Genomic DNA, 56,787 nt, shown 5'->3' with positions numbered 1-56,787 from the left:
ACCGGTGAGCGCGGTCGCGCTGACCCTTGTGCCCGCGTCACGCCGTCTTGCCATGGAATCGGAGGAGGGCGGTTTCATCGGCCAGGTGCGGAAGCTGGCCGAGCGTCTGGGCAGGGTGCCCGAAGGGCACGTCAACGACCCCGCGCATGCGTCGGGGAGCCTCGCATGAAGCGCGTTCCCGGTTTCGCGGCCTCTTTCGCCGCCGCCTTCCCGGCGGCCAATCCGATGCCGGCCGTATTGAGGCAGACACTGGAATGGCTGGAGGCCGGCGGTTTCGTCACCGCCGGGGAAAAGGGCTCGATTGCGCGGCTGTATCCCGGTACGGAACGGGGATCATCGCGGGTCACGCTGCACGTGCCGAGCGTCGAAGACACACAGGCATGCACGGGCAGCGAACGGGCAAGCGTGACGGATCGTCTTGTCCTGTTCGCCCGTACAGGAATGGACGGTTCCCTGGCGGGCCTGTGGCTGGACGATCAGGGCCACCAGCGCCTTGTCCATGTCGGAGCATCCGAAGGCCCCGGCCTGCTGTGCGAGCTCGCCGATGACCCGGTGCACCTGCTGCGCCTTCTGGCGCTGGGCTATCCGGAACTGTCCGCACCGGACTACTTCGGCATGACCGCGGCCGACGCCTACGCGATGGGCTATGGTCCGCCCGTGAACTACCTCCCTCCGGCGCGCTTCCGCGCGCACGTCGAGCGCGATCTGGATCTGGATGTTCCCACCACCGCGTCGGTGATCGTCCGCCGCACCGCCAGCATCCACGACAGCCATTCGGAGGACCGCTTCTGGCGCTGGCTGACCGCGGTCAGGTCTGGAGAAGAGGGAGCGTGCGTGCTTTCGGTGCGGCCTGCCACCAGACCCCTCACATGAGGTTCTTCCCCGTGAAGTTCCGCCTTGTCCGATCCGCTCACGCGCTGGGCACAAGGTACCGCGGCCTGTCGCGAGGCCGACTGTGGCGCGCCGCGATGTCCGTGGCCCTGTCGTCGGCGATCGCGGGCACGGCCCCGGCTCGCGCCGAGGCCCTGCTGGTGGTGGACCTGATGGACATGGCCCGTCACGGTGATGAAGTCGCCGCGCTGATCGCGGTGATCTTCATCGATCGCAACGAGGACGAATCCAGTGGCGATGTGATCCAGTCGGGAGCCTGCCTCGCGCCGCTGCCAGACGATGTCGACGTCAGGGGCGCTTGTTATGCCGTAAAACTTCGCGATAGCGATCTGACGGTGCGGAATCTGAGGTCGAACATGCTTGCCCGGCTGGGCAATACCGACTACCTGCTCCTGCAGTGGCACGCTGATGATGAGGGCGGTGGGCCGGGCAGTCATTTTCTTGAGCTCACGGTGGGCTACAACGGCTTCTACAACGGGAACGATGACGAATTCTTCGACCTGAGCCGACTGCCGGGCGTACTGGATCCCGGTCAACCGTACGCCTTCCTGTACCAGTACTACGATGACCGCCTGAACCTGCTGTACCGCCACACGCTGTCTGCGGTGGGCTCGGGCTCGGAAGCAGGCAAGGGCCTGCGTGAAGCGCAACGGTCGTGGTTGAAGCAGACGCAAGAACGGTGTGACGTCGCGTGGCGCTCCGAAGCGCGGGCGAAATGCCGGATGGAACGCACGGCGCAGCGCGTCTGGGAAATCAGGAAACTGCGCGTTCAATGGGGCGTGGCGCGGGACCTGACGTAGATTGCCCTGCTTTCCAGACGATGGGACCGCAGGTAGGAAGGCCGGCGCTTCGCGGTGCGCGATCCAAAGGAAAACGGAAGGCAACCGGGCCATTCGGTGCGTCCGTACGCACCGGATTTCGATGGATCTCCGGATCGCTGACGGTACGCCGAACGCCGGACTCAGCTCCCGAACCGTTCCTCGACCTGGGCGAGCACCGGCATCGCCAGTGCCGCGCCGGCATGCTCGGTGGACAACGCCGCGTAGCGATTGGCGAAGCGCACATGTTCCGCAAACGCCGCGTCGGGCGTGCGCGCCAGGGACGCGGCCAGCGCGCCATTGAAAGCGTCGCCCGCGCCGGTGGTGTCGATCGCGGTGACCGGCTCGGCCGGATGCCGATAGAACGGTTTGGCATCGCCGCGCGGCTGTTCCTCCGCGTGGGAAACGAATACGCCGGTGGCGCCCAGGGTGATCACCACGGTGCCGCGCGGCAGCACTTCGCGGCACAGCGCGTGCAGGCGCTGGCCATCCAGGGCGGCGACGTCTTCCGGCGCGATGCGCTCGCCGACATGGCGGGCAAGCAGGGCGGCGAACTCGGTCTCGTTGGGTGTCAGCACGTCGGCCAGCGACAGCAGTTCGGCGTTGGTCGCGGCGTTGGCGGGCGCCGGGTTGAGCAGCGTGGGCACGCCGTGTTCGCGGGCGATGCGCAGGGCGGCCAGCACACTGTCCAGTGGCGATTCCAGTTGCACCAGCAGGGCACCGGAGTCGGTCACCACATCGCGTTGCGCATCGACGAAATCGACCGACAGTTCGGCGTTGGCGCCCGCGCCGATCACGATGGTGTTGCGTCCCATCGCATCCACGTAGATGCCTGCGGTGCCAGTGGGTTCGCCGGAAGCCTGCGCCCGCAGGGTCACGCCATTGTCGGCGGCAAGCCCGCGTGCCAGTTGCCCGCCGGCGTCCTGGCCCAGCGCGCAGACGAAGCGCGTGTCCGCGCCAGCGCGCGCCGAAGCGATGGCCTGGTTGAAACCCTTGCCGCCCGGGCCGGTGTCGTAGCGGCCGGCGATGGTGGCGCCCGGCGCCGGCAGCTGATCGCAGCGCCAGACATGATCGACATTGAAGGAACCGACGAGGGTGACGGTGGACATGGAGGTGATCGGCAGCAGGTGGGGGCGGGGCCGCTGGCGCGAGCGCGCCGGCGGTGGGAGGAAGCGTGGACGGGATCAGCCGAAGTGGGTCAGCACGCCGGCAATCGTGGCGGTCATGAAGGTGGCGATGGAACCACCCAGCACGGCGCGCAGGCCGAAGCGGGCCAGGTCGGCGCGGCGCTCCGGCGCAAGGCCGCCGATGCCGCCGATCTGGATCGCGATCGAACTGAAATTGGCGAAACCGCACAGCGCGTAGGTCGCTATCAGGCGGCCTTCGTCGCTCAGCATCATGCCCGGCACCTGGCCGTTCACGACCTTGGCCAGTTCGGTATAGGCGACGAACTCGTTGATCACGACCTTCTGGCCGATCAGCGAGCCCACGGTGGTGGCATCCGTCCACGGCGTGCCGATCACCCAGGCGATCGGGGCGAGCAGATAGCCCAGCAGGGTGGACAGGTTGGTCGGCTTGCCCAGCATCGCCTGCAGACCGCTGATTTCGCCCAGCCAGGTCAGCGGGGCGTTGAGCAGCGCGATCAGGGCGATGAAGGCCAGCAGCATCGCGCCGATGTTCAGCGCCAGGCGCAGGCCGTCGCCGGCACCGGCCGCGGCCGCATCGATGACGTTGCTGGTGGTCTTCTCCACTTCCATCTTGACGGTGCCGCGGGTCAGCGGCGTGCCGGTTTCGGGAATCAGCAGCTTGGCCACGACGAGGGTGGCGGGCGCGGCCATGATCGAGGCTGCCAGCAGGTGCTTTGCATAGAACGCCTGCTGGACCGGATCACTGCCGCCCAGCATGCCCACGTAGGCCGCCAGCACGCCGCCGGCGATGTGGGCCATGCCGCCGATCATCATGGTGATCAGTTCGGATTCGGTCATCCGCGGGATGTACGGGCGCACGGTCAGCGGCGCCTCGGTCTGGCCGATGAACACGCTGGCGCAGACGCTGGTGGTTTCAGCGCCGGACACCTTCATCACCTTGGTGATCGCCCAGGCCATCCCCCGCACCACGGCCTGCATCACGCCCAGGTGATAGAGCACGCCCATCAGCGCGGAGAAGAAAATGATGGTGGGCAACACCTGGAAGGCGAAGATGAAGCCGACCTTGGAGGTGTCCATCAGGCCGCCGAAGATGAAGTTGGAGCCTTCATTGACGAAGCTCAGCACCTTCACGAAGCCCTGGCCCAGCCAGTCGAACACGTCGCGGCCGCCGGGAACCAGCAGGACGATGGCGGCGAAGCCGATCTGGAGCAGGATGCCGGTGACCACCAGCCGCCAGTCGACGGCGCGGCGATTGTTCGAGAACAGCCAGGCGATACCGATCAGTACCGCCAGGCCGAACAGGCCGAAGCCAATCCGCCCCAGAGCTTCCACCATGCAATCCCCCAGACAACCCAGCGTCGTTCAAAGGCGGGCAGTCTAGCAGGCCGGCCCGCCCGGCCTGCCTGAACCGGGCGGGGGAAACGCCGCGTTCAGCCGACCCCGAAGCAGGCCACCCACGCGGCCAGCCCCAGGAAAAGCAGCGCCGCGACCGTGCGGGCCAGCTTCAGCGGCAGGCGATCGGCGAAGCGATGGCCGAGCCACACCACCGGCAGGTTGGCCACCAGCATGCCCAGGGTGGTGCCGGCGATGACCTGCCACAGCGGGTCGTAGCGGGTGCCCAGCAGTACCGTGGCCACCTGGGTCTTGTCGCCGATTTCGGCCAGGAAGAAGGCGATCGTGGTCGCCACGAACGCGCCGTAGGCCGGCAGCTTTTCCTTGTCCTCGTCGAGCTTGTCCGGCTTGAGCGTCCACAGCGCAACCGCCAGGAAGCTTGCGGCCACGATCCAGCGCAGCACTTCCGGCGACAGCCAGCGGGTCAGTTCGGCGCCGAGCCAGGCGGAAATGGCATGGTTGACCAGGGTCGCGGCAAGGATGCCCCAGGCAATCGGCCAGGGCTTGCGATAGCGCGCGGCCAGCAACAGGGCAAGCAGTTGGGTCTTGTCGCCGATCTCGGCGAGCGCGACCGTGCCGGTGGAGACCAGCAGGGCCTGGAACGACAGCAACATCAGGAACTCCGGGGCCGGGCTTCGCGTGGACGCGAAGGCAAACGCACGCAGCCCGGCCCGGGTCGCGTCGCGCTTGCCTTCGGTCTTGCCCGATGAAGCCTCTGGCTTCATCCCCCGCACCATGGCGTGCCGCCAAGTGTGTTGATGCAGGGTATCCGCGCGTGGCGGACGGGCTACTCCCCGGAGGTAAGTGCGCGCATTCTAGCGGAGGCCCGCGGGCGCGGGCGTAAACTGTTCTCATTTGCGCGTTCACGCGAGGTCGCCGTCCATGCACTATCGCCGCCTGGGAACCTCCGGATTGCAGTTGTCGGCGCTGTCGTTCGGCAGTTGGGTGACCTTCGGTGATCGCGTCGGCCGGGAAGGCGCGCGCGACCTGCTGGCCTGCGCCTGGGACCATGGCGTCAATTTCTTCGACAACGCCGAAAGCTATGCCCACGGCGCTTCGGAAACGGTGATGGGCCAGGCGCTGCGCGACCTGGGCCTGCCACGCGATGGCTACTGCGTCTCCAGCAAGGTGTTCTTCGGTTCGGCCGAAGATCCCGGTCCGACCCAGCGCGGGCTTTCGCGCAAGCACGTCACCGACGCCTGCCATGCGGCGCTCGCGCGGCTGCAGGTCGACTATCTGGATCTGTTCTTCTGCCACCGTCCCGATCCGGAAACGCCGATCGAGGAAACGGTCTGGGCGATGGACGCACTGATCCGTCAGGGCAAGGTGCTGTATTGGGGCACTTCGGAATGGTCGGCGGTGCAGATCAGGGAAGCCGCCCGCATCGCCCGCCAGCACCACCTGCACGCCCCGACCATGGAGCAGCCGCAGTACAACCTGTTGCGGCGGCAGCGGGTCGAGCTCGAGTACGCGCCGCTGTACGCCGAACTGGGACTGGGTACCACCGTCTGGTCGCCGTTGGCCTCCGGCCTGCTGACCGGCAAATACAACGACGGCATTCCGGGCGACACCCGCCTGGGGCATGCCGGCAACGAGGAGTTGCAGCGCATGGTGATCGGCACCACCGGTGATCGCAAGCTGGAGCGCGCGCGCCGGTTCACGGCGCTGGCGGTCGAACTCGGCGAAGCGCCGGCGCCGCTGGCGATCGCCTGGTGCCTGCGCAATCCGCATGTCTCCACCGTGATCACCGGTGCGAGTCGCATCGAACAACTGCAGCAGAATCTGACGGCCATCGAGCTGGCGCAACGCTACGACGACACCGTGTGGGAACGGCTCGGCGCCGCCGCCAGCTGACAACGGACAAGCGCATCGCCCCATCCCCCGTTCGCGGGGAGGGCTGGGGCAGGTACAGACCGAAGCCGGGATCGCACTCGTCAGCGGGATGTCGAACGTCGCCACATCCCAGGTTTGTGTGGTCATGACCAACGACACGGCGTGACTCCCGGCAGGGGAGCACGCGCCGCATCACTGCCGATACTGCGCCACTATCCGCAGGAGCGGCCATGGACTACGCCATCCAGACCTTCGAGCTGCAACGCCGCTTCCCAGGCGGATTCGGCGTGCACTCGCTCAATCTGAACGTGCCCGAGGGAACCGTCTATGGCTTCCTTGGCCCCAACGGCGCCGGCAAGACCACCACGGTGCGCCTCATGCTTGGCCTGCTGCAGCCGGATCAGGGGCGGGTCGAACTGTTCGGCCAGTCGCTGGCGCGCAACGATCGCCGGGTGCTGGCCAGGGTGGGAGCGCTGGTCGAATCACCTTCCCTGTATCCGCATCTGAGTGGACGCCAGAATCTGGAAGTGACCCGGCGGCTGGTGGATCTGCCGCGCGCGCGCATCGACGAAGTGCTGGAGCTGACCGGGTTGCATGAAGCCGGCGACCGGCGCGTGCGCGAGTACTCGCTGGGCATGCGCCAACGGCTGGCGCTGGCGCTGAGCCTGATGCCTTCTCCCGGCTTGTTGATCCTGGATGAACCCAGCAATGGTCTCGATCCCGCGGGCATCCTCGACATGCGCCGCCTGCTGCGCGAACTGGCCCGGCAGGGCATCACGGTGTTCGTATCCAGCCACCTGCTCAGCGAGATCGAATTGATTGCCAGCCACGTCGGTGTCTTGCAGGCGGGGCATCTGCGTTTCGAAGGGCGGCTGGAAGAACTGCGCGCGCGTGCGCGCCCGCGCCTGCAGATCCGTTGCGATGATCCGGCGCAGGCGGCGGAGACGCTGCGCCAGGTCGGCGAGCGGATCAGCGACATCGACGCGGAGGGCCTGAAAGTCCACCTCGGGCCGCGCAGCGAGCAGGACATCAACCGTCTGCTGGTCGGCTGCCGGATTGGAGTTTCCCACCTGGCGCGCGAGGCGGTTTCGCTGGAGTCGCTTTTCTTCGCCCTGACCGGCGATCTGCCCGGGGAGCTGGCGGCATGAATGACATCGTCATCGCGAGCCTGCGCGCGGTCTCCGCGGAATCGCTGAAACTGAAAGGCACCCTGGCGCTGCGCCTGTGCTTCATCGCGCCCGGCCTGGTCGTGTTGCTGTCGGTGCTGCAACTGCTGTTGAGCAAGGGCGGACAGCCCCTGGCGACGCCGGCGCTGGCGTGGGAGCGGTTCATCCAGGGTGTGATGCTGCTGTGGGCGTTCCTGATGCTGCCGCTGTACGTGACTCTGCAATCGGCGCTGCTCGCCGGACTGGAGCACGGGGAGCGGCAATGGAAGCATCTGCTCGCCCTGCCGTTGCCGCGCGGCGCGCACTATCTGGGCAAGTTGACCATCCTGGTCGGAATGGTGGCGCTGGCGACGCTGGTGCTGGTGGTCCTGATTCCGCTGGGTGGATGGGTGTTGATGCAGGTGCGCAACCCGCTGGGCATCGGTGGCGCGGTGCCGTGGACATTCCTCGCTGTGCGCGCGCTGGTCGTCTTCGCCGCGTCGGGCTGCATGATCGGTTTGCACCTGTGGATCGCCCTGCGCTGGACCAGTTTCACCGTCGCGGTCGCCACCGGCATGACCGCGACCGTGGCCGGGTTCCTGATCGGGCAATCGGCCCGCTTCGGCCCCTGGTACCCGTGGACCCTGCCGATGCAGGTGTTCGCCGGGCAGGGCGAATTGATGGGACAGGTGGCCGTGGCCGGCCTGGCCGGCGGCCTGGCCGCGGTCGCCCTGGGGTTGTGGGACTTCCTGCGCCGCGAATACGCCTGAGCCGGCTTCCCTGAGGAAAACGGGGTGTGGCCGGGACTTGAAAAAAAGATTTGACTAGACAATGAGAATCATTATCATTTGAGTGGCCCGACCCGGAGCCACCACCATGATCTCGAACGTCACTTCACTGCCGAACGTCGAACCCCTGTCCCTGCGTGATCGCCTGCCGGCGCGGCCGGCCGTGAGCCCCGAGGAACCGCTGGACAGCCATGTCCTGCTCAAGGGCCAGCGCGAAGTCCTGATCCGCCACGGCGACAAGATCTATCGCCTGCGCCATACCAGCAACGACAAGCTGATCCTGACCAAGTAACACCGCCGCCGCGGTCGCGCCCCAACGCGCTCTCTCCCCGACGGGGCGCGCCGCCGCGGTGGTGACCTTCTCTCTCCACCTGGGCGCCAGCCATCGGTTCGACCGGCCCGCCAGCCTTCCAGGTTTCCTTCCACCAACGGTGCGCACGCGTGCGCGCCGGGAAACCGAACAAGGACTGCCGTACCCCGATGATCCGTCCAACCCTGCTTACCTCCGCATTGTGGCTGGCCTGCGCAAGCATGGCCCAGGCGGAAACGCCTGCCGACGCCGCATCCGCCGGCACAGCGCCCACCCGCGAATTCGAACGCATCCAGGTCACCGCGACGCGCAGCGAACGCGAGATCGCCGACGTCCCCAACACCGTCAGCGTGATCGATCGCGAGCAGATGGATGATCACCTGGTGCGCGACATCAAGGATCTGGTGCGCTACGAGCCGGGTGTCAGCGTCACTTCGAGTTTCGGCCGGTTCGGCATGGGCGGATTCCGCATCCGCGGCCTGGATGGCAACCGCGTGCGCATCCAGACCGACGGCATCGCCGTTTCCGATGCGTTCTCGATCGGCAGTTTTTCCAATGCGGGCCGCAACCTGATCGACCTCGATACGATCAAGCGGGTCGAAATCGTTCGTGGACCGTCGAGTTCGCTTTACGGCTCCGACGCCCTCGGTGGCGTGGTGTCGTTCATCACCAAGGATCCCTCCGATTACCTGGGGGATGGCAAGGACGCCTACTTCGGCCTGAAGCTGGGGTACGAAGGCGACTGGAAAGGCCTGTTCGGAAGCGCCACCGCCGCCTTCGGCGGCGAGCGTTGGAGCGGCCTGGCCGTGGTCGGCCATCGTCAAGGGAAGGAAACCGAGAACATGGGGCGCGTCGGCGGCGAAGGCGGAAATCGCACCCAGCCCAACCCGCAGGAACGCGATGGCCGCAGCCTGTTGACCCGTCTGGTGTTCGCGCCGAACGAGCAGCACCGCTTCCGCCTGACGGTGGAAGGCATGGAGGACAACGCCGACACCGATCTGCTCAATGCGCTAGGCTTCCAGTCGGCGACCCGCGCCACCAACACCGCGGTCAGCGCCCGTGATCGGCAGACCCGCGCGCGCCTGTCGCTGGCGCATGAGTGGGATGGCCTGGATGCCGGTTTCGCCGACAGCCTGGACTGGCAGATCTATCGGCAGGACAGCGAAACCACGCAGCACACCCACGAGGAACGCACGCTGGCGCCGCCGGTCCTGCGTGACATCCGCGATCGCGTGTTCAATTTCGACCAGCGCACCCACGGCCTGCAGGCGAACTTCCGCAAGCATTTCGAAACCGGCGCGGCCCGGCATGACCTGAGCTATGGCGTGGATCTGGCCTGGACCCGCACCCGCCAGAAGCGCGATGGCGTGCGTACCTTCCCGCTCACCGGCGTGACCACGCCGGTGATGGCGCCGGACACCTTCCCCGTGCGCGATTTCCCCAACAGCGAAACCACGGTGGGCGCACTGTACGTGCAGGACGAGATCGCGCTGGCCGATGGCCGCCTGCGCCTGGTGCCGGGCCTGCGCGTGGATCACTACCGGCTCAAGCCGAAGGTCGACAACATCTTCGCCGAGGACAACCCCGGCGTGCGCGCGGTGAGCCTCAACGAAACCAGCGTGTCGCCCAAGTTCGGCATGGTCTGGCACTTCAACGATGCATGGTCGCTGTTCGGCGGCTATGCGCGCGGCTTCCGCTCGCCGCCCTACAACGACGTCAACATCGGCTTCACCAACGTCCAGTTCGGCTATACCGCCATCGCCAATCCCGACCTGAAACCCGAAACCAGCGACGGCGTGGAACTGGGTCTGCGCTTCTCCGGAGACGCGGTGTACGCCAGCCTGTCCGGCTACTACAACCGCTACGACGATTTCATCGAGTCCAACCGCAACATCGGCACCAATGCCGAAGGATTGATGGTATTCCAGTCCCAGAACATTGCCGAAGCCGAGATCCATGGCGCCGAAGTGAAGGCGGGCGTCGACCTCGGCGCGCTGTCGCCGGCCTGGGACGGCTGGTCGATGCGCGGTTCGGCGGCCTGGTCGCGCGGCAAGGACAAGACCAACGATACCTGGCTCGACAGCGTGGATCCGCTGACCGCGGCGCTGGGCCTGGCCTACGACCAGGCGCAGTGGGGTGTGGAGCTGGCGGGTCGTTTTGTCGGCCACAAGACGCGCGCGTCGGGCGACAACATCTATCGACCGGGCGGCTATGGCGTGCTGGATCTGTTCGCGCACTGGGAATTCGCGCCCGGCGCGAAGTTCAACCTGGGTGTATTCAACCTGGGCGATCGCCGCTACTTCGATGCTGGCGATCTGGCGATGGTCGCGGTTCCGCGCAACACGCTGGATCGCTACACCGCGCCGGGCCGGACCGTGTCGGCCAGCTTCGCGGTGAGCTGGTAGCCATGGTGGCGCGCGCGCTTCCGCCGGAAGTCCGGATGCCGGGCGATTGGCGCGAGGCCGCGCGCCTGCCGCACCCGTATCAGCTCGCCGCGCTCGGCGCGGTGCTGTGCCTGTACCGCGCGGAACACGGCGGCGAACTGACCGGCTGGCACCAGGCCATCAGCGTGCGGGTCCGTGCGGGCCTGGACAGCGATGGCCTGCGCGAGTCACTGCAATTCCTGGACGCCGCGGGCCGCTGCTGCTGGCGCCTGTTCCTGCTCCCCGACAGCGACTTCCTGGCCTGGGATCGCCTGTTGTCGCGTTGGCCGCAGGAAATGGGCATGGATGCCCCGACGGGTGTCGGCGAGCGGTTGTGGCGTCGCCTGGCCGGTCGTCTGCGCGGGGAGCAGTGGCGCGCCGCGATCCTCCGGTTGCACGAACTGCCGGGCGAGGGCGGACGACCGGTGCTGGCCGCCAGCCTGGCGCGCCTGTCGTCGCTCGGCGCCGCCACCGCGCGTGCGATTGCCCGCAGCGAGTGCATCGATGATGAAACCCTGTCGGACGAGTGCTGCTGTCTCTCGTCCGCACCGTCGCGAATCCGCGACATGTCCCACGGTAGCTACCCGGACGCCGTGATTTCCTGGAAGCCAGACGAGAGAACCCACGCATGAAACTCCTGCCCCTTTTCCTCCTGCCGGTGCTGCTGGCCGGCGTCGGCGACGTCGCCGCGCAGAACGCCGATCCCGCGCGCGACCGCCAGTCGATTCTCGCCATGCAGGGCGAGTACACCGTCGATTTCGCCTTCGACGAAACCGTGTTGTTGCAGCCGGGCTACGAGCGCCAGGCGGCGATGCGCAGCGGTGGCGACGAGACCGTGATCGTGGTCGAGGACACGCCGCGCCGGATCGTCCTGCAGCACATCCTGGTGGATGCCAAGAGCGGCCACGTCACCAAGCACTGGCGGCAGGACTGGGTCTATGAAGCGCCGCAGCGCTTCGAATTCCGCGCGGACCAGACCTGGACCCGTCAGGCCATTTCCGCCGAGGTCACCCGTGGCGCCTGGACCCAGTGCGTCTACGAGGTCAGCGATGCGCCGCGCTACTGCGGCACCGGCCGCTGGGACTACCGCGATGGCCACGCTACCTGGACCAGCGACCTGTCGTGGCGTCCGTTGCCGCGTCGCGAGTACACCCGCCGCAGCGACTACAACGCGATGTCGGTGGTCAATCGTCATACGCTCACGCCGGGTGGCTGGACCCACGAGCAGTTCAACACCAAGGTGCTGCGCAAGCCCGACGGAAGCCAGGTGCAACTGGCGCGCGAATTCGGATTCAACGACTACATCAAGACCACCGGGATCGACTTCAAGCCGGCGTACGAATACTGGAAGGGCACCGCGGACTACTGGGCCAGGGTGCGCGGCCGCTGGGAACGGTTCCTGGACCGGGATACCGGCGTGCATCTCAAGACCAAGATCGACGGCATGGCGATGATCATCCCGTTGTTCACCCAGGCCGAAGCGGAACAGGAAGGCAAGGCGGTCAGCGATGCGGAGATCGACAAGGTGTTCGCGGCATGGGTGGAGCCGGCGCCGGCCGTCCGCACCGTCGCCCGATAAATCCGGGATGCGGGATACCTCGCCACCGCCCCTGCAACTGCTGCCGCTGATCCTGGTCAACGCGGCCTGCATGATGGCGATGAACGCCTTCATCGCGCTGCTCGGGCCGTTGGCGCGGACGCTGGAACTCGCCGAATGGCAGGCCGGGGCGTCGGTCACCGTGGCCGGTGTGCTGTGGTTCCTGCTGGCGCGGCGCTGGGGACGCCTGAGCGACCGGCTGGGACGCAAGCGCGTGATCGTGACGGGCATCGTCGGGTTCGCGCTGTCCTGCCTTGCGCTCGCCGTGGGTATCCATTGGGCGCTGCTGACGGCTCCCGGCGCGCTGATCGGCTTTCTGCTGCTGTTGGCCGGGCGGGGCGCAATCGGCGCTTTCTTCGCCGCGGTTCCGGCGGCGGCCAACGCGATGGTCGCCGACCGCACACCAGTCGAGCGGCGCACCGCGGCGATGGCGACGCTGGGCGCGTCCAGCGCGATCGGCCTGGTGCTCGGCCCGTCGCTGGCGGGCTGGCTGGTGGGCGGCGGTCTGGTATTGCCGCTGTACGCGATGGCCGGCCTGGCGGTCCTGGCCCTGATCATTGCCCTGACCGGCCTCAGCGCCGGACACGCCCACATGCCGCCTGCCGCACCATCGGTGCGAATGGGGGATCCTCGATTGCGGGTACCGGTGGTGGTCGCGTTCGTGGCGATGGGCAGCGTCGCCATCGCCCAGATCTGCGTGGGCTTCTATGCGATGGATCGCTGGGGTCTGTCGCGCGAACATGCCGGCCGGGTGGCGGGGCACGCCCTGACCGCGGTGGGCATCGCGCTGATCGCCGCGCAGTTGGGCGTGCGGCGTCTGCAATGGCCACCACGCACGCTCATCCGGCGTGGCGCGGGGCTGGCGATGCTGGGCTTCCTCGTCGCCGGTTTCACCACCGCATCCTGGCAACTCGTCGCAAGTTACTTCGTGATGGCGCTGGGCATGGGATTGGTGTTCCCGGCGTTCTCCGCGATGGCGGCGAACGCGGTGGCCGCGCATGAGCAGGGCGCGGCCGCCGGCACCGTATCCGCGGCCCAAGGCATGGGCATGGTGCTGGGACCGCTGCTGGGCGCGCTGTTGTACGGCATCGCGCCGGCGGTGCCGTTCGTGACCGGAGCCGCGCTGCTGGCGCTGGTCGCGCTCTGGGTCGGTGGTGCGCGCGACCGGAGCATCGCCGCGACCGCGGACGGATCCACCTGACGCAAGGCGAAAAAAATGCCCCGGGATTTCCGGGGCAGGGAATTCACTTGCGCGTTTCTGATGGGAATGCTCAGACCGGTACGCCCGGTGGTGGCGGCGGCGGCGGCGGCGGTGCGGGAGGCGGAGGCATGGAGGGCGCCTTCGGCGCGACGGGTGGCGTGGGCGGCGCCGGGAAAGGCGCGTTGGAGTCGCTGCTGTACTCGTGGATCTTCCCGTTGCGATCGACCATCACCACCTGTTGCCCGCGGGAGGTGATCACGGTGGGCGGAGACGGCGGTGCGGGAATCGTGGCCGCCGTCGGGGGCGCGGGTGGCGCTTTCGCCGCTGGCGAAGGGGGAGCCGGCGGCGGCGCTGGCGGAGCAGGGGGCGCCGGCGGGACCGGAATCCGCAACGGGGTCGCGCGGGGAATCCGGATCGCGCTGGTCGCGCTCCGGCGATCACGCAGGTACTCGACGTTGACGCGGCTGTCGGCGGGTTTGCCGCGCAGCGCCTCCATCACCTCGCGGGGCGTCCCCACCTCCTTGCCTTCAACGCGCCGGATCACGTCGCCGGCCTGCAGGCCTTCCAGCTCCGGTCCGGTCGACAGCACCAGCACGCCGCGATCGGTGCCGAAGTAGCGCCCCAGCTGCGGATCCACGGATGACAGGTTCAGGCCGTTCCAGCGATAGGCTTCGGCCAGCCGCGGCATCAGGCAATCCTTGCCTTCACCGCAGTCGGTGAGTTCCCGCACACGCATCAGTTCGCGCTGGATTTCCGGGGTGATGGCCAGTTCGGCCGGCTTGAAGTCGAACGCGCCGAAGTTGAAGTTGTCGACCGTCGCGATGCCGTCCCCGTCCGGCGACAACACGATGCGGGTGCCGCGTTCATCGATCGAACCGTCGTCGGTGAAGACCAGGACCGGACGGCCAGCCTGAGGCAGCACTTCCACGACCTGCGGGCGGCCATCGCGCTGGAACTCGACCTTCACCGGCACGTCCGTCTCCAGTCCCGACAGGGCGGCGCGCGCATGTTCCAGGCGTTGATCAGGCGTATTGCCGGTGATTGCCTTGCCATTGATCTTCAGCAACTGATCGCCGGAGCGCAGGCCGACCCGCGCGGCGCCGCTGTCCGGAGTGATGCCGGTGATGCGGACGCCCGTCCGCGAATCCGGTGCCAGCAGCACGCCCAGCATCGGACGCCGCTCGATGCGTTGGCGCATCGCCGCCATTTCGTCGGCGCGCGAAAGTTCGGCCATGCGCCGGGCGGCGCGTTGCAACTCCGCGCGCGCCGCATCCAGTTCCTTGCGCTGCGCTTCCTGCGTGGCGGCGCGCTGGGCCGCGACCCTCGCGTCCTCCCGCGAAGCGGCGGCGTTGTCCTGGGCCTGGCTGGAGAAAGCCAGGCCAACGGCGATGGCGAGCGCTGCGATGCTCAGGTTTCGGGTATGGGATTTCATGATCACCTCGGGTTGTTCCTCGTGTTCCTCAATAGACTTGGGCAACCGCGCCATCGGTCGGGTAGCCGTTGGCCGCCATCCAGCGCTGCGTGCTTTCCACGCCGGTCAGCCGCTGCAGGACCGCGACCCGCTCGCGCCACAGGCCGACGCGGGTGTCTGCCGCCAGATCCGGTTGCGACAGCGCGACGTCGATACCGGCCACGCGCTCGTTCAGCGCGGCGCTCAGCGCCATGGCCGGGCCACTGGCCATGCGATCGTCGCGGATCTGCGACAGCAAGGCCTCCAGCCGCGCCGACTCGGCGTACAGGGTTTCCAGCGCGGCGGGTGACGCCGGCGTTCCGGCGGCGACGGTGGCTTCGGCAGCTTCGGTGGCGGGACGGGCTGGCGTGTCGATGTGCTTCGCCACGGCAGTGGACGTCGCGTGCCGCCGGTTGGATGTGTCCGCATCCGCCGGATGCGGCCGGACGGGCGCGTCTTCGTTCGTGGTGGCGCGCACGGGCGCGGTAGCCAGACCGGTATCGGATGGCGCGCCGCCGGTGACGGATGCGGGTTGCGCGGGTTCGCCGTCGGCCATGTCCGTGCCGGTTCTGGTCGGCGCGGGCGCAGGTGTGGAAGTGGCAATCGACGTCGCGGGTGCGTTCGCCGGCACCACCGTCGACGGCGGATCGGAAACCGCGACCGGCGGTGACTGATCGGGACCGGCGCCACGCCACGGCACCGCCATCGCGAGCGCCAGGCAGGCCGCGGCGGCGGCCGGGATCCAGAACCGATTGCGCGACCGGCGCATGGGCAACGTGGTCGCCACGCGGTTCCAGCCACCCGTCGGTGGCGTCTCCAGCGGCAACGCGGCGAACGCCTGGCTCCAGTCTTCGGGTGCGGGGGAGGCCGGATGGCGTGCATCAGGCATGGGCGGGTTCCTCGATGTGCAGCAGCGCCCGCAGGCGGCGGGTGCCGCGCGAAAGCTGCGATTTGGAAAAACTGGGCGTGCGCTGCATCAGCCGGGCGATTTCCTCGTGGGTATAACCCTCGGCGTGGTACAGCCACAGCACGCTGCGGGTCGCGGCGGGCAAAGCCCCCAGGGCGCGCTGCAGCATCGCCGCATCTGCGGCGGCCGGTGGCAGGTGTCCCTGGTCCTCGGGAAGATCCTCCTCGTCCATGGCGATCTCCATGTCGAAGCGGCGGTTGCGGCGCAGCTTCATCAGCGATTCGTTGACGGCGATCTGGCGCAGCCAGCCCCAGAACGGGCTGCCGCCGCGAAAGTCGTCGAGGTGGTGGAACAGCTTCAGCATGGTGTCCTGCAACACGTCGGAGGCTTCCTCCCGGTCGCCGCAGATGCGCAGCGCCAGGGTGAACACGGGCCGCTCGAACCAGCGGTACAACTGCTCGAAGGCGTCCTGCCGCCCCGCGCGGGCGCGGGCCAGGAGGGTGTCGGGCACATCGATGGCGAAGCTGGATACGGGTGGCATGCATCCATCCAGATGCCGGTGACGGCGAAAGGGTTGCAGCCGGGCTCGCGATGGCCGGTTTCGTCCCGGCCGCGCTCCGGGGGCGTCTATACTCCCCTATAACTAGGGACAGAGGGGGTGAGTGATGTTTTCTTCGGGTCTGACCACGTTCGTGGTCATCGCAATCGGCATTTTCATCGTCGTCACCTTCCTCAAGGGGGTGCGGGTGGTGCCGCAGGGCTACGAGTTCACCGTCGAGCATTTCGGCCGGTACACCCACACGATGTCCCCCGGCCTGCACTTCCTGATTCCCTACATGCAGGGGGTGGGGCGCAAGGTCAACATGATGGAACAGGTGTTCGAGGTGCCGTCCCAGGACGTGATCACCAAGGACAACGCCGTGGTGAAGGTGGACGGCGTGGTGTTCTTCCAGGTACTGGACGCGGCCAAGGCGGCCTATGAAGTGGCCAACCTGGACCAGGCGATGATCGCATTGGTGCAGACCAACATCCGTACCGTCATCGGCTCCATGGACCTGGACGAATCGCTGAGCCAGCGCGAGACCATCAACGCCAAACTGCTGGGCGTGGTCGATCATGCGACCAGTCCGTGGGGAGTGAAGGTCAACCGCATCGAGATCAAGGACATCCAGCCGCCGCGGGATCTGGTCGATTCGATGGCGCGGCAGATGAAGGCCGAGCGCGACAAGCGCGCCTCGATCCTGGAAGCGGAAGGTTCGCGGCAATCGGAAATCCTGCGCGCCGAGGGCGAGAAGCAGTCGGCGATCCTGGAAGCCGAGGGCAAGCGCGAAGCCGCCTATCGCGAGGCCGAGGCGCGCGAGCGTCTGGCCGAAGCGGAAGCCAAGGCGACCACGCTGGTGTCCGAGGCCATCGCCAAGGGCGACGTGCAGGCGATCAACTACTTCATCGCGCAGAAGTACGTGGAGGCGTTCAAGGAACTGGCGACCGCGCCCAACCAGAAGTTCGTGTTGATGCCGATGGAGGCCAGCGGCGTCATCGGCTCCATCGCCGGCATCGCGGAGCTGGCCAAGGACGCATTGAACCAGCAGCAGGCGTCGATCGCGTCGCGGCCGCCGCGCATCGGGGGCTGAGATGAGCTTCAAGTTCGCGTTCTGGGCAGGCGCCGCGCTGCTGCTGTTCGCGGCCGAGACGATGGCGCCGGGCGCCTTCATGCTCTGGTTCGGCTTCGCCGCCGCGGCGATGGCGGTGGTGGTCCTGGTACTCCCGGAACTGGGCTGGCTGTGGCAGGCGATCCTGTTCTCGGTGTTCGCGGTCATCTCGGTCGGCATCTATCTGAAGTGGTTCCGGGGACGTGGCCGGCGCAGCGACCAGCCGCTGCTGAACCGTCGTGCCGAGCAACTGGTCGGCCGGGTGCTGGAACTGGATCAGGCCATCGTCGACGGCCGCGGCCGGGCCAGGGTGGACGATGCCTTCTGGTCGGTCAGCGGTCCCGACCTGCCCAGCGGCGCGCGCGTGCGCGTGGTCGCCGTGGACGGGATGACCTTGAAGGTGCAGGCGCACTGATCGCGCCTGCGCCCCCAGGCGGATCGGCACGACGGTTTCGGAACTGAAAACGGCCGTGGCGGGCGCACCGCCTGGAGCGGGTGGGAACCGACCGGGCTCCGCTCGTCCGCGTCCGGCGATTCCCGGGATGGATCGCCGGGGGCGTTCCCGGCGGCATGCGTCCGCACCATGCGGCGGCGTCGGGGGCGCTGCCGCGCCCCATCTGGGATAATGGCGCTCTTTGCCCCGGGAGCCGCCATGACCAACAAGACCATACTCAACGACACCCATCGCGCGCTTGGCGCCAAGATGGTCGATTTCGGCGGCTGGGACATGCCGATCCATTACGGCTCCCAGATCGAGGAGCATCACCAGGTGCGCCGCGACGCCGGCATGTTCGACGTCAGCCACATGACCGTGGTCGACCTGCACGGTGACCGCACCCGCGAATTCCTGCGCCACCTGGTCGCCAATTCGGTCGACAAGCTGAAGGTTTCGGGCAAGGCGCTGTATACCTGCATGCTCGATGCCAATGGCGGGGTCATCGACGACCTCATCATCTATTTCATGGACGAGGCCTTCTTCCGTCTGGTCGTCAACGCCGCCACCCGCGACAAGGATCTGGCGTGGATCCAGTCCCAGGCCGCCGCGTTCGACGTGGAGGTGAAGGAGCGCCCCGAGTTCGCCATGATCGCCGTGCAGGGGCCGACCGCCCGCGCGAAGGTCATCGGCCTGCTGCGCGAGACCGATCGCGCCGCCGCCGACAAGCTGTCCCGGTTCGCCGCCGTGCAGGCGGAGAGCAGCGCCGGCGTGCCGCTCTTCGTCGCCCGCACCGGCTACACCGGTGAGGATGGCTACGAAATCGTGCTGCCGGAGCGGGACGCGGTGTCCTTCTGGAACGCGTTGCTGGAGGCGGGCGTGAAGCCGGCCGGACTGGGCGCCCGCGACACCCTGCGCCTGGAGGCGGGCATGAATCTCTATGGTCAGGACATGGACGAGTCGGTGTCGCCCTACGAGGCCGCGCTGGCCTGGACGGTCGCCCTGGACGCGGGGCGCGACTTCATCGGCCGTCCGGTGCTGGAACAGCAGAAGGCCAACGGCGCGCCGCGCCAGATGATTGGACTGGTGATGGACGAGAAGGGCGTGCTGCGCCACGGCCAGACGGTCCTGACCGCCAATGGCGACGGCGAGATCCTGTCGGGCACGTTCTCGCCCACCCTGGGCAAGGCCATCGCCTTCGCGCGCGTGCCGGCCGGCGAGCCCGGTGCGGTCCGCGTGGACATCCGTGGCAAGGAAGTCCCGGTGCGGGTCGTGAAGTTCCCGTTCGTCCGTGACGGCCAGGCCCAGCCCGGCGTGCTGGGTGAATGAAATGACGGTGGTGACGGCCCTGGGCCGGACCACTTTCATGCCCGGCATAAGCAGCTAAACTAGCGTCCTCTTTCCGCCCACCTGATACAAATCCGGAGTAGTCAACATGAGCGAGATTCCCGGCGATCTCAAATTCCTGAAGTCCCACGAATGGGCCCGCGCCGAAGGCGGTGGCCGCGTCACGGTCGGCATTTCCGATCACGCACAGGGCCTGCTGGGCGACCTGGTCTATGTCGAACTGCCGAACGTCGGCGACCGGGTGGAGGCGGGCAACGCCAGCGCCGTGGTCGAGTCCGTGAAGGCGGCATCGGACGTGTACAGCCCGGTCACCGGCAAGGTGATCGAGGTCAACGCGGCACTGGCCGACAAGCCCGAGACCATCAACGAGGATGCCTACGGCGAAGGCTGGATCTTCGTGGTGGAGGCCGAGGAGCCGGAGCAGCTCAACGAACTGCTCTCTCCCGACGACTACGCCGAGCTGCTGGAAGACGAGGACCACTGAGTCCTCCGACCGCACGGAGTACCGACCGGCCGCCATCGAGCGGCCGGTTTTTTTTGCCTCTCCCAGAGGACATGCGCGGGCGCGGCATCGGAACCGGGATCGGGCATCGGCGGACACGGCAAGCCGGCGCGTCGGAATTCCGCCACCACGTCGCCGACGCGACACCATCCGCGGCAACCTCGACAGCGCGTGCGAGGCGCGCGATCCGGACGCCGGACACGCTCGGCGAACAGACGCGAAGGGTGGTGATGCGCATCGCCGGATGCCGACGGGAGGATGCCGATGCATCTCTGGACGGCCGCGAAGACCGTCGCGACGGCGGTTTTTTTTTGCGCAGATCCGCGCAATCGGGCTTGTGCGCCGCCCCAATCCGGACCGTTCGGCGGAAAAATTTTTAGGTGCCGTTTAGCCGTTTGTTGCCGTCCCGACGACGCTCCCATCGGGATGGCGGACGATGATCCCGATTACGTGCCGCACGAATCCATGTCAAAAAAACGCTCGTTTTTGCGCTTTTTTTTTTTGCGTCGCGTGGTCGCTGGCGTTGTCGACCGGATCCGTCGCGCTCATTTCCCATGCCTGGGCGTGGCCGGTCGACCGGGCAGGCGGTGGCGGCGGAGGAAAAAAAAATCGCCGAGGTGTTGACACGTCCAAAAACCGTGATTAGGTTTCGCGCAGCAGAGAGTGCTGCGGAAGCGAGTGAGTCGGATCAATACGACAGCGCGAGTGACAACAAGGCCAATCGTCCCAGCCCAGGTAGCGGCGGACGCAGGGCCCGCTTCCCCCGAAAAAAAGCACCCCACCTTCCTTATCGCACCCGCGTCGCCCGGCGAAGCGGGTGTTTTCGTATTTGTAGGGGACCACGTCAGAAGGGTCCCGACAAAAGAATCCGGTTCAACGCGCCTGGCGCGTCGACGGTTGCCTGCGGGTCCGACTCCCGCGGCTGATTCCGCAACTGGGCCTGCCTTCGGGCAGAGGTTTCGTACCCCGATGTACCCAATCCAAGTTCACTGACGAGGAGCCATCACATGGCAATGAAGAAAGCTGCTAAGAAGAAACCTGCCAAGAAGGCCGCCAAGAAGGCGACCAAGAAGGCAGCCGCCAAGAAGACCGTGAAGAAGGCCGCCAAGAAGGCCGCCAAGAAGGTCACCAAGAAGGCCGCCAAGAAGACCGTGAAGAAGGCTGCCAAGAAGGTCGCCAAGAAGCCGGCCAAGAAGGCTGCGAAGAAGGCTGCGAAGAAGGTTGCCAAGAAGGCCACCAAGAAGGCTGCCAAGAAGACCGCCAAGAAGGCTGCGAAGAAAGTAGCCCGCAAGCCTGCCAAGAAGGCTGCCAAGAAGACCGCGAAGAAGGCTGCCAAGAAGGCTGCCAAGAAGCCGGCCAAGAAGGCTGCGAAGAAGGCCGCCAAGAAGCCTGCCCGCAAGTCCAAGAAGAAAGCGGCTCCGGTCGCGCTGCCGGCCACCCCGGCTCCGCTGATCTAAGCCAACCCCGATTAGCCGTATCCATCAGACTCTCTCCCTGTGCCCAGCAGGGAGAGAGTTTTTTTTTGCGCGGGCGCTTAAGCTTGTCGCCGTCCGATACGGAGGAACGACATGAAGCTGCTGAAGTGGACCCTTGGCGTCCTTATCCTGCTGGGCGTGCTGTTGGTCCTGGGCAGTCTGCTGCTGCCGGCACGCACCCATGTGGAAAGATCGATCACCATCCAGCGGCCACCGGCGGAAGTGTTTGCCACGCTCAACTCGTTCCGCCGGTTCAATGAGTGGTCGCCCTGGTTCGCCGCCGATCCCCAGGCGAAGTACACCTACGACGGGCCGGCCGAGGGTGTCGGGGCGGGCATGCGCTGGTCCGGCAATCAGGCGGTCGGCACCGGCAGTCAGCGAATCACGGAAAGCCAGGCATCGACACGCGTCGTGGTGGCGCTGGACTTCGGCGGGCATCCGTCGATTGCCACCTACACGCTGGCGGCCGAGGGCACGAGTGCCACGCGCCTGACCTGGGGCTTCGACATCGAGCATGGCTACAACCCGATGTCGCGCTGGTTCGGGTTGCTGTTCGACCGGATGATGGGCCCCGACTACGAGCACGGCCTGAGCAGGCTCAAGTCCCTGCTGGAAACCGCACCGCCGCGCTGAACAGCGAGGTCACCAACGAAAACGCCCCGCGCGGATCGCCGAGCGGGGCGTGAGGTCGGAAGGGGCGACCGCGACCGCCGTCAGCGCGGAGAGGCGGTTGCCTGGCTGGCGGCGGCGCCGCTCTTGTTGTCCGGTTGCGGCGTATCGGCCATCAGCAGATCGCTGGTATCCATCGGCGTATCCAGCCATTGCTGCGGCGACAGGCCGATCGCGCGGTCGAGAATCGTCGGCAGCAGCCCGGAGGGCACCGAGCTGTCGCTGTTCCAGAGGATGGCGATGCCCAGATCGCGCTCGGGTACCAGCGCCACCATGCCGCGGTAACCCTGCACCGCGCCGGCATGGAAGATCACCGGATGGCTGGCGTAGTCGAAGACGCGCCAGCCCAGCGCGTAGCCGGCCGAATAGATGCGATCACGGCGCCAGCCGGCCCGCATCTCGCCCGGTGTGGGCACCAGCGACGCATGCAGCGTGGCCAGCAGCGGCGCGGGCAGCACGTCCTGGCGATGACCCGTCTGCGCCACCAGCCATTGCGCCATGTCGCTGATGCTGGCATTGACGCCGGCGGCGGGAGCCAGGCGGTAGTAGGTGGGCTTGGGCGTCAGCGCGACCCAGCCGTTGCGGCTGCGCACGTGCGGACGCGCCCAGCGCGCGCTGTTCTCGATGCCTTCAAGCCCCAGGCTGGCGTCGTTCATGCCGAGCGGCTTGAAGATGCGCCGGTCGACCGCCTGCTCGTAGAAGCCGCCGGTGGCGGCGAACACCACATCGCCGAACACGCTGAAGGCGACGTTCTGGTAGGCGTAGCACTGGCCGGGCACGCAGCTCATTGGCGCGTAGGCCAGCTTCTGGGTCACCGCGTAGTAGTCGGCATTGCCTTCGATGTCGCGGTCGAACGCGTTGTGGGCCTGCAGGCCGACCCGATGGCTCAGCAGATCGGCCACGGTCACCTGGCGCGTCGCCATCGGATCACTGAGGCGGAAGTTCGGCACATAGTCCGCCACGCGGCTGTCCCAGCGCAGCGAGCCGTCGTTGACCAGCAGGCCGGCCAGCGTGCCGGCGAAGGCCTTGGAGAGCGAGGCCAGGCGGAACACGGTATGCCCGTCGATCGTCTGCGGGGCGCTGACGTCGGTGACGCCATACCCCTTCGCCGTCAGTACGCGGCCGTTGTGGACGATGGCCAGCGCCAGGCCGGGAACGCGCTCGCCCAGGGTCAGCTGCTGCGCCATCGCTTCGAAGCGGGCGACGTCGAAGTCTGGCGCGAGCGTGGATGCCGACACGGTCGTTGCGACAGCCGTGGCGGCGGTATCGACATGCGGGGCGGCAAGGGACGTGGCGGGTTGCGTCGGCGAGGCGGTGTGGGCGGCGCCGGCGGGAGGCGTCTGCGCCGTGGAGGCCAGCGTCATCGGTATCAGCAGTCCGAGCAGCCCGATGCGGAACGGGCGCAACGGCCGCCGAATTACCTTCTTCTTCATGTACTGATCGCCTGCGCAACGGTTGCTGGACACGATAATAACGTTGCTGTTTCAGATTGCACAAATGGCGGCAACTTCCGCACGCATGTCGTTCATCTAGTTGAAGATCCGGGTGCGGTCCGTCGCATTTTTGACGCGCCCTGTTCAGCTCCCTGAGCAGGGATTCCGGCGTGCGATTCAGTGCGGAACGCGGAGAGGCGGGTGCCCACGGATGAGGTCGGCAGCGCGCTCGGCAATCATCATCGTCGGCGCGTTGGTATTGCCGCCGATGAGGGTGGGCATCACCGAGGCATCGATCACGCGCAGCCCGCCGACGCCATTCACGCGCAACTGCGGATCGACCACCGCGTTGCCGTCATTGCCCATCCGGCAGGTGCCGATCGGGTGATACACCGTCTCGGCCTTGGCGCGCACGAATGCCGCAAGACCGGTTTCGTCCAGATCGTCGCGGGCGGGGAAGATCGGCGCGCCGCGGTAGTCGTCGAACGCGCGCTGGGCGAACAGATCGCGCGACAGGCGCGCGCACTCGATCATCATCTTCATATCGAAGCCTTCGGGATCACTCAGGTAGTTGGCCTCGATGCGCGCCGGCGTGCGCGCGTCCGCGCCGTCCAGGCGGATGCGGCCACGGCTGCGCGGCCTGAGGAAACACGCATGCAGGGTGTACCCGTCTCCCGCCAGGCGGTGCCGGCCATGGTCGTCGAGCATCGCAGGCACGAAATGCAGTTGGATGTCGGCATGCGGGCCGGACGCCAGCGACGAGCGGACAAACGCGCCCGCCTCCGCGATGTTGCTGCTGCCTGGGCCACGATGCCCGCGCAGGAAGTAGTCGAAGGCTGTCTTCAGTTCGCTGGTGCGATCGTAGGTCACCGGGCGAGTGGAGTGCCGCAGGGTGCAGATGTCCAGATGATCCTGCAGGTTGAGTCCCACCTGGGGGGCATCCATCTGCACGGCGATGCCGCGCTCGCGCAGATGATCGGCGGGCCCGACGCCGGACAGCATCAGCAACTGCGGTGAGTTGATCGCGCCCCCGGCCAGGAGCACTTCGCGCTCGGCACGCACCTGAACTTCGCGTCCCCGATGGGCGTACGCCACGCCGACGGCGCGACCGTTCTCGATCAGGATGCGGCGGGCCAGGGTACCGGTGAACACTTCCAGGTTGGAGCGATGGCGCACCGGATGCAGGTAGGCCACGGCCGAGGAGCAGCGCGCGCCGTCTTTCTGGGTGACCTGATAGAAGCCGAAGCCCGCCTGCTGCGGCCCGTTGAAATCATCGTTGCGGTGGTAGCCGGCCTGCTGTCCAGCCTCGATGAAAGCCGACGACAGCGGGTTGGTATGGCGCAGATCGGACACATGCAGCGGACCATCGGCGCCATGCAGCGCGTCGGCTCCGCGGGTGTTGCGTTCGGAACGCTTGAAGTAGGGAAGCACGCCGCGCCAGTCCCAGCCCTCCGCGCCCATCGCGTCCCAGCCGTCATAGTCCGCCGGCACGCCGCGGACGTAGCACATCGCGTTGATCGAACTGGAACCGCCCAGCACCTTGCCGCGTGGCCACCACAGGCGCCTGCCCTCAAGCTGGGCTTCCGCCACGGTGTCGTAGTTCCAGTTGACGCCCTTGTGGCCGACCAGCTTGGCCAGCCCGGCCGGCATGTGGATGAAGGGATGCCAGTCACGGGGACCGGCTTCCAGCAGCAACACGCGGCAGGCGGGATCTTCGGAAAGGCGGTTGGCGAGCACGCAGCCGGCCGAGCCGGCACCGATGATGATGTAGTCGTACACGTGGAGGCCTGCAACCGGGACCGGTCGAAGCTATCGGGCGGGGATAGAGCAAATGCTCGGCGGCCATCGGCATGGACGGACCCGGCACGCGCATTCCGCATTGATGGAACGCAGTGGCGCCGGAAAGTGCTGGCGATGTTGCAGTGCATCGGATACCTTGCGCGCGAGACGCCGGCCGCTGTGCCCGTCCCTCCCGTTCCCGGCGGCCACGACGATCCGCATGAATCCTGCCACTCACGATGCCTCCCGTCCCGCCGGCTTCCGCCAGGTGATTTCGCAACTGGGTGTGGATTCCCCGGCGCTGTGGTGGTCGCTGCTCTATTTCTTCTGCCTGCTCAGCGGCTACTACGTCCTGCGCCCGGTGCGCGACGCGATGGGCGCCTCGGGCGACGTCGCCGCGGTGTTCCCGGCGCGACTGATCGGCTGGGCGGGGCAGCACGGCATCGATCTCAAGGATTTCACCCTGCAGGTGCTGTTCACCGGCACCTTCGTCTGCATGGTGCTGCTGCAACCCGTCTACGGGGCCTTGGTGTCGCGCTTTCCCCGCCGGGTGTTCCTGCCCGTGGTGTACCTGGCCTTCATCGCCTGCCTGGGGTTCTTCTACTGGGCCTTCAACCGGGAACTGCCCGGACGCGGCGCGGCCTTCTTCATCTGGGTGGCGGTGTTCAACCTGTTCGCAGTGTCAGTGTTCTGGAGCTACATGGCCGACGTGTTCGACAACGAGAACGCGAAGAAGGTCTATGGCTACATCGGCGCCGGCGGCACCATCGGCGCGCTGGTGGGGCCGACGATCACCAGCCTGCTGGTGGAGCGCATCGGCGTGGGCAACCTGCTGCTGGTCTCGGCGCTGTTCCTGGCGGCCTGCCTGCTGTGCATCCTGCGCCTGCGACCGTGGGCGGTCCGCCGCGAGCAGCGCAACCGCGAGGCCAGCGGCGAGGACGCGATGGGCGGTTCGGTGCTGGCCGGCCTGCGGCTGGTCTGGCGGGATCCGCTGCTGCGTTCGCTGGCGATGCTGATGTTCTTCGGGGTCGGCGTCGGCACCCTGCTCTACAACGAGCAGGCGGCCATTGCACGGCAACTGGCGCAGGACGCTTCCCGGACCGCGTATTACGCCAACCTCGATCTGGGCGTGAACCTGCTGACCATCGTGGTGCAGGTGTTCCTGACCCGCTGGTTGCTGCGCAGGTTCGGCATCGCTCCGTTGCTGCTGATACCAGCCACCGCCATCCTGCTGGGCTACGCGCTGCTCGCGGCGGCGCCGTTGCCGGCGCTGATCTGGGTCGTCCAGGTGGCGACCCGCGCGGGCGAGTTCTCGCTGGCCAAGCCCGCCCGCGAAACCCTTTACACCCGGGTCGATCGCGAATCGCGCTACAAGGCCAAGGCGGTCATCGACACCGTGGTCTATCGCGGCGGCGATCTGAGCTTCGTCTGGTTGCACAAGGCGCTGTCGGCGCTGGGATCCAGCGTGGTGTTCCTGGTCGGCATCGGCGTGGCCGCCGGCATGACCCTGGGCGCCTGGCGCGTGATCCAGGCGCAGCGTCGCTTGCCGGAAACAGGATCGGCCGTTCCGGTGGAAGGCAAGGCCGCTTGAAACAGGACGCACAGGCCGAACACGTGCGCGACCATGGCGCAGCCGGCACCCCGGCGCAAACGCAGGCCGGCGGGTTGGCCCGCGCGTGCCCGCCTGAACACGCCGACGGCGCGCGTCGGCGTCATTGGCTATCCTGTCGAGGTCGCCTCGCTGGAACGAAAGCATGCTGATTGCCGCGTCACTGAGCTTCCTGGTTGCCTTGCTGCATCTTTACTTCATGGTGCTGGAGATGTTCCTGTGGACCCGTCCGGTCGGTCTCAAGACCTTCCGCAATACACCGGAAAAAGCCGCGATGACCCGGGTGCTGGCGGCCAACCAGGGGCTCTACAACGGCTTCCTGGCCGCGGGTCTGTTGTGGGGACTCCTGAGCCAGCAGTGGAACGTGGTGGTGTTCTTCCTCGTCTGCGTCACCATCGCCGCGCTGTATGGCGCCTACAGCGTCAGCCGGCGGATCTTCTTCGTGCAGGGCATTCCGGCCATCGCCGCGCTGGCCGCGATCCTCGTCGGGTGAACCGATTGTTCTCCCGGTAGGAGCGACGTCAGTCGCGACCTGGCGCCGCCAGGGAAGAACTTCCGGTCGCGACTGACGTCGCTCCTACCGGAAGGACAGGCCCAGCGGCAGTGCGAACAACAAGGCACCGAACACGAACAGCGCGCTCAGCAGGTGCAGCAGCCAATGGTGGCGACGCAGGAACACGAACTGCTCGATCGTCCGTCCGACCCAGAACAGCGCCATGAACGCCAGCATCGCGCGTCCCAGGCCGCTGCGCTGCAATTCGCCGGTGAAGGCGAAACAGGCGGCACCGACGCCGAGGAACAGGTAGATCAGGCGAAGGTTGAGGATCTGGGTGATCGCGCGGGTGGCGAATCCGACCTTCGCCAGTTCCTTCTTCCAGCGGAACAGCTTCCAGAACGCCAGATGGAACAGGGCAAAGCCCAGGCTGTGGATGCCCGCGAGCCGGACCAGCCAGTCGCCGGCGGCGTCCACGCGTCAGCCGCCCGCGCGCGGAGGCCGCGGCGACACCCACATGGCGATGCGGGCACGGAACACCGCCTCGCCATGTGGATTGCTGATCACCACGTCCATCGGCAACTCGTAGCCTTCTTCGGCCGGAGGCGGCGGGAACGCGGGGGTGGCGACGGCGTGCATCGTGCCGACCGCCTTCTTCAGATACTCCACGCTCATGCCTTTCGGAATCCAGCGCATGGAGGCGGGGATGCTCGCATCGGTGGTCAGACCGCCGACGAATTCGGCCAGATTGCACAGCGCGATGGCATGCACCGTGCCGAGATGGTTGGTGACGCTGCGCCGATGCGCGATCGTCGCTTCGCCCCGGTTGGGTTCCAGCACCGTGATGCGCGGCCGGATGCTGGCGAAGTAGGGCGCCTTGAAGCAGACCAGCCGCGAGAACAGCCATTGGCCAAACGGACGTGTGGCGAGTTTGCGATACATCGACAGGACGGATGCGCTCATGGGGTCTCCAGACGAAAACGGCGAGCCGAAGCTCGCCGTCAGGGGGAACACGGGGTTCAGGCCGCCGCGCGTGACTTGTCGCCCGGCTGGTGCCGGTCGTAGTAACTGGCGGCGCGCAGCTCGTGCGGATCGAAGTCGTCGACCGTGATCGTGTCCAGGGTCATCACCCGCAGTTCTTCCAGTTGCTTGCGCTCCTCGGCGGTGATCCAGCCTTCGCGCACGCCCTCGTCCAGCTGGCTGGCGAAGTCCAGCGCCTCGATGCCCTTGGTTTTCAGCGCCTTGAGGAACTTGCGCTCCACCGGCTCGGCCAGCACCGCCTTGGCCAGATAGCTGTCGATGCGGCCAGCGGGATTGTTCTCGCACGGGGTGGTGAACACGCCCTTGGCCAGGCGGTCGCGCGCTTCGTTGGGGGTCATCAGCAACGCCGCGGCGCGATGGCCCAGGCGGTCGCCCGGTGCGTGCGCGCGGCGGCCCCACGGGAAGATCAGCGCCCACATCAGCCAGCCGACCGGACGGATCGGGAAGTTGCGCAGCGCCGCCGACAGCGACAGTTCGATCTGGTGCACGCTGTCGTGGAAGGCCCAGGCCAGCAGGGTGCGGTCCGCGGCCGGCGCGCCTTCGTCGTGGTAGCGCTTGAGCATCGCGCTGGTCATGTACAGGTGGCTCAGCACATCGCCCAGGCGACCGGACAACGATTCCTTGAACTTCAGCTTGCCACCCAGCGTCAGCATCGAGATGTCGGCCATCAGCGCCAGATTGGCCGAGTAGCGATCCATCTTGCGGAAGAAACGGCGGGTGTAGTCGTCGCCCGGCGCCGCGCCGATGCGCGATGCGGTCAGGCCGAACCAGAACGAACGCACCGCGTTGGAAATCGCATAGCCGATATGGCCGAACAGGTTGCGGTCGAACTCGTTGGTGCCGGCGACGATATCCGGGTTCTGTGCCGCCTTCATTTCCTTCAGTACCCACGGATGGCACAGGATCGCGCCCTGTCCGAAGATCAGCAGGCTGCGGGTCATGATGTTGGCGCCTTCCACCGTGATCGCAATCGGCGAGGCCTGCCAGGCGCGGCCGACGAAGTTGCGCGGTCCCAGGATGATGCCCTTGCCGCCAACCACGTCCATCACGTCCTTGACCACGTCGCGGCTCATGTTGGTGCAGTGGTACTTGGCGATCGCCGACGGCACCGCGGGCTTCTCGCCGCGGTCCACGGCCGCCGCGGTCGCCTGCGACAGCGCGCTGATGGCATAGGCCTTGCCGGCGATGCGGGCGAGCGCTTCCTCGACCCCTTCGAAGCGGCCGACCGACAGGCCGAACTGCTTGCGGATGCGTGCATAGGCGCCGGTGACGACCGCGCCCATCTTGGCGCCGCCACTGGCGGTGGAGGGCAGGGTGATCGAACGGCCGATCGAGAGGCATTCGCTGAGCATGCGCCAGCCTTCGCCGATGCCCTTCTCCTCGCCGATGATCTGCGACAGCGGCAGGAACACTTCATGACCGCGGACCGGGCCGTTCTGGAACGGCGAATTCAGCGGGAAGTGGCGGCGGCCGACTTCGACGCCGGGCGTTTCGCGCGGCATCAGCGCCAGGGTGATGCCGAGGTCGCGCTTGTCGCCCAGCAGACCGTCCGGATCGTACATCCGGAACGCCAGGCCGATGATGCTGGCGACCGGCGCCAGGGTGATGTAGCGCTTGTCGAAAGTAAGCTTGATGCCGACCACCTTGGCGCCATCCCAGTCGCCCTCGCAGACGATGCCGTAGTCCGGAATCGAGGTCGCGTCGGAGCCGGCGAACGGGCCGGTCAGTCCGAAGCAGGGAACCTCGCGGCCATCGGCCAGGCGCGGCAGGTAGTAATCCTTCTGCTGTTCGGTGCCGTAATGCATCAGCAGTTCGCCCGGGCCCAGCGAGTTGGGCACGCCGACGGTGGAGCTGACCACGCTGGAAACCGACGCCAGCTTCTGGATGACCTTGTGGTGTGCAAGCGCCGAGAAGCCCAGGCCACCGTAGGACCTGGGAATGATCATGCCGAAGAACTTGTTCTTCTTGATGAATTCCCACATTTCCGGCGGCAGGTCGGCGTGGACGTGGGTGATTTCCCAGTCGTTGGTCATCCGGCAGAGATTCTCGACCGGTCCGTCCAGGAAGGCCTGTTCCTCGGCGGTCAGTTCCGGCTTGGGTTGCGACAACAACTGGTTCCAGTCCGGGTCGCCGGAAAACAGTTCGCCTTCGAAGCCCACCGAACCGGATTCCAGCGCGATGCGCTCGGTCTGCGAGAGCGGCGGCAGGATCTTGCGGTAGAAGGTCAGCAGCGGTGCGGTGATCAGCGGCTTGCGAATGGCCGGAATCAGCAGCGGGACCGCGATGAGCGCCACGATGACGGCGGCGATGATCGTGGCGGTCGGATGGGCACCGAGCAGCCAGCAGGCCACCAGCAGGGTGGCGGTGATCGCGGCCCAATAGGCCAGCCGCAGGCGGTGATAGGCCGCGAACGCGCCCGCCAACAGGAAGGCGAGGAAGGGGGCTAGGATGCTCATGGACTTGCTCCGGTTGCGGATCCGCCATCGGCGGACGATTCGGTGGGGGTTGGCGCGAAGGCGGCCTGCGGCGAGCGCAGTTCGGCCAGATACTCGAGTACGGCGGCGGTGAACGTATCGTTGTCGTCGCCGGCCACCATGTGGGTGGCGTCCGGCAGGTGGGCATGCCGCGCGTGGGGAACCAGCGTGCGGAACTCCTCGACGGTCTTTTCCGACACCAGATCGCTGCGCCCGCCACTGATCAACAGGATCGGGCAGCGGATGCGGCTGGCCGCCTCGGCGAGCGCATCCTGGTGCTGCTCGCTGTCGCGGGCCAGTTCGTCGATCAGGCGCGGATCCCAATGCCAATGCCAGCGGCCGTTCCCGTCCGCGCGCAACAGCGCGCGCAGGTCATCCGGTGATTTGCGGTTGCGGCGGTGCGGCAGGTAGGCGGCGATGATGTCGCTGGCCTGTTCCGGGGACTCGAAACCGTCGGGAAACGCGGTCATGAAACCGAGGATGCGCTCCAGGCCCGCCGATTCCCAGCGTGGGGTGATGTCGACCAGCACCATTGCCCGCAGCAGGCCGGGCCAACGGGATTCGGCGATCAGGCCGAACAGCCCGCCCATCGATGCACCGACGAGGATGGGCGCCTGTGCCTGCTCGCCGGCAACGATGATCAGATCGTCGGCGAACTGCTCGCCGGCATACGGCAAGCCGTCCGGGTTCCGCTGCGAATCCCCATGTCCGCGGGCGTCGTAGGCGAGGCCGGCATAGCCCTTCTCGGCGAGGATCTGCGCGGTCCGCGTCCAAGCGTGCCGGGTCTGACCGAAACCGTGCGAGTAAATGAGCGCGGGTTCCGCCTGCAGCGGGGCAGGCGAGGCGAACCGGCTGGCGGCGAGCCGCAGATCTCCCGCTCCGGTCAGCCCCAGCACTTCGCCGACACCGGTTGCGGAGAGGGACATGGCAGGAGAGTGCGGATTGACCATACGGACTAGTATGGGCTTGCCGGTTTAGAGCAGTCAATCGGTTGGCGGGATTCCCGGGCGGCGCAAGCGTTTGATTTGCCAAAAGTTTTGTTGCAATGCAGCAAACGTACTCCAACAAACTTCGCCGTATGGTTAAATGGGGTCATGACGACCCCAAGCCCCGACCCAGCTCCCGCCGCATCCCCGCGGAATGCCCGTCTCAGTGCTGAAGACTGGGCCCAGGCCGCGCTCGATCTCATCGCCGAACAAGGCGTTTCCGCCGTGGCGGTCGAACCCCTGGCGCGGCGTCTTGGCGTTACGAAAGGCAGCTTCTACTGGCATTTCCCGTCCCGCGATGCGTTGCTGCAGGCCGCGCTGGAACGCTGGGAGGCGGTGGAGCAGGAAAGCGTGTTCGGCAATCTGGAAAAAGTGCCGGATCCGCGAGAGCGCCTGCGCGCGCTGTTCCAACTGGTCGGCCACGAGGTCAAGCCGCACATCATCTACAGCGAGTTGCTGAAGGCGCTGGATCATCCGGCCGTGCAGCCGGTCATCGATCGCGTGTCGCAGCGTCGACTCGAATACCTGATGGCTTCATTCCGACAGGCGGGCCTGGCGCGCCAGGATGCGATTCATCGCGCACGCCTCACCTATGCGGCGTACGTGGGCTTCCTGCAGCTGTCGCTGCAGCTGCAGCAGCCGCGCATGACCCACGACGAATTCGAGGCCTATCTGGAGCACGTCATCTCCACCCTCATTCCGACCTGAGCTCGCGCGCGTGGCTCACGTGCCGGGAACCAGATAGCAGGCAAGGGTGGGACGTGAAGCCGCCGCGCGGGAATCATGCGGGTCCGGGCACGGTCATCAGACGGCCATTGCGCCATTCCTGTACGTGTTCGGTGTATCCCGCACTATCCAGGTAGCGGAAGATCGAGCGTACGGTGACCACGGGGTAGTCGCCTGACAGGCGAGTGGCGACCGGATGGTCGGTGAAGTCCACGTTGGCGGTGAACAATCCGCCCAGCACGCGCTTGGTATACGGGACGTGGATCGTGTCCGGTGCGAACCCATCGCCGCGCGCGAAGGCGTAGGCGGTGGCGCGGTCGTATATCGGCCTGTCGGCGATCGCACTGGCCATGATCTCGATCAGCCAGGCGGTGGAGTTCTGGTAGTCCCGGCTGCCGGGGCGCGCGATCAGGTTGTAGTGCGGATGATGCAGGCCGTGACGCGGCATCTGTCGCAGTCGTGCGGTCAGTCGTTGCGCGACATCGGGCTTGAACCAGACGATGCGCAGATCCTGGTTGACCAGATCGTCGGAGAAGAAATTCACCAGTCCCTGCGCATACAGCCCGGAGCGATCGCTGCCACATTCGTTGAGCAGGTGCACCACCGTCCAGCGCCCCCGCGGATGATCGCGGAGTACGAAACCGGCATGGCTGTAGACCAGGCCCTGCCTGGACAGATCCGTGCCCACCCGCGCAATCAGCGCCACCGATGCATCCCTCTGATCCAGCGCTGCGGCGGCGCGCAGCGCGGTCTCCGCCGCCGCGGCGACCTTGGCCGGTGGCAGTTGCTGTTCCCGGCAGTCATTGCCGGCATGAGCCGCCAGCGGCAGGCACAACAACCAAGCGAAGCGCATCCACAGGCGACTCATGGTTCAACTCCCATAGCGGTGGCTGTGGATGTGCGGGCGGACGCTGTCGTTGGCGATGAAGCAGAGCGTCTCGCCGGCGGCGCTCAGCAGCCAGCCGGTGGCGATCGCGGTCACGCTGATGGCGGTTCCCACCGCGATGCCCAGCCGGCGAACGGCTTCCACCGACAGGTAGATCACGAACGAAGCGCCGGCGACGGTCGCCGACACGGTCACGGCCACGCTGCCGCCCACCGCCGCAACGCCCGACACCACAGCCGACGCGCCATGCGCCAGCGCGTGCACGACGGCCACGGGGACTTCGACGGAGGCCGCGAGGCTGGCCTGCGAATGCCGGCTGGCGCCATCGGACTGGACGCCACCCCGGGCGGGAACGGCCGCGGCGAACAACGTGGTTGCCAGCAACAGGGCGCGGACGTATGGGATGGGGGATTCGGACTGGGTCATCGGCAGGTCTCCTTGCGCGGTGCAAGGTGGATGCTGACGGCCGGGGGATTCAACTGACTTCGGCAAGGTAAGCTCTTGGGGGACGAAAGGTATAGGAATTCGCTACCCATGGCCGTATCCATCGAACTGGTCGACGCCCTCAAGCGCTGCCTGCGCGGACAGGACATGACCTACCGCGACCTGGCGGCGCGGATGAAGATGAGCGAGGCGGCGATCAAGCGGATGTTCTCCCGCCGTGCCATGAGCCTGCAGCGGCTGGAGCAGATCTGCGAGGTGCTGGATGTCGGCCTGGCCGAACTCAGCGCCGAGGCGTCACGCGGGCGCAAGCCGATGGCGCAACTGGAAGCGGCGCAGGAACAGGCACTGGTGAAGGACCCCACGCTGCTGATGGCGCTGTTCCTGACCCTCAACCGCTGGCGCCAGGAAGACGTGCTGGAGCACTTCGGCTTCACTCCCGCACAGTGGACCGGCCTGCTGGTGAAGCTGGATCGTCTCGGCATCATCGAACTGATGCCCGGCAACCGGACGCGCGCGCTGACCGCCCGCAATTTCCGCTGGCGCGCGGATGGACCGATGGAACGCTACTTCCGCCATACCCTGCTGACCGACTACTTCGCCGATGCCTTCGACGGGGAGCAGGATGCATTGCTGCTGCTCAGCGGCAGCCTGAGCATCGACGGCATCAAGCAGCTCCGGCAGAGGCTGGAGGAAGTGGCCCGGGAGTTCGACGCGCTGCTGGCCCGGGACGCCACCTTGCCCGCGTCCGAACGCATCGGCGTCAGCCTGGTGCTGGCACAGAAGCCCTGGCTGCTGCAGCTGTTCAACCCCTACCGGCGATCGCGTGCCGGTTGAGTCCGCCACCGGGCTCCCGGATGGCCTTCATATCCAGATGAGAGATCCGAACGCCCGGCGGGAAGGCCGTCGTGCCGGGCCGGGCATGTTCCCGGTGGGGACACGACCTGACCTTCCTGAATCCGATTCGGCGTTGTCCTCGTCATCGGGACCGGACATTGGTATCATTTTGGTCTCTTTTCCGAGGGCTAGGCATGAACGCAGCGGTCGACGTTTTCAAATCGCAGGATTCCCGGGGATGCCGGCTGGAATCGCTGAACGCCTGGGTGGCCGAAGTCGCCGCCCTGACCCAGCCCGACCGCATCCACTGGTGCGATGGCAGCGATGCCGAAAACGCCGCCCTGATCGCCCACATGCAGGCCGACGGGACGCTGCTGCCGCTGAACCAGGAGACCCATCCTCACAGTTGGCTGCACCGTTCCAGCCCCAGCGACGTGGCCCGGGTCGAGCACCTGACCTTCGTCTGCACGCCGGAACGCGAGGATGCCGGCCCGAACAATCACTGGATGCCGCCCGCAGAGGCGCACGCGAAGATGGACGCGCTGTTCGCAGGCTGCATGCGCGGGCGCACCCTGTACGTCGTGCCGTATTGCATGGGACCGATCGACTCGCCGCTGGCGCGATGCGGCGTGGAAATCACCGACTCGCCGTACGTGGTCGCGAACATGCGCATCATGACCCGCATGGGCGCGCCCGCGCTGACGCGGATCGAGCGCGAAGGCAGCTTCGTGAAAGGGTTGCATTCGATCGGCGAACTGGATCCGGATCGCCGCTTCATCATGCACTTCCCGGAAGAACTCACCATCAAGAGCTACGGTTCCGGCTATGGCGGCAACGCCTTGCTGGGCAAGAAATGCCACGCGCTGCGCATCGCTTCGCACCAGGCGCGGCAGGAAGGTTGGTTGGCCGAGCATATGCTGATCGTAGGCATCGAGAACCCGCAGGGCCAGACGCACTACGTCGCCGCGGCATTCCCGTCGGCCTGCGGCAAGACCAACCTGGCCATGCTGATTCCGCCGGAGGGTTACCGCCAGGCCGGCTGGAAGGTGTGGACGGTCGGTGACGACATCTGCTGGATGCGTCCCGGCGCGGATGGTCGTTTGTACGCCATCAATCCGGAGGCCGGTTTCTTCGGCGTCGCGCCGGGAACTTCCGACAGTTCCAATCCCAACGCGCTCGCGACCATCAGCCACCACACCATCTTCACCAACGTAGCCGTGACCGACGACCAGGAACCGTGGTGGGAGGGGCTGGACAAGCGCACGCCGGCGCTGGACTGGCAGGGGCGTCCGTACGATCCCGCCAACGGCCCGGCGGCGCATCCGAATTCGCGCTTCACCGTCTCCGCACGCCAGTGCCCGAGCTACTCGCCCCGTGCCGAGGATCCGCAGGGCGTGCCGATCTCCGCGATCGTGTTCGGCGGACGCCGCGCGTCGCTGGTACCGCTGGTGTTCGAGGCCCGTGACTGGACCCATGGCGTGCTGATCGGCGCCGCGATGGGCTCGGAAACCACCGCGGCAGCCACGGGCGCCGTCGGCGTGATGCGCCGCGACCCGATGGCGATGAAACCGTTCTGCGGCTACAACTTCGCCGACTATTTCGCCCACTGGCTGTCGTTCGACCAGGCTGGCGCGAAGCTGCCGAAGATCTTCCACGTCAACTGGTTCCGCAAGGGCGACGACGGCAAGTTCCTGTGGCCGGGCTTCGGCGAGAACCTGCGCGTGCTGGAATGGATGATCCAGCGGGTGGAAGGGCAGGCCGATGCGGTCGAGACGCCGATCGGGCATCTGCCGCGAGTGGCCGATCTGAACCTCGACGGCGTGCCGCTTTCACCGGAAGGCGAGGCCAAGCTGTTCGGGTTCGATCAGGAGGGCTGGCGGGCCGAAGTCGAAAGCATCGGAGCCTACCTGGAGGAATTCGGTGGACGGATGCCGGAGGCACTGAAGGAAGAGCAGGCGCGCATCCGCAGCGTGCTCACCTGAACAGTGATCCCTGAAGATGAATAGGGGAAAGCGGTTACGCATGTAACCTGATTTTCCGGTTCATAGCTAAGGTATTGATTTATAATGGGTGCCAGATCTTCCTAGTTCGTGAAATTTGCGTTACCCTCTGGTTCAGGCGGTAATTAACGTTGTCGCCCTCACTTCGGCCTTGGGATCGTTTTGCGGGCCGTTCTTAATCCAGAGAGAGAGACCAAATGGCTTCAAACTATTTGTCCAAGGGCGTCAAGCGCACGGCCCTGAGCGTCGCCCTGGCGGCGTGCTTCGTGGGCGGTGTCCAGGCGCAGTCAAACTCGTCGGGCTCCATCTTCGGCAGCGCGGAACCGGGCACCACCATCGTCATCCAGAGCGCCGAAACGGGCGTGACGCGTGAAATTTCGGCAGATGCCAGCGGCCGTTATCGTGCGACGTCGCTGCCGGTCGGCAATTACACCGTCATCCAGAAGCGGGACGGCCAGAACATCGCGACCCGCGAGAACATCACCGTCCGCCTGGGCGCCGGTAGCGAAGTTTCGTTCGCTGCTGCATCCTCCGGTGAGGGCGCGCAGACCCTGGATACCATCACCGTCACCGGCATGGGGGCATCGCCGATCGACGTGTCCGCGACCGACACCCGTATCGTCTTCACCTCCGAGCAGTTGGAGAAGATGACGGTCGGCCGCAGCATCGAGTCGATCGCGCTGCTGACCCCGGGCGTTGTCGCAGCGGACTCCCGCTACGGCAATACCGCTTCCTTCAGTGGTTCGGCGGCATCCGAAAACGCGTTCTACATCAATGGCTACGCGGTGACCAATCCGCTGACCAACTTGGGTTCGACCACGCTTCCGTTCGACGGCATCAGCCAGTTCCAGGCGATCACCGGCGGCTACGGTGCCGAATTCGGCCGTGCCACCGGCGGCGTGGTGAACATCATCACCAAGCGCGGTACCAACGAGTGGAAGGCTGGCGGCACCGTCATCTGGAACCCGGAAGGCCTGCGCGAAAAGCAGCGCAGCATCTACTATCCGAACAACGGCACCGCCAATGACGGTCTGTCGTATCAGAACCTGCGCGAGCGCACGGTCAACTCGGTCACCTACGGTGCCTACGTTGGTGGTCCGATCGTGAAGGATCGGTTGTTCTTCTACGCCAGCGGCGAGTTCGAAAAGCGTGATGTCGACACCGTGCTGGCGCGCCCGGGCGGCGTGGCTGGCTACCAGGAACTGGGCTACGAAGTGCCGCGCTGGCTGGCCAAGTTCGACTGGAACATCACCGACAACCACCTGCTGGAAGTGACTGCGGTTTCCGACACCACCAAGCGCAGCGATGCGCAGTACGCGTACTACTATGCGGCCGGCGCGAATCCGTATGGCCTGGCTCCCTTCCAGAAGGGGCCGCGCACCGGCGGTCACTACTACGAAGACGGCGGCGAGCTGTACATCGGCAAGTACACCGGCTACATCACCGACAACCTGACCATCACCGCGCTGTACGGTGAGCAGGAACAAGACCATATCTCGGTGCCGTCCGGATACGATCCGAGCGTGGTCTACGTCAGCGACTCCCGCCCCGGCGGAAACGTGAGCGCGGGCAGCGTGGCGCAGCTGGACTTCGCCGACGCGTACGACAAGACCAAGGGTGGCCGTTTCGACGTCGAGTGGCGCGTGAGCGATCACACCCTGCGTCTGGGCTATGACCGTCAGGATTCCGAGTCCCGTTCGGGCGAGGAGACCTCGGGTCCGGGTTACCGCTGGCAGTACGCCACGATGGGACCGGATGCTGCCAACCAGCCGATTCCCGGCGCTGGTGGCGCCGTCGGTCCGGGCGGCAACGGCGACTACGTGATGCGCTACATCTACGCCAACGGCGGCACCTTCAAGGTCGAGCAGGAAGCCTATTACCTGGAAGACCGCTGGCAGGTGACGGACCGCTGGTTGCTGACCCTCGGCGTCCGCAACGAGAGTTTCCGCAACTTCAACGGTGACGGAATCATCTACATCGAGCAGGAAGACCAGTGGGCGCCGCGCCTGGGCGTGAGCTGGGACGTGTTCGGTGATTCGACGCTGAAGTTCTTCGCCAACGCCGGCCGTTATCACCTGGCCCTGCCGACCAGTGTCGCCAAGCGCGCCGCCTCGCCGTCCCTGTACACGATCGAGTACTTCGGCTTCTCGGGCATCGATCCGGCGACGGGCATCCCGCAGGGCCTGCGCCCGCTGGGTGACGGTCCGTATTCGTCGAACAACGAGTATGGCCAGGCGCCGGATCCCCGCACGGCCGCCGCGAAGGGCCTGAAGTCGCACTTCCAGGACGAGTTCGTGTTCGGCTTCGAGAAGCAACTGGGTGAGTCGTTCAATATCGGTGCGCGTTACGTCTATCGTGATCTGAAGAGCGCCATCGATGACGTCTGCGACGGTCGCGCCGCTTACGCCTGGGGCCTCCGCAACGGCTATTCCGAGGAAGCGTCGCAGAGCTTCAAGACCACACTGGACGGCTGCCTGATGTTCAACCCGGGCGAGGACAACACGTTCTACTTGGATGATGGCACCGGCAACCTGGTGGCGGTCCCGCTAACCGCGCAGGAACTGGGTTTCCCCAAGCTCAAGCGCGTCTACCAGGGCCTGGACATCTTCCTGGAGCATCCGTTTGACGGTAGCTGGTATTACAAGGTCGACTACACCTTCTCGAAGAACTACGGTAACGCGGAAGGCCAGTTGAACTCGGATATCGGCCAGACCGACATCTCCGCGACCCAGTCGTGGGATCACCCGGAAATGATGGAGTACGCCGGCGGTTACCTGCCGAACGATCGCCGTCATTACCTGAAGGCCTTCGGTTACTACCAGATCAATCCGGAATGGCGCGTGGCCGCCACGTTCACTGCCGCTTCGGGTCGTCCGCGTAACTGCACGGGCTACTACAACGGCAAGAACGCGAACGATCCGGACATCAACGAAGTCGTGTACGCCGGTCCGTACTACTTCTTCTGCAACAACGAGCCGTCGCCGCGCGGAAGCCAGGGTCGTCTGCCCTGGACGACGAACCTGGACATGGGCGTCAGCTATGCTCCGAACTTCGCCGACAACAAGCTGCAGTTCTCGCTCAGCATGTTCAATGTGCTGAACAAGCAGACCGTGCAGAACGTGGTTGAATATGGTGAGAATGGCGGTCCGGGCCAGCCTTACCACTCGACCGGTCGTGCGGTGAGCTACTCGGCACCGCGTTCGGTTCGTTTCGACGTCCGCTACGACTTCTAAGTAGCAGAGTGTGTGTCAGGGAAACGGCCGCCTTCGGGCGGCCGTTTTTCTTTGTGGCCTCCATGCTGCTGGCAGGTCCATGATCGGCCTCGATAGATTCGAGTCGGAGTCGGTTCCGGGATGGAAGCTCGGTGCCCTGAACGACGTGTGCCGAGACCAGGGATTGAGCATCATCGTTGCGGCGGCATCAGTCTGCCCTTGGGGACTCGTGGTGACGGCTCCAGGCGACCACTTGGATTCCCCGCGATGATGCTGTTGGCCGTGGGCTGACCGCTCCGGAGGCGGATGGCCATCCCGATCGGCTTGGTCCACCAGGGAGGTGGGCTTCGCGGAAGATCTTTTGCCCTATGCTTTCGTTTTACTGGGAGCGAAGCGTGCAGAACCACGATATCGATGCGCATGTCCGGCGCGGCCGCCAAGCGATCGCGGAGCGCCGCTTCGATGACGCACGGCTCATCTATGAGCAGATTCTCACCCTGGATCCCGCCCAGCCGCGAGCATGGTTGGCGTTGTCGGCGCTCGCTCAGAATCGGGGTGATTTCAGGGAGTCGGTACGCACGGCACGCTCCGCGGTGCAGGCATGGCGGCGGAGTGGCAGCCACCAGTTCATCGCCGAAGTGGGCATGAGATTGTTGGTGTTGGGGGAGTACGAGCAGGCAAGGGATCTCATAGTGTCATCGGACTGGTCCGACCCCATGGTTCTGCGTCATAGCATGGGACTGGTCCAGTACCTGGGCCTGGCCGAAGCCCACGAGGATGCGCTAGCCCTGGCGGACCTGGCAGTGTCACGCCTGGGAAACGCGGCCCCGGCGCCGTTGCTCTACGCACGTGCCAATGCCCTCAGGTACCTCGGCAAGACGGTGGACGCGGCTGAAATGTACGAACGTTGCCTCGCGCTGGACCCTTTGCATGCCGAAGCACACTGGGCCCTTGCGCACCATCTGCCGAGCCCTGAGCCCGGGAGTCGCGTACCGCGTTTGCGCAAGGCCTTGATGCATGTGGTTCCGGGGAGTGAGGAAGCTATCTATCTCCATTACGCCCTGTCCAAGGAACTGGACGATGCGGACGAGATCAACGAGGCCTGGGCTGTACTGCAGACAGGCAGCCAACTGAAGCGGAAGCGCTTCCGCTACGACGATGCGATGGCCGACGCAAGCTATGCAGCGCTCCGGGGCAGTGCGATACGCGACGAGGTCCTGGACCCGCGGGGCGCAGGGACCGGATCCCAAGTCCCCATCTTTATTGTTGGATTGCCAAGGAGCGGCACCACGCTCCTGGAGCGGATGCTGGGCAATCACCCGGAGGTGACGTCGGCGGGCGAATTGAATGATTTCCCCCTGCAGATGGCCTGGGAACTCAATTCCTTTGTCGGGGAGTTTCCGGAGCCCGGTGCCGTGCGCGCATTGGAAGGGATCGATTTCAAGTCCCTGGGCCAGGGATACCTGGCCCGGACCGCTTGGCGGACCGGAGGAAAACGCTACCTGATCGACAAGCTGCCCGGCAACCTGGCACATGCAGGTCTGATCCATGCGTCGCTGCCCGAGGCGAGAATCCTGTGCCTGCGGCGCAATCCGATGGACAGCTGTTTCTCGGTCTATCGGCACCTGTTCTCGGGGAATGCTTATCCCTACAGCTATGATCTGGATGAAACAGCCGGCCAGTACAACCGCTTCAACGAACTCGCCAATCACTGGCAGCGCCAGATGCCGGCGGCGTTCCACGTGGTCGAATACGAGGATCTTGTCGAGGACCCGGAGCGGGCAATGGGGATGGTGGCCGCGTTCTGCGGTCTGGAATTCGTTCCTGGGCTCGTGGATATCGCCAGCAATCCGAAGCCCTCGGCGACGGCCAGTGCCTCGCAGATACGGGAAGGAGTCTCCAGGCGCCACGTTGGCCAATGGGAGCGCTACACCCCTCAGATCGCTTTCCTGAGAGCACGCTTCTGAGCCGAACCAGCCACCGGCGACGCGAGCCCGGTTCAGTATTGAGAAGCTCCGGAACGGTCATCTCAAGCGAACACGACGACAAAACATTCACGAACGGGTATCCTATAAGTTATTGATTTATATGACTAATTTTGCTTGAAAGCGTAATTTTCATTCCGCTCAACGTCGTAAAAGTTACGTTATTCTCTGGTTACCAGACGTTTAGTTTTGTCACGTCTGCTATTCGGCTCGGGAGGAAATTCCCGGTCTTTTTATGACTTGAGAGAGAGAGCACAGATGACTACCCACAAGGGTCGTAACTACCTTTCGAATGGGATCAAGCGGACGGCGTTGAGCATCGCATTGGGTGCATGTTTTGCTGGCGGCGTACAGGCACAAACCAATACTGCGGGCGCCGTAGCCGGTCATGCGGAGACTGGCGATACCATCAAGATCGCCAACCCGAGTACCGGCTTCAGCCGCACCGCTACAGTGGGCAATGATGGCAATTATCGCTTTGCTCAGTTGCCGACCGGTCAGTATGAGATTACCCGTAACGGTGGAGAACCGCGCACCCTGACGGTAAGCGTGGGCACCTCGACCAACATCAACTTCACCAGTGGCAGCACGCAGACGCTGGATGCGGTAACGGTCACCGGAACCCTGATCAACCCGATCGATGTTTCATCGGTCGAGTCGACCGTGGTCCTCACCGAGCAGCAGATCGACATGCTCCCGGTTGCCCGCGATGCGACGTCCATGGCCTTGCTGGCCCCGGGTACCACCCTGGGCGACAGTCGCCTGGGTGGCGACCAGAAGCAGGGCGGTAAGCTGGCTTCGTTCGGTGGCTCGTCTGTCGCCGAAAATGTTTATTACATCAACGGTTTCAACGTCACCAACCTGATCAACGGAGTAGCGTTCAGCGAGCTTCCGTTCGAAGCCGTCTCCGAGGTCCAAATCAAGAACGGTGGCTATGGCGCCGAGTTCGGCCGTTCGTTGGGTGGCGTGGTCAACGTCATCGGTAAGCGCGGCACCAACGAATGGAAGTTCGGTGGAAACGTGATCTACTCGCCCGACCAGGGGCGTGGCAGCCCGATCCGTTACATTCCCAATCCCGCAGTGTACTTCGACGGCCCGGATGCCAACACCGCTCCGGAATGGCAGCGTACGCCGTCGGACAAGGACTGGATTGCGGTTGAAACCCCGGGCTACAACGAATCGTTGCGCTACAACGTCTATGCGAGCGGTCCGATCGTCAAGGACAGGCTGTTCTTCTATGCCTTGGCCCAGGGCACGGACAGCACGACCAAGACCTACGGCAATACCGAGCAGTCGGAGAACAAGTCCGATGCGCCGCAGTATTACGCCAAGTTGGACTGGTACATCACCGATAACCACGTGCTGGAAGTGACCGCTTTCCGCGATCGCGAAGAGCAGAATTCCGACTACTGGTTCTCCAACAGTTCGTACGGCAAGGGCAAGGGCGCGCAGAAGCTCCCGAACTCCTACCAATGGGGTGGTGACAACTACATCGGCAAGTGGACCGGCTACTTCGGCGACAGCCTGACCCTGTCCGCCCTGTACGGCATCGGCAAGTACGACCATACGTCGCAGATCGGTGCGTTCGGCTGCCCGCGTGTCACCGATGCGCGTACTTCACCGGCAAGGAACTACGGCTGCTGGACGGTGACCTCTGCCGACCGGCCCGACGCCAGCGAAGAGCGCAAGGCGTACCGGTTCGACGGCGAGTGGGTCGTGGGCGACCACACCATCCGCTTCGGTATCGACAACGAAGACTATGACTTCGTTGGTGGTACCAAGTACACCGGCCAGGATGTCGACGGCACCAGCCGTATCATCCGCACGCTGGCTCCTGGTGGCGTCATCACCAACAACGGCTATACCAACGACACCGGCGCTCCGATTGACTATGTCGAAATGCGCCACTTCGAGAACGGCGGTGTATTCACGCTTACCAACTCTGCCTACTACCTGGAAGACAGCTGGCAGATTACCGACAACTTCATGGCATACATCGGTGTGCGCAATGAGTCGTTCGAGAACTTGAACGCCGCGGGCCAGAGCTTCATCAAGATCGACGACACCTGGGCGCCCCGTCTGGGCTTCTCATGGGACGTGAATGGTGACGCTAGCTTCAAGTTGTTCGGTAACTTGGGCCGGTACTATATCCCGGTGATGGGCAACACCAACATGCGTCTGGCGGGTGCCGAATTGGACTACACGGACTACTACGTCTTCGACGGCACGTTCTCCGGCGACCAGTACCAACTGCCGGGCCTGGGCGCACAGTTGGGTGACCGCTGGGTCGTCTCCGACGGCGGAACTCCGGATCCCCGTACCGTCGTCGACCCCAATCTCAAGCCGATGTACCAGGATGAGTTGATCCTCGGCTTCCAGGCACAGCTCTCGGAAAAGTGGGTGGGTGGTGTGCGCGGTGTCTACCGCAAGCTGGCGACGGTCATGGACGACTATTGCTCCTACCAGATGCCGTATGACTGGGCGATCGAGAACGGATACACAGCTGACGAAGCCGATGCCATTGGTACCGCCGTCAATCACTGCTTCCTGATGAACGTTGGCGAAGACCTGACCATGAATGCCGACCTGCATGGCGATGGTAATCTGACCAAGCTCACCATTCCGGCTTCCGCTCTGGGTATTCCGAAGGCCAAGCGCAAGTACGCGGCGCTGGAGTTCTTCTTCGAGCGCATCTGGGACGACAAGTGGACGGTGCAGGGTTCGTATACCTACTCGAAGAGCAAGGGCAATACCGAAGGCTACGTGAAGTCCGACATCGGTCAGGATGACGCGGGTATCTCCGCGGGCTTCGACTATCCGGCGCTGGCGGATGGTGGTTACGGCTACCTGCCGAACGATCGCCGTCATGTCTTCAAGATCTTCGGTGCATACCAGATCAGCGACGAATGGCGAGTCGGCGGCAACTTCATCGCGCAGAGCGGCCGTCCGGTCAATTGCTTGGGTTACCCCCGTTCGCAGTGGCCGGAGCCGGGTTATGCGGGTTATGCGATGTACTGCAACAACGAGTTGGTCCCGCGTGGTACCTTCGGTCGTCTGGAGTGGAACAGCAGCCTCAGCCTGAACCTGACCTATGAGCCCAACTGGCTGGAAGGCCTGCGTATCTCGGCAGACGTGTTCAACGTGCTGAATGACCGCAGCGTGCTGTCCGTGAACGAGCAGTGCGAAAGCGCGGCGAACACGACACTGGCGGGCTGCCATCAGCCGCTGTCGGCGAATGCTCCGCGTCAGTACCGCTTCACTGTCGAGTATGACTTCTAATATAAGGTAGGTTTGTTAGTTGTTTGGCGGCCCCAGAAATGGGGCCGCTTTTTTTGCGCTCCGCAACAAATTCCGAGCAGCCAACCTAGTGCCTCTGGCCGTACGATGGCTCCAATAAATGCAGCGGTGTTATCTACCGGATATAGCAAATGTAATTGTTCTTATTATAAGGAATATTATTAAGTTTTATCTTAGTGGCGTGAAAGTTACCTTCTTACTGCACATATTTTTCCTTAAAAAAGCGTTACTCTCCGCGCGCCGGTGCCTAGGCGCTTTTCATGTTTGCCGGAAAACCAATCCCAACCATGAGTGGAGAGAGCAGAAATGGCTGTCAAGAAGAAAAAGAGAATCTATGATTCCCATATCAATAGAACAGTGTTGGCGATTGGCCTCGCCCTCGGTGTCACCGCTGATGTAAATGCACAGTCGAATACAGCGGGCGCGATCGCCGGACGTGCCAATGCCGGTGACACGATAACCATCACCAACCCGAACACCGGTTTCTCGAGAACGATAACGGTTGGGTCGGATGGCGCCTTTCGATTCTCGGCGCTGCCGACCGGCCAGTACACGGTCACCAGCAGTGCCGGCGGATCCCGCAACGTATCGGTCAATGTGGGCGTCGCGGCCAACGCGGATTTCGTCAGCCGTAGCGGTGGAAGTGCGACGACGCTGGATGCGGTGACCGTCGTGGGGAGTGGATTCGTCAATCCGATTGACGTTACTTCGGTTGAATCGACGACAATCCTGACCTCCGAACAGATCGCGCGCATTCCAGTGCCGCGCGACACCACCAGCGTCGCCCTGTTGGCGCCCGGCACCGTACGTGGCGATGCGGCGTTCGGCAACCTGGCTTCGTTCGGCGGCGCGTCGGTCGCTGAGAACCAGTACTTCGTCAATGGCTTCAACATCACCAACTCGTTCCGGAGCCTGAACTTCTCGCAAGTCCCGTTCGAGGCGATCCAGGAGCAACAGATCAAGACCGGCGGGTACGGCGCGGAGTTCGGACGCTCGCTGGGTGGCGTGGTCAATCAGATCACCAAGCGCGGTACCAATGAGTTCCATGCCGGCGCCAACGTCTTCTATACCCCCGAGAGCCTTACGTCCAATCCGCACAATGTCTATCTGACCAACGGAACGCTGCGCGCCGACAACTCGCGTGACGAGACCTGGAATGCGACGACCGCGGTCTGGGCCAGCGGTGCACTGATCAAGGACAGGCTCTTCGCGTATGGCCTGGTCCAGTACGGGCGTACAGAAGCCGAAGCGTGGGGCAACATCCTGGCCCCCACCAACACCAGCACGACAACCAAGAACCCGAACTGGTTGTTGAAGATGGATTGGAACATCACGGATAACAGCCTGCTCGAATTCACCGCGTTTTCCGACAAGCAAAAGCAGGATGCCGATACCTATCTCAATACCGTGGGACGGGTCGATCGCAAGAACTACATCGGCACGCTGCACAGCGAACAAGGTGGTGAGAACTATGTCCTGAAATATACGGGCTACTTCACCGACAATTTCACGCTGTCGGCGTTGGCGGGTCACGGCGAATTCTCCCGTAGCCAAAGCATCAAGACGGCAAATGGCGAGAACGTCAGCTACAACGGAAATCTGAACCAGCCCGTCGGTGGTTGCCCGTTCATTCTCGATGTCCGTCCGGCCTATCGGCGCGCGGCGACCGGTGGCGCCTACAGCAGCCAGTGCAACATTGGCGCGGGCGCGTTGCTGCAAGCCGAGAATTCAAAGGACACTCGGGATCAGTTCCGTCTTGACGCCGAATGGCAATTGGGCGATCACCTGTTCCGATTCGGTTACGACCTGGACGATTACGAGTCCGTGGCGGGCCAGGCGAACGAGGGTGGTCGCCTCTGGCGCTACTCCACGGTCGATCCCACGCCAGGCGTGACTGGCGCCAACTCGGGAGACGAGTTCGACATCGTGCGTGAGCAGATCACCACGTCAGGCGCGAAGCTCAAGGTCAAGCAGCGTGCCTTCTACCTGCAGGACAGCTGGAACATCACCGATAACTTCATTGCCTATCTCGGCGTTCGCTGGGACAGTTTCGAGAACCTGAACGGTAGTGGCCAGACCTACGTCAAGATCGACAACCAGTTCGGCCCGCGCCTGGGTTTCTCATGGGACGTGAACGGTGACTCGACCTTCAAGCTGTTCGCCAATGCAGGTCGCTATGCGCTGCCGCTGACGCCCAGTGTCGCCCTGCGTGGTGCGAGTGCGTCCTTGTTCACGCGCCAGAATTTCAACTTCACAAGTGTCGATCCCATTACCGGCGTACCGCTGGGACTGACTCCGCGCGGTACCACTGGACCGGCTTTCATCAACGGAGAAGACGGGCGAGGAAAGAATCCCGCAACCATCGCGTCGAAGACGCTGGATCCGCAGTATCAGGATGAGTACATCATCGGCTTCCAGGCGGCATTGACTGACCACCTGACCCTGGGAGCGCGCGGTATCTTCCGTGAACTGAAGCAGGCGATTGACGACAACTGCGACTACACGGCGATCCTCGAGTACGCGGAGGCGAATGGCCTGGATCCGGTGATACCGAATCCTGGCTTCCCTTATTGCCGGATGTTCAATCCGGGTGAGGATGCGGTGTTCGTGACCGATATCGAAGCCGACGGTACGCTGCGCACGATCACCATCCCCGGTGACCGCCTCAGTCCCAAGGCGAAGCGCACGTATTCGGCCCTGGAGATTTTTGTCGATGGCAATTGGGACAGGTTCTTCCTGCAAGGTTCCTATACCTACGCGAAGAGCAAGGGCAATACCGAAGGCGGCGTGAAGTCCGATATCGGCCAGGCGGACACGAACGTCACGCAGGACTTCGACTACATCGAACTGACGGAAAATACATACGGCTATCTGCCGAACGACCGCCGGCATAGCCTGAAGCTGTTCGGCAACTACGAGATCACCGAAGAGTGGTCGGTGGGTGGCAACCTGTTGATCCAGTCGGGCCGGCCGTACAACTGCATCGGCGTCCTCGACCGGGATCCCAACCGCGCGCCCGGCGATCCGCCGAGCCTGCCGGCGCCCGACGGTACCTACAACCCGCACCCCTATGGGGCTTCGTTCTTCCGCTGCAACAACATCCCCGTGCCACGCGGCACCGCAGGCCGGTTGCCTTGGACCAGCACGTTCGACTTGAACATCGCCTATCGTCCGTCCTTCGCGAAGGGGCTGCAGTTCAAGGTTGATGTATTCAACCTGTTCGATACCCAGAAGGTGGTGGCGGTGAACGAGATCGCCGAGGATCAGGCCTCCGGTCTGCCGGTGGAAACGTATCTGGCGCCGGTGACCTTCCAGGCACCCCGGTCGGTCCGCTTCATGGTCCAGTACGACTTCTGACCGATTTCCTTCACCGTTTCGATGTTCTGGCGGCCATCTTCGGATGGCCGCTTTTTTGTATGATTCGGCTACATGAATGCATCAATTTTCGAGTTGTCCCGGCGCGCCGAGCAACTGGCGGGACAGCGGAACTGGGACGGGGCCCAGGCCCTCTACGAGGAAATCCTGGCTCGTCAGCCAGGACATCCGGGGGCGCTGGTCCAGCTTTCCTACATCGCGTCCCTGCAGGGAAAGTATCGATCGGCACACGACTATGCGTTGAAGGCTGCGGGTGCCAGGCCGAAGGATCTATCCGTTCTGGCGGAATTGGCAAAACGCCTGCGTACCTTCAACGAAGGCGAGGTCCTGCTGGATTGCCTGCGGAACCTGGGTAGCCCGGACCGTATTCCGATTCCGGTGCTCCTGGCCTTCGCCGCCCAGCTCAGCTACCTCAATCGCCAGGAGGACGCCCTGCGCCTGCTGGATGAAGCCAAGCGTGCGGATCCTGACTATCCCCCGACGTTGATGGCGCGCTCGCAGATCCTGACCTACCTGGGGCGATTCCAGGCCGCCGAGCAGGATCTGCAATACAGCCTGCGAAGGGCACCCGAAATTGCACATGCCTGGTGGCTGGTCTCCCGTCTGCGCAAGCAGAGCCGGGAAGCGAACCATGTGGATCGCCTGCGCCGCCTGCTGGCCACCCCCGGCAAGCGGCCCGAGGAGGTGGCGCTGCTGGCCTACGCGCTGCACAAGGAGCTGGATGACATCGGCGATATCGCCGGTGCCGGCGAGGCGCTGACGCTGGCCTGCCGGGCCAAGCGCTCCACCCTGAAGTACCAGAGCGAGGAGTCGGGTCGCCTGGTCGACGCGCTGATCGAACTCCCGCCGCCGGCCGGCCTGGCGCCATCCGCGGTCGCCGGCGACTCGAGCCGGATTCCGATCTTCATCGTCGGCATGCACCGCTCGGGGACGACCCTGCTGGAGCAGCTTCTGGATGGCCATGGCGATATCCACGGCGTCGGTGAGCTTTATGACTTCACCAGCCAGATGCGCTGGGCCACCGACTACCACTGCCGGGGCGTCATCGACGAGACCCTGGTGCGGAAGGCGGCGGCGGGCGTGGACTATGCGGCGGCGGGGCGGGGATATCTCCAGAAGATGGAGTGGCGGCTGGGGAAGGAGCGCTTCTTCACCGACAAGCTGCCGTCCAACTTCCTCAACATCGGTTTCATCTGCCAGGCGCTGCCGCAGGCCAGGATCCTGCACATGGTGCGGGATCCGGTGGAGACCTGTTTCTCCAACCTGCGCGAGTTGTTCTCCGACGCCAACCCCTATTCCTATGACCAGCAGGAACTGGCGTTCTACTACCGCCAGTACGAGCGCGTGATGGCGCACTGGCGGGCGGTGTACCCCGGGCGGGTGCTCGATGTCGACTATGGCCGGCTGACCCGGGATACCGAGACGGTATTGCGCGAGGTGGCGGATTTCTGCGGCTTCGACTTCGAGCCGGGCATGTTGGCGCTGCAGGAGCGGACGCGGGGGGTGGCCACGGCCAGCGCCGTGCAGGTGCGGGACCGGGTGGTGGCGCTGGAACGGCCCAAGTGGGCACCTTACGAGGATTACCTCCAGCCGCTCATACGCGGATTGAAGGCGGAAACCGCTTAAACCTTTCCCCGCGACGGCACATCCAAAGGGATATGCTGAACGCTGCCGTGACCGACCTGATGACCGACACGACCGCCCTGGCGGCCGCCGAGACCGATAACGGCCTGGTCCGGGCCGCCGTCGGCGGCGACATGCACGCCTTCGAAGCGATTTACCGCCGCCACGCCGGCCGCATCCATGGCGTCATCCAGCGCCTGGTGGGGGGGCAGGGCGTCCGCGCCGACGACCTGACCCAGGAAGCTTTCGTGCGCGCCTGGCAGGCGCTTCCGCAATTCCGTTTCGAAAGCGCCTTCAGCACCTGGCTGCATCGGCTGGCGGTCAATACCGCGCTGATGGAACTGCGTTCGCGTCGGGCGCAGCCGTTGTTCGATGAAGACGAGGATCGCCTGGACGATCTGGGCATGGCCGATTCCGCCGGCCACCACACCGCGCTGTCGCTGGATCTGGAACGGGCCGTGGCGACGCTGCCGCCCCGCGCACGCGCGGTGCTGGTGCTGTACGACGTGGAAGGCTGGAAACATGAAGAGATCGCCGGCGAACTGGGCATGGCGGTCGGAAGCTCCAAGGCGCAGTTGCATCGCGCCCGGCAGCTGTTGCGCGAAAGATTGGGAGTAGAAGCATGAACGAAGAAAACGACCGCCTGCGCTGGCAGCTGAAAGGGCTGCGCCAGGACACCCCGCCCACCCGGGATCTGTGGCCCGGGATCGCTGCCCGGATCGCGGAGCTGCCGCAGCCGGCGGAAACCGCGCCGGAACACCGGACGCAACCCGGCCGTCGGTTTCCGTGGACGAAGACGGCGACGCCGGCTGCGGGCACGACCCGCGTTCGCACCGGACCGCGCCGGCTGGTGCCTTGGGCGATGGCGGCCTCGATGCTGCTCACGGTCGGTTTCCTGTGGCAGGCCACGCATCTGGCACCACCGCAGGAACCCCTGATCCGGCGGGAAGCGGCGCAGTTGACCCGGGACTACCAAGGAGCGCTCGCGCAGATCCAGGGGGCCGAAGCCCATCCCGAACTCGGCGGCGCCCTGCAGGAACTTGATCGCAGCGCCGAGGAAATCCTCGCCGCGCTGGATCGCGCACCCAACACGCGCTTCCTGCTCGAGCAGCTGCGCCGTACCTATGCCAAGCGCCTGGCATTGACCCAGCGCGCGATGATGAGTTGACCAAGGAGCCTTCCATGCACATGTTCAGAACTTCCCTGCTGCTGCTGTCGCTGGTCACGGCATGTCCGGCCCTGGCCGGTACGCCCATCAACGAGAGCCGGTCGCTGGATCCGCGCGGACGCGTGGACGTCAGCAACGTGAAGGGACGCATCCAGGTCCGCACCTGGGATCGACCGGAGGTGAAGATCACCGGGACCCTGGGGGCCGGTGTCGAAAAGCTGGAGATCGACGGCGGCGGCGAGCACCTGAATGTCTCCGTCGAGTACCCGAACGGCGGCGGCTGGGGGGAGCGCCGCAGCGAACCCACCGATCTGCAGCTCATGGTGCCGCTGCGCGCGGACCTCGAGATCGATTCGGTGTCGGCCGACGTCGACGTCGAGGGCGTGGCGGCGGGTTCGCTGTCGATCGAATCGGTCAGCGGCCAGGTGGTGGCGGTGGGCGCCCCGCGGAGCGCGGACATCAGTTCGGTCAGCGGCGACGTCCGCCTGACCCTCAACAGCGCGGAAGTCGATGCCCAGACCGTGAGCGGCAGCCTGACCCTCAACGGACGCCTGAATGGCGAAGTCACCGTCGAGAGCGTCTCCGGCAACGTCAATGTCGCGGTCAAGGACGAGCGCCTGCGCGAGTTCAAGGCCAATACGGTCAGCGGCGATCTCCGGGTGAGCACCGGCGTGGCGCCCAAGGCGGAGTTCCACATGGAGACGGTCAGCGGCAACGTGCTGCTGGTCGTGCCGAAGAATCTGTCGGCCGAGGTCCGGGGCGAGACGTTCAGCGGTGATCTTCGGGCGCCTGGAGTGAAAGTCGAACGTGGTGCCGGGCCGGGTGCCAGTTTCCAGACCCGCTATGGCAGCGGCGACGGCGATATCAGCCTGGAGACCTTCTCCGGCAATGCGGAGCTGCGGTTCGAGTGAGGATTGGCGAAGCGCAGCAACAGAAAGGCCGCGGAAATCGCGGCCTTTTTTCTTTGCCCGGTTTTTTCACGGTGAAACACCGCGGTGATCTCTTTGAAACTCAGAGATCCTGCTCGTAGCGCACGTAGGGCACCGTGCCTTCATCGGCCTTGTCGTTGCTGAGCGAGAAGGGATTCTTGCCGCGGCTGATGACATTCTCCGCGCCGACGGTCAGCTGCCCGCTCCACGGCGTGCGCCAGGTGAAGCCCAGGCCCAGACCTTCCCATTTGCCCGGCTGGCCCGGCACATCGATCACGCGGCCGATGATGTTGGCGCTGAAGGGACCGTAGCCGCCGCCGACCGTGAAGGTCTTGCTGTTCCAGTGATCGGCGATGGCGGGTAGGTCCGAGGCCGGCACCAGGCGGGCCCGTGCGACGGCGCCGCCGATGGACACGAAGCCCTCGCGACCGATGTTCTTCTCGCCGAAGACCGCCAGATCGTTCTGCTCGACGCGACCGCCGGACACCTTGCCGCCGGACAGCCAGACGGGGAGGGTGTCGCGACCGGTGCCGGCTGACAGGCCGAGGCGGCCACCAGGACGGTTGAGGGTGGCGCCGGCGCTGATGCGCTGGCTGCCGCCGGTGGCGTCGTCGTTGTCCAGCGCCGCCAGCATGCAATGGCTGGCCAGGCTGCCGATGTTGCCGACGATGCCGCTCTGGCGGTTGCAGACCAGGCCGAGCGAGTCGCCGGCTTCCAAGCCGAAGGCCGCGCTGAGCGTATTGCTGCCGAAGCGCCAGCGCGCACCGGCGGCGGTTTCGCCGGTCGGTTCGAGCAGCAGCACCGCTTCGACCTTGCCGTTCGCGTTGTTCAGGATGGGGAGGGCGGTCGGCGCGGCGCGCTCGGACTTCTTCTGCTTGTTCTGCGCAGCCGCACCCGTTGCCACGCCAAGGGCGAGCAGAACGGCTAACGGTAGTCGCAGATGGCGCAGTTTCATGGCTCGCTTCAGACCCCGATCGTTGACACGGAGTTCCCCTCCCGAAGGGGAACCGATGCTATGCCGTTTATGTTTCTTTAACAAGTCCCCAAGACCCGCTGGTCCCCAAAATAACGCTACTGGAGCCTGGCAGGGGCCTCGATTCCGACCGACGGCAGGGCGAAAAGTTCCGTGACTTGACTGGCATTGAATTGGTATTTTTGCCCGCAGAACTCGCAGCGCACTTCCGCGATCCCCTCCATCAGCGCGGCCTGGGCTTCTTCCTCTCCCAACGACTGCAGCATGGCCGAAACCCGCTCGCGCGAGCAGGAGCAGCCGAAATGCAAAGGCCGCTCGGTCATCCGCTCGGGAGCCTCCTCGTGGAACAGGCGGTGGATGAGCAGGTGCGGCGGCGTGGCGAGCAGTTCGTCGTCCGACAGGGTGTCGAACAGCGCTCCGACCCGGTTCCAGCCGTCGGCATCGCCCTCGTCGCCGGGCAGTTTCTGCAGCATCAGCCCGGTCGCGCGCTGCCCGTCGCTGGCGAGCAGCAAACGGGTGGGCAACTGCTCGGACTGGCGGAAATAGTCTTCGAAGGCCTCGGCCAGCGATTCGGCGTCCAGTGACACGAGGCTCTGGTAGCGCTGGGGTTCGCGCGGGTCCAGCCCCGGGTTCTCGATGGTGATGGCCAACAGCGCATCGTCGCCCAGTTCGCGCAGATCGCGCGGGGCGTCGTGCCCCTCCTCGAGTTGTGCGATGCCGCGCAGGGTTCCCGCCGCGGTGCACTCGGCGAACAGGGTGCGCAGTGGTGCCCGGCTGCGAAGCTGGATCGACAGTCTGCCGTCGACCTTGGTGTGCCCGGTGAACAGCACCGCCGCGGCACAGGCTTCGCCCAACAGTCCTGCGGCGGCGGGCGGGTAGGCCTGGTGCGACAGCAATTCGCGCCAGGAGGCGTCGAGGTGGACGGTCACGCCGCGCACGCCGGCCCTGGGCAGCAGGAAACGGACCTGGGTGTCGTTGTCGGGGCTGGGATTCACGAAGTCTCCGGGGTGCGGGAAAACGGGCCGCATCGGCATAATGCGGTCTTGCGATGACGATGGGTGGATTGACGATGGGGGCGAACCCGGCCTTCCTCAAGACGGCGGGCCAGGATGCGAAGGCAATCCGGCGGCGACGCTGGAGGCGCTGGCTGCTGGCGCTGCCGTTCCTGTTCGCGACCGCCAGCGTGCTCCAGGTGCTGGTCCTGCGCTTTGTCGACCCGCCGCTGTCTGCGTTCATGGCCGCGCGCCAGATCGAAGCCTGGAGCGAAGGCGACTGGGGCTTCCGCCTCCAGCACGCCTGGCGTGATCTGGATCGGATCGCGCCGAGCCTGCCGCTGTCGGTGGTGGCCGCGGAGGATCAGAACTTCGCCGGTCACAATGGTTTCGATTTCAAGGCCATCGAGAAGGCCCGCGCCAGCAACGCCAAGGGACGCAGGCTGCGCGGCGCCAGCACGCTCAGCCAGCAGGTCGCCAAGAACCTGTTCCTGTGGCAGGGCAGCAACCGCGCCTCTCGCTGGGTGCGCAAGGGGTTCGAGGTCTGGTACACCCTGCTGATCGAAACCTTCTGGCCGAAGTCGCGGATCCTGGAAATGCACGTGAACATCGCCGAGTTCGGGGACGGTGTCTATGGCGCGCAGGCGGCGGCCCGCCACTACTGGGGCAAGGATGCATCGCGCCTGTCGCCGGCCGAAAGCGCGCGCCTGGCGGCGGTGCTGCCGGCGCCGCGCCGTTACAACGCTCGCAACCCCGGCCCCTATGTGCAGCGCCGGGCCAACTGGATCCAGCGCCAGGTGCGGCAGATCGGCGGCACGGCGTACATCGAGCAACTGGACTGAGCGGCCATGAGCGAGAATCTGCTGACCGTGGTGATTGCGGCGCGCAACGAGGCGGAGGCCCTGCCGCGGCTGCATCCCCGCATCGTCGCGACCCTGGACGGGATGGCCGGTGTCCGCGGACGGGTGCTCTACGTCGATGACGGCAGCACGGATGGCACCTGGGAAACCATGCGGCGGCTGGCGGCCGGAGACGGGCGGATATCGCTGCTGCGGCTGTCGCGCAACTTCGGCAAGGAAGCCGCGCTGACCGCCGGGCTGGATCAGGTAACCGAAGGCGCCGCGGTCATTCTCGACGCCGACGGGCAGGATCCGCCGGAGTTGATTCCCCGCTTCGTGGAGCTGTGGCGACAGGGCTACGACAACGTGCATGGCACCCGCATCGCACGCGAGGGCGAGGGCTGGATCAAGCGTTCGACGGCGCATGTGTTCTACCGGCTCATCGGCCGTCTTTCCAAGACCCCGATTCCGGCCGACACCGGCGATTTCCGTTTGCTTTCGCCACGCGCGCTGAAGGCGCTGCGCGACCTGCGCGAACGCCATCGTTTCATGAAAGGGCTGTTCGGATGGGTCGGCTACCGCCAGACCGCCATCGCCTACCGGCGCGAGCCACGCCTGGCGGGCGACAGCAATTTCGGCTTCTGGCGGTTGTGGAACTTCGCCCTGGAAGGCATCACCAGTTTCTCCACCGCACCCCTGCGGGCGGCGACCTATCTGGGCGTGCTGACCGCGCTGCTGGCGTTCCTGGCCGCGATCTGGGTGGTGGTCAAGGCGATGCTGTGGGGGGACAGGGTCGCCGGCTGGCCGACGATGATGACGGTCATCCTGTTCCTGGGCGGCGTGCAACTGGTGGCGCTGGGCATCATCGGCGAATACCTGGGCCGACTCTACGAGGAATCCAAGCAGCGTCCGCTGTATCTGGTGGACGAGTGGCAAGCCGGCGTGGCAGGAGTATCCTTGGACCAGCCCGATCGACCTTCCGATGGAGGCAGTCATGCGCACGGTACGCCAGCTGTTGGGGGCGAAGAGCCCTGAGGTTTTTGCGGTTTCTCCGGACGACTCGGTACTCGATGCCATCAAGCTGATGGCGCAGAAGAGCGTGGGCGCGGTACTGTCCATGCAGGGGGCGAGGCTGTGCGGCATCGTTTCCGAACGCGACTACGCGCGCAAGGTGGTGTTGCAGGGACGTTCCTCGGCCAATACGCCGGTCCGCGACATCATGACCAGCCGGGTCATCACGGTGGGGCCGGATGACACGGTCGATCGCTGCATGCAGATCGTCACCGAGCATCGCATCCGCCACTTGCCGGTGCTGGAAGGCGACCGGGTGGTGGGCGTGATTTCCATCGGTGATCTGGTCAAGGCGGTCATCGAGGACCAGCAACTGGAACTGGATCAGCTGCAGCGCTACATCGCGAGCTGAGGCTCAGCGCGCGTACGGGCCACCGCAACCGGCATCCTTGCCGGGGCCCAGTTCCAGCGTGGCCAGCAGCGCCGCGGGGGGCGCGATGCTGCCCAGCGCCAGGGCCGTGGCGCCACGCAATCCCAGGCGTTTGAAGTCGGGGCGGAACGACGGATCCCGGAACGTTCCGCCGACCACCAGCGGCGAGCGCAGGGCCAGCAGGCTGCGATCCTTGGGGCGGGGACGCAGTTCCAGATCCAGGGTTTCCTCCTTCAGGTTGATGTCGCCCTTGCCGACGATGAGCGTGTC

General features: G+C 65.4%; 50 protein-coding genes (2 of these 50 only partly in view). 33 read left to right on the top strand and 17 right to left on the bottom strand.

Annotated elements, in window-relative coordinates:
* From AC3DEZ_RS15945 to AC3DEZ_RS15935, 3 genes are all read left to right on the top strand, one after another.
* Positions 1–169, top strand: partial view of a hypothetical protein gene (locus tag AC3DEZ_RS15945; RefSeq protein WP_488389092.1) — the final stretch only. The gene continues 650 nt to the left of window position 1, outside the view; only the last 169 of its 819 coding nucleotides appear in the window; its start codon lies beyond the left edge, outside the window; it ends in the stop codon at positions 167–169.
* Positions 166–873 (top strand): hypothetical protein, encoded by a 708-nt coding sequence (locus AC3DEZ_RS15940; protein WP_488389091.1) that lies wholly within the window; start codon positions 166–168, stop codon positions 871–873. The genes AC3DEZ_RS15945 and AC3DEZ_RS15940 overlap by 4 nt, the downstream gene beginning before the upstream one ends.
* A 95-nt stretch (positions 874–968) precedes the next feature.
* Positions 969–1,691, top strand: a complete 723-nt coding sequence (locus AC3DEZ_RS15935) for a lysozyme inhibitor LprI family protein (RefSeq protein WP_488389090.1) — start codon at positions 969–971, stop codon at positions 1,689–1,691.
* Positions 1,692–1,852: 161 nt separating this feature from the next.
* Here AC3DEZ_RS15935 and AC3DEZ_RS15930 read toward each other — a convergent pair whose 3' ends face one another.
* The 3 genes from AC3DEZ_RS15930 to AC3DEZ_RS15920 all read right to left on the bottom strand — a co-directional run bounded on the left by AC3DEZ_RS15930 (position 1,853) and on the right by AC3DEZ_RS15920 (position 4,974).
* Entirely contained in the window at positions 1,853–2,818 is a 966-nt protein-coding gene (locus tag AC3DEZ_RS15930) for a ribokinase (protein ID WP_488389089.1), read from the bottom strand.
* A gap of 75 nt (positions 2,819–2,893) precedes the next feature.
* Positions 2,894–4,192, bottom strand: coding sequence for a NupC/NupG family nucleoside CNT transporter (locus tag AC3DEZ_RS15925; RefSeq protein ID WP_488389088.1), 1,299 nt, complete (start codon positions 4,190–4,192; stop codon positions 2,894–2,896).
* Positions 4,193–4,287: 95 nt separating this feature from the next.
* The gene (locus tag AC3DEZ_RS15920) at positions 4,288–4,974 is read right to left on the bottom strand and encodes a TMEM165/GDT1 family protein (RefSeq protein ID WP_488389087.1); all 687 of its coding nucleotides are present in this window, start codon (positions 4,972–4,974) and stop codon (positions 4,288–4,290) included.
* A 157-nt stretch (positions 4,975–5,131) separates the two neighbouring features.
* Here AC3DEZ_RS15920 and AC3DEZ_RS15915 point away from each other — a divergent pair, with 157 nt between their 5' ends.
* The 8 genes from AC3DEZ_RS15915 (at position 5,132) to AC3DEZ_RS15880 (ending at position 13,546) form a co-directional block, all read left to right on the top strand.
* Positions 5,132–6,103 carry a potassium channel beta subunit family protein gene (locus tag AC3DEZ_RS15915; protein ID WP_488389086.1) on the top strand — a complete coding sequence of 324 codons (972 nt, stop codon included), beginning with the start codon at positions 5,132–5,134 and terminating at the stop codon, positions 6,101–6,103.
* Between the two features lie 209 nt (positions 6,104–6,312).
* The gene (locus AC3DEZ_RS15910) at positions 6,313–7,230 is read left to right on the top strand and encodes an ABC transporter ATP-binding protein (protein ID WP_488389085.1); all 918 of its coding nucleotides are present in this window, start codon (positions 6,313–6,315) and stop codon (positions 7,228–7,230) included.
* Positions 7,227–7,997 carry an ABC transporter permease gene (locus tag AC3DEZ_RS15905; RefSeq protein ID WP_488389084.1) on the top strand — a complete coding sequence of 257 codons (771 nt, stop codon included), beginning with the start codon at positions 7,227–7,229 and terminating at the stop codon, positions 7,995–7,997. The genes AC3DEZ_RS15910 and AC3DEZ_RS15905 overlap by 4 nt, the downstream gene beginning before the upstream one ends.
* 106 nt (positions 7,998–8,103) lie before the next feature.
* On the top strand, positions 8,104–8,307 hold the full coding sequence (gene hemP / locus AC3DEZ_RS15900; protein ID WP_447104829.1) for a hemin uptake protein HemP: 204 nt from the start codon (positions 8,104–8,106) through the stop codon (positions 8,305–8,307).
* Between the two features lie 188 nt (positions 8,308–8,495).
* Positions 8,496–10,730, top strand: coding sequence for a TonB-dependent hemoglobin/transferrin/lactoferrin family receptor (locus AC3DEZ_RS15895; RefSeq protein WP_488389083.1), 2,235 nt, complete (start codon positions 8,496–8,498; stop codon positions 10,728–10,730).
* A 35-nt stretch (positions 10,731–10,765) separates the two neighbouring features.
* On the top strand, positions 10,766–11,380 hold the full coding sequence (locus tag AC3DEZ_RS15890; protein ID WP_488389082.1) for a Hemin transport protein: 615 nt from the start codon (positions 10,766–10,768) through the stop codon (positions 11,378–11,380).
* Positions 11,377–12,327, top strand: coding sequence for a DUF6607 family protein (locus AC3DEZ_RS15885; protein ID WP_488389081.1), 951 nt, complete (start codon positions 11,377–11,379; stop codon positions 12,325–12,327). The genes AC3DEZ_RS15890 and AC3DEZ_RS15885 overlap by 4 nt, the downstream gene beginning before the upstream one ends.
* A gap of 7 nt (positions 12,328–12,334) precedes the next feature.
* A complete protein-coding gene (locus AC3DEZ_RS15880; protein ID WP_488389080.1) occupies positions 12,335–13,546 on the top strand; it encodes an MFS transporter in 1,212 nt (403 codons plus the stop codon).
* Positions 13,547–13,616: 70 nt separating this feature from the next.
* Here the strand turns inward: AC3DEZ_RS15880 and AC3DEZ_RS15875 are convergent, their stop codons facing one another.
* From AC3DEZ_RS15875 to AC3DEZ_RS15865, 3 genes are read right to left on the bottom strand one after another with little or no spacing between them, the layout of a single operon-like run.
* Entirely contained in the window at positions 13,617–14,978 is a 1,362-nt protein-coding gene (locus AC3DEZ_RS15875; RefSeq protein WP_488389079.1) for a PDZ domain-containing protein, read from the bottom strand.
* A 28-nt stretch (positions 14,979–15,006) separates the two neighbouring features.
* Positions 15,007–15,885 carry a hypothetical protein gene (locus AC3DEZ_RS15870; RefSeq protein WP_488389078.1) on the bottom strand — a complete coding sequence of 293 codons (879 nt, stop codon included), beginning with the start codon at positions 15,883–15,885 and terminating at the stop codon, positions 15,007–15,009.
* A complete protein-coding gene (locus tag AC3DEZ_RS15865; RefSeq protein WP_447104836.1) occupies positions 15,878–16,444 on the bottom strand; it encodes an RNA polymerase sigma factor in 567 nt (188 codons plus the stop codon). Before AC3DEZ_RS15865 ends, AC3DEZ_RS15870 begins: the two co-directional genes overlap by 8 nt.
* 124 nt (positions 16,445–16,568) lie before the next feature.
* On the opposite strand from AC3DEZ_RS15865, the gene AC3DEZ_RS15860 reads away from it, so the two are divergent.
* The 6 genes from AC3DEZ_RS15860 to AC3DEZ_RS15835 all read left to right on the top strand — a co-directional run bounded on the left by AC3DEZ_RS15860 (position 16,569) and on the right by AC3DEZ_RS15835 (position 21,942).
* Positions 16,569–17,534, top strand: a complete 966-nt coding sequence (locus AC3DEZ_RS15860) for an SPFH domain-containing protein (protein ID WP_447104837.1) — start codon at positions 16,569–16,571, stop codon at positions 17,532–17,534.
* 1 nt (position 17,535) lies between these two features.
* Complete coding sequence (locus AC3DEZ_RS15855; protein WP_488389077.1) at positions 17,536–17,967, top strand: NfeD family protein; 432 nt, start codon at positions 17,536–17,538, stop codon at positions 17,965–17,967.
* A gap of 237 nt (positions 17,968–18,204) precedes the next feature.
* Positions 18,205–19,314: a glycine cleavage system aminomethyltransferase GcvT gene (gene gcvT / locus AC3DEZ_RS15850; protein ID WP_488389076.1), complete on the top strand. Its 1,110-nt coding sequence runs from the start codon at positions 18,205–18,207 to the stop codon at positions 19,312–19,314.
* Positions 19,315–19,420: 106 nt separating this feature from the next.
* Complete coding sequence (gene gcvH, locus AC3DEZ_RS15845; protein ID WP_295374966.1) at positions 19,421–19,816, top strand: glycine cleavage system protein GcvH; 396 nt, start codon at positions 19,421–19,423, stop codon at positions 19,814–19,816.
* Between the two features lie 1,025 nt (positions 19,817–20,841).
* Positions 20,842–21,291 (top strand): hypothetical protein, encoded by a 450-nt coding sequence (locus AC3DEZ_RS15840; protein ID WP_447104840.1) that lies wholly within the window; start codon positions 20,842–20,844, stop codon positions 21,289–21,291.
* Between the two features lie 111 nt (positions 21,292–21,402).
* On the top strand, positions 21,403–21,942 hold the full coding sequence (locus AC3DEZ_RS15835; protein ID WP_488389075.1) for an SRPBCC family protein: 540 nt from the start codon (positions 21,403–21,405) through the stop codon (positions 21,940–21,942).
* 80 nt (positions 21,943–22,022) lie between these two features.
* On the opposite strand, the gene AC3DEZ_RS15830 is transcribed toward AC3DEZ_RS15835, so the two are convergent.
* Together AC3DEZ_RS15830 and AC3DEZ_RS15825 are read right to left on the bottom strand one after the other, a co-directional pair.
* Positions 22,023–23,411, bottom strand: a complete 1,389-nt coding sequence (locus AC3DEZ_RS15830) for a serine hydrolase domain-containing protein (RefSeq protein WP_488389074.1) — start codon at positions 23,409–23,411, stop codon at positions 22,023–22,025.
* A gap of 177 nt (positions 23,412–23,588) precedes the next feature.
* The gene (locus AC3DEZ_RS15825) at positions 23,589–25,190 is read right to left on the bottom strand and encodes a GMC family oxidoreductase (RefSeq protein WP_488389073.1); all 1,602 of its coding nucleotides are present in this window, start codon (positions 25,188–25,190) and stop codon (positions 23,589–23,591) included.
* 220 nt (positions 25,191–25,410) lie between these two features.
* Here AC3DEZ_RS15825 and AC3DEZ_RS15820 point away from each other — a divergent pair, with 220 nt between their 5' ends.
* On the top strand, positions 25,411–26,781 hold the full coding sequence (locus AC3DEZ_RS15820; RefSeq protein WP_488389072.1) for an NTP/NDP exchange transporter: 1,371 nt from the start codon (positions 25,411–25,413) through the stop codon (positions 26,779–26,781).
* A gap of 163 nt (positions 26,782–26,944) precedes the next feature.
* Positions 26,945–27,292, top strand: coding sequence for a DUF1304 domain-containing protein (locus tag AC3DEZ_RS15815; RefSeq protein WP_488389071.1), 348 nt, complete (start codon positions 26,945–26,947; stop codon positions 27,290–27,292).
* 84 nt (positions 27,293–27,376) lie between these two features.
* Here AC3DEZ_RS15815 and AC3DEZ_RS15810 read toward each other — a convergent pair whose 3' ends face one another.
* Genes AC3DEZ_RS15810 through AC3DEZ_RS15795 form a run of 4 tightly spaced genes read right to left on the bottom strand, consistent with a single transcriptional unit; the run spans position 27,377 to position 31,733 of the window.
* Positions 27,377–27,769 carry a hypothetical protein gene (locus AC3DEZ_RS15810; protein WP_488389070.1) on the bottom strand — a complete coding sequence of 131 codons (393 nt, stop codon included), beginning with the start codon at positions 27,767–27,769 and terminating at the stop codon, positions 27,377–27,379.
* A 3-nt stretch (positions 27,770–27,772) separates the two neighbouring features.
* A complete protein-coding gene (locus AC3DEZ_RS15805; protein WP_488389069.1) occupies positions 27,773–28,255 on the bottom strand; it encodes a hotdog fold domain-containing protein in 483 nt (160 codons plus the stop codon).
* 56 nt (positions 28,256–28,311) lie between these two features.
* Positions 28,312–30,789: an acyl-CoA dehydrogenase gene (locus tag AC3DEZ_RS15800; protein ID WP_488389068.1), complete on the bottom strand. Its 2,478-nt coding sequence runs from the start codon at positions 30,787–30,789 to the stop codon at positions 28,312–28,314.
* Positions 30,786–31,733: an alpha/beta fold hydrolase gene (locus AC3DEZ_RS15795; RefSeq protein WP_488389067.1), complete on the bottom strand. Its 948-nt coding sequence runs from the start codon at positions 31,731–31,733 to the stop codon at positions 30,786–30,788. Before AC3DEZ_RS15795 ends, AC3DEZ_RS15800 begins: the two co-directional genes overlap by 4 nt.
* A gap of 168 nt (positions 31,734–31,901) precedes the next feature.
* Here AC3DEZ_RS15795 and AC3DEZ_RS15790 point away from each other — a divergent pair, with 168 nt between their 5' ends.
* Positions 31,902–32,501 (top strand): TetR/AcrR family transcriptional regulator, encoded by a 600-nt coding sequence (locus AC3DEZ_RS15790; RefSeq protein ID WP_447104850.1) that lies wholly within the window; start codon positions 31,902–31,904, stop codon positions 32,499–32,501.
* Positions 32,502–32,574: 73 nt separating this feature from the next.
* Here AC3DEZ_RS15790 and AC3DEZ_RS15785 read toward each other — a convergent pair whose 3' ends face one another.
* The gene (locus tag AC3DEZ_RS15785) at positions 32,575–33,387 is read right to left on the bottom strand and encodes a DUF2145 domain-containing protein (RefSeq protein ID WP_488389066.1); all 813 of its coding nucleotides are present in this window, start codon (positions 33,385–33,387) and stop codon (positions 32,575–32,577) included.
* A gap of 3 nt (positions 33,388–33,390) precedes the next feature.
* Complete coding sequence (locus AC3DEZ_RS15780; protein WP_488389065.1) at positions 33,391–33,831, bottom strand: hypothetical protein; 441 nt, start codon at positions 33,829–33,831, stop codon at positions 33,391–33,393.
* Between the two features lie 108 nt (positions 33,832–33,939).
* Between AC3DEZ_RS15780 and AC3DEZ_RS15775 the strand changes: the two genes are divergently transcribed.
* The 10 genes from AC3DEZ_RS15775 to AC3DEZ_RS15730 all read left to right on the top strand — a co-directional run bounded on the left by AC3DEZ_RS15775 (position 33,940) and on the right by AC3DEZ_RS15730 (position 52,254).
* Positions 33,940–34,683 (top strand): helix-turn-helix domain-containing protein, encoded by a 744-nt coding sequence (locus AC3DEZ_RS15775; RefSeq protein WP_488389064.1) that lies wholly within the window; start codon positions 33,940–33,942, stop codon positions 34,681–34,683.
* Between the two features lie 194 nt (positions 34,684–34,877).
* Positions 34,878–36,665: a phosphoenolpyruvate carboxykinase (GTP) gene (locus tag AC3DEZ_RS15770; protein ID WP_488389063.1), complete on the top strand. Its 1,788-nt coding sequence runs from the start codon at positions 34,878–34,880 to the stop codon at positions 36,663–36,665.
* Between the two features lie 215 nt (positions 36,666–36,880).
* Positions 36,881–39,916 carry a TonB-dependent receptor gene (locus AC3DEZ_RS15765; RefSeq protein ID WP_488389062.1) on the top strand — a complete coding sequence of 1,012 codons (3,036 nt, stop codon included), beginning with the start codon at positions 36,881–36,883 and terminating at the stop codon, positions 39,914–39,916.
* A 374-nt stretch (positions 39,917–40,290) separates the two neighbouring features.
* On the top strand, positions 40,291–41,862 hold the full coding sequence (locus tag AC3DEZ_RS15760) for a tetratricopeptide repeat-containing sulfotransferase family protein (protein ID WP_488389061.1): 1,572 nt from the start codon (positions 40,291–40,293) through the stop codon (positions 41,860–41,862).
* 276 nt (positions 41,863–42,138) lie between these two features.
* Positions 42,139–45,159, top strand: coding sequence for a TonB-dependent receptor (locus AC3DEZ_RS15755; RefSeq protein ID WP_488389060.1), 3,021 nt, complete (start codon positions 42,139–42,141; stop codon positions 45,157–45,159).
* A gap of 324 nt (positions 45,160–45,483) precedes the next feature.
* Complete coding sequence (locus AC3DEZ_RS15750) at positions 45,484–48,534, top strand: TonB-dependent receptor (RefSeq protein WP_488389059.1); 3,051 nt, start codon at positions 45,484–45,486, stop codon at positions 48,532–48,534.
* Positions 48,535–48,606: 72 nt separating this feature from the next.
* Positions 48,607–50,178 carry a tetratricopeptide repeat-containing sulfotransferase family protein gene (locus AC3DEZ_RS15745; protein WP_488389058.1) on the top strand — a complete coding sequence of 524 codons (1,572 nt, stop codon included), beginning with the start codon at positions 48,607–48,609 and terminating at the stop codon, positions 50,176–50,178.
* Between the two features lie 59 nt (positions 50,179–50,237).
* On the top strand, positions 50,238–50,801 hold the full coding sequence (locus AC3DEZ_RS15740) for an RNA polymerase sigma factor (protein ID WP_447105215.1): 564 nt from the start codon (positions 50,238–50,240) through the stop codon (positions 50,799–50,801).
* Positions 50,798–51,343 (top strand): hypothetical protein, encoded by a 546-nt coding sequence (locus AC3DEZ_RS15735; protein ID WP_488389057.1) that lies wholly within the window; start codon positions 50,798–50,800, stop codon positions 51,341–51,343. The genes AC3DEZ_RS15740 and AC3DEZ_RS15735 overlap by 4 nt, the downstream gene beginning before the upstream one ends.
* Positions 51,344–51,363: 20 nt before the next feature.
* Entirely contained in the window at positions 51,364–52,254 is an 891-nt protein-coding gene (locus tag AC3DEZ_RS15730) for a DUF4097 family beta strand repeat-containing protein (RefSeq protein WP_488389056.1), read from the top strand.
* A 100-nt stretch (positions 52,255–52,354) separates the two neighbouring features.
* Here the strand turns inward: AC3DEZ_RS15730 and AC3DEZ_RS15725 are convergent, their stop codons facing one another.
* Together AC3DEZ_RS15725 and hslO are read right to left on the bottom strand one after the other, a co-directional pair.
* Complete coding sequence (locus tag AC3DEZ_RS15725; protein ID WP_488389160.1) at positions 52,355–53,191, bottom strand: XOO1806 family protein; 837 nt, start codon at positions 53,189–53,191, stop codon at positions 52,355–52,357.
* A gap of 152 nt (positions 53,192–53,343) precedes the next feature.
* Complete coding sequence (gene hslO, locus AC3DEZ_RS15720) at positions 53,344–54,273, bottom strand: Hsp33 family molecular chaperone HslO (protein ID WP_488389055.1); 930 nt, start codon at positions 54,271–54,273, stop codon at positions 53,344–53,346.
* Positions 54,274–54,314: 41 nt separating this feature from the next.
* Here hslO and mtgA point away from each other — a divergent pair, with 41 nt between their 5' ends.
* From mtgA to AC3DEZ_RS15705, 3 genes are read left to right on the top strand one after another with little or no spacing between them, the layout of a single operon-like run.
* Complete coding sequence (mtgA, locus tag AC3DEZ_RS15715) at positions 54,315–55,079, top strand: monofunctional biosynthetic peptidoglycan transglycosylase (protein ID WP_488389054.1); 765 nt, start codon at positions 54,315–54,317, stop codon at positions 55,077–55,079.
* Positions 55,080–55,085: 6 nt separating this feature from the next.
* Positions 55,086–56,111 carry a glycosyltransferase family 2 protein gene (locus AC3DEZ_RS15710; RefSeq protein ID WP_488389053.1) on the top strand — a complete coding sequence of 342 codons (1,026 nt, stop codon included), beginning with the start codon at positions 55,086–55,088 and terminating at the stop codon, positions 56,109–56,111.
* Positions 56,071–56,499: a CBS domain-containing protein gene (locus tag AC3DEZ_RS15705; protein ID WP_447104866.1), complete on the top strand. Its 429-nt coding sequence runs from the start codon at positions 56,071–56,073 to the stop codon at positions 56,497–56,499. Before AC3DEZ_RS15710 ends, AC3DEZ_RS15705 begins: the two co-directional genes overlap by 41 nt.
* 3 nt (positions 56,500–56,502) lie before the next feature.
* On the opposite strand, the gene AC3DEZ_RS15700 is transcribed toward AC3DEZ_RS15705, so the two are convergent.
* Positions 56,503–56,787, bottom strand: partial view of an AsmA family protein gene (locus AC3DEZ_RS15700; protein WP_488389052.1) — the 3' portion only. 1,656 nt of this gene lie beyond the right edge of the window; 285 of the gene's 1,941 nt are visible here — the last part of the coding sequence; the start codon falls outside the window, past its right edge — the gene reads right to left on this strand; the stop codon is at positions 56,503–56,505.

Source organism: Pseudoxanthomonas sp. 134C1, assembly GCF_057773065.1.
The sequence above is the reverse complement of the archived record's forward strand: the minus strand, read 5'-3'. Positions and strand labels throughout refer to the sequence as shown.

Coding starts and splice junctions, on each gene's coding strand:
- AC3DEZ_RS15940 (WP_488389091.1), top strand. CDS start 166: ATGAAGCGCGTTCCCGGTTTCGCGGCCTCTTTCGCCGCCGCCTTCCCG.
- AC3DEZ_RS15935 (WP_488389090.1), top strand. CDS start 969: ATGTCCGTGGCCCTGTCGTCGGCGATCGCGGGCACGGCCCCGGCTCGC.
- AC3DEZ_RS15930 (WP_488389089.1), bottom strand. CDS start 2,818: ATGTCCACCGTCACCCTCGTCGGTTCCTTCAATGTCGATCATGTCTGG.
- AC3DEZ_RS15925 (WP_488389088.1), bottom strand. CDS start 4,192: ATGGTGGAAGCTCTGGGGCGGATTGGCTTCGGCCTGTTCGGCCTGGCG.
- AC3DEZ_RS15920 (WP_488389087.1), bottom strand. CDS start 4,974: ATGAAGCCAGAGGCTTCATCGGGCAAGACCGAAGGCAAGCGCGACGCG.
- AC3DEZ_RS15915 (WP_488389086.1), top strand. CDS start 5,132: ATGCACTATCGCCGCCTGGGAACCTCCGGATTGCAGTTGTCGGCGCTG.
- AC3DEZ_RS15910 (WP_488389085.1), top strand. CDS start 6,313: ATGGACTACGCCATCCAGACCTTCGAGCTGCAACGCCGCTTCCCAGGC.
- AC3DEZ_RS15905 (WP_488389084.1), top strand. CDS start 7,227: ATGAATGACATCGTCATCGCGAGCCTGCGCGCGGTCTCCGCGGAATCG.
- hemP (WP_447104829.1), top strand. CDS start 8,104: ATGATCTCGAACGTCACTTCACTGCCGAACGTCGAACCCCTGTCCCTG.
- AC3DEZ_RS15895 (WP_488389083.1), top strand. CDS start 8,496: ATGATCCGTCCAACCCTGCTTACCTCCGCATTGTGGCTGGCCTGCGCA.
- AC3DEZ_RS15890 (WP_488389082.1), top strand. CDS start 10,766: ATGCCGGGCGATTGGCGCGAGGCCGCGCGCCTGCCGCACCCGTATCAG.
- AC3DEZ_RS15885 (WP_488389081.1), top strand. CDS start 11,377: ATGAAACTCCTGCCCCTTTTCCTCCTGCCGGTGCTGCTGGCCGGCGTC.
- AC3DEZ_RS15880 (WP_488389080.1), top strand. CDS start 12,335: ATGCGGGATACCTCGCCACCGCCCCTGCAACTGCTGCCGCTGATCCTG.
- AC3DEZ_RS15875 (WP_488389079.1), bottom strand. CDS start 14,978: ATGAAATCCCATACCCGAAACCTGAGCATCGCAGCGCTCGCCATCGCC.
- AC3DEZ_RS15870 (WP_488389078.1), bottom strand. CDS start 15,885: ATGCCTGATGCACGCCATCCGGCCTCCCCCGCACCCGAAGACTGGAGC.
- AC3DEZ_RS15865 (WP_447104836.1), bottom strand. CDS start 16,444: ATGCCACCCGTATCCAGCTTCGCCATCGATGTGCCCGACACCCTCCTG.
- AC3DEZ_RS15860 (WP_447104837.1), top strand. CDS start 16,569: ATGTTTTCTTCGGGTCTGACCACGTTCGTGGTCATCGCAATCGGCATT.
- AC3DEZ_RS15855 (WP_488389077.1), top strand. CDS start 17,536: ATGAGCTTCAAGTTCGCGTTCTGGGCAGGCGCCGCGCTGCTGCTGTTC.
- gcvT (WP_488389076.1), top strand. CDS start 18,205: ATGACCAACAAGACCATACTCAACGACACCCATCGCGCGCTTGGCGCC.
- gcvH (WP_295374966.1), top strand. CDS start 19,421: ATGAGCGAGATTCCCGGCGATCTCAAATTCCTGAAGTCCCACGAATGG.
- AC3DEZ_RS15840 (WP_447104840.1), top strand. CDS start 20,842: ATGGCAATGAAGAAAGCTGCTAAGAAGAAACCTGCCAAGAAGGCCGCC.
- AC3DEZ_RS15835 (WP_488389075.1), top strand. CDS start 21,403: ATGAAGCTGCTGAAGTGGACCCTTGGCGTCCTTATCCTGCTGGGCGTG.
- AC3DEZ_RS15830 (WP_488389074.1), bottom strand. CDS start 23,411: ATGAAGAAGAAGGTAATTCGGCGGCCGTTGCGCCCGTTCCGCATCGGG.
- AC3DEZ_RS15820 (WP_488389072.1), top strand. CDS start 25,411: ATGAATCCTGCCACTCACGATGCCTCCCGTCCCGCCGGCTTCCGCCAG.
- AC3DEZ_RS15815 (WP_488389071.1), top strand. CDS start 26,945: ATGCTGATTGCCGCGTCACTGAGCTTCCTGGTTGCCTTGCTGCATCTT.
- AC3DEZ_RS15805 (WP_488389069.1), bottom strand. CDS start 28,255: ATGAGCGCATCCGTCCTGTCGATGTATCGCAAACTCGCCACACGTCCG.
- AC3DEZ_RS15800 (WP_488389068.1), bottom strand. CDS start 30,789: ATGAGCATCCTAGCCCCCTTCCTCGCCTTCCTGTTGGCGGGCGCGTTC.
- AC3DEZ_RS15795 (WP_488389067.1), bottom strand. CDS start 31,733: ATGTCCCTCTCCGCAACCGGTGTCGGCGAAGTGCTGGGGCTGACCGGA.
- AC3DEZ_RS15790 (WP_447104850.1), top strand. CDS start 31,902: ATGACGACCCCAAGCCCCGACCCAGCTCCCGCCGCATCCCCGCGGAAT.
- AC3DEZ_RS15785 (WP_488389066.1), bottom strand. CDS start 33,387: ATGAGTCGCCTGTGGATGCGCTTCGCTTGGTTGTTGTGCCTGCCGCTG.
- AC3DEZ_RS15780 (WP_488389065.1), bottom strand. CDS start 33,831: ATGACCCAGTCCGAATCCCCCATCCCATACGTCCGCGCCCTGTTGCTG.
- AC3DEZ_RS15775 (WP_488389064.1), top strand. CDS start 33,940: ATGGCCGTATCCATCGAACTGGTCGACGCCCTCAAGCGCTGCCTGCGC.
- AC3DEZ_RS15770 (WP_488389063.1), top strand. CDS start 34,878: ATGAACGCAGCGGTCGACGTTTTCAAATCGCAGGATTCCCGGGGATGC.
- AC3DEZ_RS15765 (WP_488389062.1), top strand. CDS start 36,881: ATGGCTTCAAACTATTTGTCCAAGGGCGTCAAGCGCACGGCCCTGAGC.
- AC3DEZ_RS15755 (WP_488389060.1), top strand. CDS start 42,139: ATGACTACCCACAAGGGTCGTAACTACCTTTCGAATGGGATCAAGCGG.
- AC3DEZ_RS15750 (WP_488389059.1), top strand. CDS start 45,484: ATGGCTGTCAAGAAGAAAAAGAGAATCTATGATTCCCATATCAATAGA.
- AC3DEZ_RS15745 (WP_488389058.1), top strand. CDS start 48,607: ATGAATGCATCAATTTTCGAGTTGTCCCGGCGCGCCGAGCAACTGGCG.
- AC3DEZ_RS15740 (WP_447105215.1), top strand. CDS start 50,238: ATGACCGACACGACCGCCCTGGCGGCCGCCGAGACCGATAACGGCCTG.
- AC3DEZ_RS15735 (WP_488389057.1), top strand. CDS start 50,798: ATGAACGAAGAAAACGACCGCCTGCGCTGGCAGCTGAAAGGGCTGCGC.
- AC3DEZ_RS15730 (WP_488389056.1), top strand. CDS start 51,364: ATGTTCAGAACTTCCCTGCTGCTGCTGTCGCTGGTCACGGCATGTCCG.
- hslO (WP_488389055.1), bottom strand. CDS start 54,273: ATGCGGCCCGTTTTCCCGCACCCCGGAGACTTCGTGAATCCCAGCCCC.
- mtgA (WP_488389054.1), top strand. CDS start 54,315: ATGGGGGCGAACCCGGCCTTCCTCAAGACGGCGGGCCAGGATGCGAAG.
- AC3DEZ_RS15710 (WP_488389053.1), top strand. CDS start 55,086: ATGAGCGAGAATCTGCTGACCGTGGTGATTGCGGCGCGCAACGAGGCG.
- AC3DEZ_RS15705 (WP_447104866.1), top strand. CDS start 56,071: ATGCGCACGGTACGCCAGCTGTTGGGGGCGAAGAGCCCTGAGGTTTTT.